Source organism: Rhodoferax sp., from assembly GCF_030646845.1.
GTDB lineage: Bacteria > Pseudomonadota > Gammaproteobacteria > Burkholderiales > Burkholderiaceae_C > Rhodoferax.
This window is the reverse complement of the sequence record NZ_JAUSLE010000055.1, coordinates 1-53,560: the sequence shown is the minus strand read 5'-3', so window position 1 is coordinate 53,560 and position 53,560 is coordinate 1. Positions and strand designations below refer to the sequence as shown.

Genomic DNA, 53,560 nt, shown 5'->3' with positions numbered 1-53,560 from the left:
CAAACGCCGCAAGCACGACGGCGGCCATGATCGAGAGCCCGAACCAGACTTCTTTTCTCATCGCTGGCTCCCCGTGGCTTTCACAACGAGAGCATCGAGTTTGGCGATATCTTCGTCCTTGACATGCACCATTTCCTTCAGTTTTTCAACGTCCACTTCCTCGACGTCTTCTCCACGCGCCGGCCACTCCCCCTGCTGCAGACAGACGATGCAGCGCACAATTTCCACCAGGCCTTGCGCCAGCAGGAAGGCGCCGGCAAGAGGGATGATGGTCTTGAACGGGTAGACCGGCGGTCCGTTGGCCGTGATGTTTGAATGCTCGTTGATGGCCCAGGAATCAGCGGCATAGTTGTAGCCGGCCCAGGCCAGCGCCACGACCCCCGGAATGAAAAACAAAATGTACAGCGCCAGGTCCAGGCCCGCCTGCAGACGCGGTGGGAAGAAGCCATAGAGCACATCACCGCGCACATGGCCGTTCTTGGACAAGGTATAGGCACCCGCCATCATGAACAGGCTGCCGTACATCATGCTCATGACATCGAAGGCCCACGGGTGCGGATTGTCCAGCGCATAGCGCGAGAACACCTCCCAGGAGATCATGAACGTGAGTGCGACGATGAGCCACGAAAATGCCTGCCCAATAAAAGTACTGATCCGGTCAATCGCAAGTAGCAATTTCTGCATGGTCTGATCTGCTTAAAAGAAAACAGCCATCCGGACAAGGTCCGAATGGCCGATGGATGCTGCAAGAACCGGTCAAGCCTTCTTGGCTGGGAAGAAATGGTTCACAGCCATGCGCCGATTGACGTAAGTATCCTGGTCCCACTTCACAGCGCGCCCGGCAAATGCCTTCTGCGATGCGACGACTTCCTTGAACAAGGGATTTTCCGCCGACTTCTTCTCAATGATGGCATCCCACAGTTTGAGTTGGGCCTGCAAAACAGAATCGGGGGTCTTGTAGAACTTGACCTTGTCTTTGGTCTGCAACTCGATGTAGTCCTTGGAGTAGCGGTCAATCGCCTTCCAGGACATCTCGGCCGATGCGGCCTCGGTGGCGCCGGCGATGATTGCCTTCATTTTTGGCGGCAGCGCGTCGTACTTGGTCTTGTTGAACATGATCTCGAACGTCTCGGCGCTCTGGTGGTAGCTCTGCAGCATGCAGACCTTGGACACGTCAGGAAAGCCCAGCAGGCGGTCCGAGGAGGCATTGTTGAACTCGGCCCCGTCAAGCAGGCCACGGTCCATGGCGGGCACGATCTCGCCACCGGGGAGCGCGTTCACCGCAGCACCCATCGCCGTGAACAAGTCAATCGCCAGGCCATTGGTACGGAACTTGAGGCCCTTGAAGTCTTCCGGTTTGGTGATGGGCTTCTTGAACCAGCCCAGCGGCTGGGTTGCCATCGGGCCGTACAGGAATGACTGCACATTGCCACCGATGGAGGCGTAGAGTTTCGCCAGCAGTTCGGCACCGCCGCCGTACTTGTGCCAGGCCAGAATCATGTTGGCGTCCATGCCAAATGCGGGGCCGGAGTTCCACAGCGCGAGCGCATTCTGCTTGCCGTAGTGGTAACCCAACACACCATGTCCACCATCCAGCGTACCCTTGGACACCGCTTCCAGCAATCCGAATGCCGGCACCACGGCGCCCGCTGGCAATACTTCGATCTTGAGATCGCCGCCGGTCATGTCGTTCACTTTTTTGGCGTAGTCGAGGGCATACTCATGAAAGATGTCCTTGGCTGGCCAGGTACTTTGCCAACGCATTGAAATCGGCCCGGTTTGCGCCTTGGCGACCATGGGGGCAGCCATGGCACCCGCGGCCAGGGCAGCGCCCTTGAGCAGGCTGCGGCGACGGGGGGTCTTGCTATCGGTCATGCTTGTGTCTCCTGTTGTTGATTGGCAAACAGCCTATCTTTTTCCTTTTTCCGGACATTTGTTACAGGGTAATTACCAATGAAAGCCACTATCGGAGTTCTTTTAACTCACAAGAGTTTTTAATTTTTTTCAACTAATCCGGTGCCGGCTCGCGATCGTCATGGAACCGCAACCGGCAATGCCCCCATTTGAATCAGCCAGCTGCCGGGCGCGTTTGAGTTGCTCCCCGTCAGCATCAATGTGAAAATCAACAGGTGCGCAATCGTTTCTTCACCCTTCAACAGATCCAGACCCGCCATGAAACCCATCCAGCTTTTTGACCCGGCATCTTCCACCTACACCTACGTCCTGTTTGATGAGGGAACGCGCGATGCCATCATCATCGATCCGGTGGACGTTCAGCTGGAGCGCGATCTGGCAACCCTGCGCGAGTACGGCCTGAAGCTGCTCTGGACCGTGGAGACACACGCCCACGCTGACCACATCACCAGCGCCGGACAGCTGGCCGAGTTGGCGGGCGCCAGAACCGCAGCGCCCGCTGGCTGCGGCATCACCACGGCCGCGGTCCAACTCAAGGACGGCGACACCCTCAGTTTTGGCCACGAGCAAATCAAGGCACTTCATACGCCCGGACACACCGCCGGCAGCATGAGCTTTCTGTGGCGTGAGCACGTATTCACCGGTGACACCTTGCTGATCAACGGCTGTGGTCGTACCGACTTCCAATCCGGCAGTTCCGAGGCGCTGTATCACAGCCTGACCCAGGTCCTGTTTGCACTGCCGGATGCCACCACGGTCTGGCCGGGGCATGACTACCACGGGCGTACCCATTCCACCATCGCGGCGGAGAAGGCCGGCAACGCGCGCGTGGCGGGCAAGACGCTGGCCGAGTTCACCGCCATCATGGCGGCGCTGCATTTACCCAAGCCCAAACGCATTGACGAAGCAGTGCCGGCCAATCTCAGCTCGGGGCTGCGGCATGACGCAGGCGGCGAAGCGATGCTGACGGCGCGTCCCGCGCAGGGCTATGCCGGCGATGTATCGCCCCAACTGGCCTGTCAGTGGTGGCAGGCAGGCGACGCGGTACTGGTTGATGTTCGCACCGACGCCGAGCGTGAATGGGTGGGTTTTGTGCCAGGCGCTGTTCCCCTGGCGTGGAAGCAGTGGCCGGGCATGGTCATGAATTCCGCCTTTGATGACGGTCTGCTGGCAGCCGTGCCGGCCGACAAGAAAGTCGTCTTGTTGTGCCGCAGCGGTGTGCGCTCCATCGCAGCGGCCAGACGCGCCACCGAGCTGGGGCTGGAGGCCTACAACATCCTTGAGGGTTTTGAAGGCGATCCGGACGAGCACGCACAGCGGGGGCGCAAAAACGGCTGGCGCTACCACGGCCTGCCTTGGCGGCAGGGCTAGGACGCAGTCACCCTTTCACCGCCATGCTGACGCCACAGGTGGCGGGCGTTGAAGTACCTCTTGCGCGGTTTGCTCATAGGCATACGCCAGTTGCAGCAACTCCCAGTCGCCATGCGGCTTGCCGATCACCTGCAGGCCCATGGGCAAGCCACGAGCATCAAACCCGACCGGCACACTGATGCAGGGCAACCCGGCAAAGGTGGCGTAAATAGTCACCTCCATCCAGCGATGGTAGGTGTCCATCTCGACGCCATTGATGTAACCCGGCCAGCGCTGATCGACATCGAAGGGCCAGACCTGCGCCACCGGCAAGGCCAGGAAGTCATGTTCTTTGAACAACGAGAGCATGTGCTGGTAAAAGGCCGTGCGCTGCACGCTGGCACTCAGGAATTCGGTGCCGCTGAGGTTGCGCGCCTGCTCGTGCTCCCACAACGCCTCGGCCTTGATCAGTGCGCGATTTTTTGGATTCAACAAGAACGGGGCGATGCGCGCCGCGACCAGCGCGCGGCGCCAGACCAGCCAGGCCCGCCAGATCGTCTCCGGTGGCATGCCCAGCTGCGCCGGTTCCACCGTGCAGCCCAGCACCTCCAGCCGGTGCAGCCCCTGCTCGCACACGTCGAGAATGCCCGGCTCCATGGTGAGATGGCCCGAAAGATCCCCCAGCCAGCCAATGCGCACTCTTTTGCAGTCAAAACCACCCAAAGCCCCCGTAAAACGGGCGCCATCAGCTATCGAAAGAGGAGCGCGCTGATCAAAGCCAGCCTGCACATCAAGCAGACGGGCAACATCCTGAACGGTGCGCCCCATCGGACCTTCGGTACCGAGCTGGCTGACCCAGGCGTCCTGCGCCGGCCACATCGGCACGCGCCCCTGGCTGGGCCGCAGGCCAAAGACATTGTTCCAGCCGGCCGGGTTGCGCAGGCTGCCCATGAAATCCGAACCATCGGCCACCGGCAACATGCGCAGGGCCACTGCCACCGCCGCGCCCCCACTGCTGCCCCCGGCCGAGCGCGAGATATCGTAGGCATTGCGGGTGGCACCAAACACCTCGTTGAAGGTATGCGAGCCCAGGCCAAATTCGGGCGTATTGGTCTTGCCGATCACGATACAGCCGGCCGCTTTCATGCGCTGCACCATCAAACCGTCTTCCTGCGGGACAAAGTTGCGCATCAGGGACGAGCCGAGCGTGGTGGGGATACCCGCCGAGTTGGCAAGGTCCTTGATGGCCTGCGGCATGCCATGCATCCAGCCCAGGGACTCACCACGCGCCAGCTGCGCGTCTCGCTCATCGGCTTGGCGCAGCAGCAGATCGCCATCCTGCAGGCTCACAATGGCCTGATGCCTCGGGTTGACCAAGTCAATCCGGCGCAGGTAGGCCTGCATCACATCACGGCAGGAAATCTCCCTCGCATGGATGGCGCAGGACAAGGAATGGGCAGGGAGTTCAACGATGGACATGGCTTGGTGATCCGGTGGGCGAGTGTTTTGGCGGCAACGTGCAGATCGTTCCACAACGGACAAACCCTGTTGGCCAGCCCTCTCTGGTTTGATGATAATGATGGCATGACATTTCTGGCAATTGACGTTGGCAATACCCGCCTGAAGTGGGCGCTTCACCAATCACCCCATCCAGACGCACCGTTGCTGGCCCAAGGCGCCGAGTTTCTCGAAAATATTGACAAACTGGCGGACGGTGCCTGGGCCACCGTGACGCCACCCGACCGCATGCTGGGCTGCATTGTTGCTGGCGACGCCGTCAAACGCCGGGTTGAGGAGCAGATGGAAATCTGGGATGTGGCCCCCCAATGGGTGGTGTCCGGTGCGGCAGAAGCTGGCCTGACCAATGGCTATGACTATCCCGCGCGCCTGGGCGCGGACCGATGGGTGGCGATGATCGGCGCCTGGCACCGCGCTCTGGCTCAGGGCCCGGCGCGGCCAATGGTCGTCGTCATGGTGGGCACCGCAGTGACGGTGGAGGCGATTGATGCCAGCGGCAAGTTCCTGGGCGGCCTGATCCTGCCGGGCCACGGCATCATGCTGCGAGCCCTGGAGTCAGGCACCGCCGGACTGCACGTGCCAACCGGCGAGGTGCGCGAATTCCCTACCAACACCAGTGACGCGCTCACCAGCGGCGGCACCTACGCCATTGCCGGCGCCGTGGAGCGCATGGTGCAGCATGTGCGCATGCACTGCGGCGCCGAACCCAAATGCGTCATGACCGGCGGCGCGGGCTGGAAGATGGCCCCCAGCATGTCGGTGCCCTTCGAACTGGTGGACAACCTGATTTTTGACGGTTTGCTGGAGATGGCCGCGCGCCGCTTTGCGGATTGACTCAGGCGCCGAGTCCGTCTACCGCCTGAAACAGGGCTTGGCGTGCCTGGCTGATGATCTGGCCTTTCCAGGCGTCGGTGTCGGTGTAAAAGGCATCCATCATTTGCTGCTTGATCTGCCTGGCCAAAGCCGCCGGCGCTTGCGGGTGAATATTGAGCCAGTGCTCGGCGCGCAGGGCCAGCATGACCTCGGCCATCGGCTGCGTGCCGTACTCCATGGCAATACCGGTGTACTCGGCCTGCGGACATTCCTCGTACAGGGCAATCCACATGAGCCCCGTCAGAAACGCGGAAGTGGATGTTCCGTCATAGATCGATGTCACCGGCGTCGCGCCCTGCCCGCCCCACCAGTCGCGAGCCCTTGCCAGAGCAGCCTGGTCATCCCGGCAGGCAAAAATGCGCTCCCCCACACCGTTGGGCCCCAGGCCCGTGTGCAAATCGATCCAGGCAATACGCTGTGCCTTGCGCGCATGATCCCGCAGCACCTGACGGATCGTCCGGTTGCTCCAGGTCGGTTCGGTGCCACCAAAGAACAGGCCCTCGGGAAACTCATGCTGACCCCGCGTGATCGCGGCCTGAAATGCGGCCATTCCATTCGTCTCAATGAACCGGGCCACCGCTTGCGCGTTGGCAGCGTCTGGCGGCCATTGTTCCGGCAGCAGCAAGGGACGCAAGGCACGATAGGCCTCGTTCACGGGCAAGGGTTTCGAGAAATCCTGAAAATTACGGTTCAAGTCCACGTTTTCGTGGGTGGTACGGCGAATATGCGAAAAACCAAAAGGATTGAGGGCGTGCACGTACAGCACGGCAACACCCTGCGCGCGGGCCTTTTCGCGCCACTGCGCATCATGCAGCGCGAACACCTGCACGCCGCTGCCGCAATAGCCCTCAACGCCATGACAGGCGCTGGTCACGATCAGCAGCTTGCTCGCATCCGGCGACCCGTCCAGTGCCACATCCATGGCCAGGGCTTCACCATCCCGCCCGGACAGCGGGTGAAGATGGGACGTAACGGTCAAGCCGGCGGTGGCGGCGGCCTCCAGAAACTTGACACGCGCCTTTGCGTAGCTGGCGGAGAAGGAATCAACGACATTCATCATGTGGCACGGCCTCACGCAGCGTCTTTGAGCCATTCCTCGGCCAGGCGCACCCAATAGGTGGCACCCAGGGGAATCAGGTCATCGTTGAAGTCATAACTGGGGTTGTGCAGCATGCAGGGGCCGCCGCCATGCCCCATTTCCCGGTGTGCACCGTCACCGTTCGCAATGAAACTGTAGCAACCGGGTTTGGCCAGCAGCATGTAGGAAAAATCCTCCGCCCCCATGGTGGGCTCCTGCACCTGGACGTTGTCCTCACCGACGATGCTCGCCATCACCCGGCGCGCGAACTCTGATTCTCTGGCGCTGTTGATGGTGGGTGGGTAGTTGCGGACAAACTCGAAGTCGCAGGTCATGTCAAACGCGGCACAGGTGTGCTCCGCAATCTGCTTCATCCGCTGCTCGATCAGATCAAGCACCTCCAGCGTGAAGGTGCGCACGGTGCCCTGCAACTCACAGCTGTCGGGTATGACATTGGTCGCCTCACCGGCGTGGATCATGGTGACGGAGATCACACCGGCATCGATCGGCTTCTTGTTGCGGCTGATGATGGTCTGAAAGGCCTGCACCATCTGGCAGGCCACCGGCACCGGGTCGAGCCCGTTGTGCGGCAGGGCCGCATGGCCGCCCTTGCCGTGAATGGTGATCTTGAACTCATTACTGGAGGCCATCACCGGCCCCGGGCTGACGGCAAACTTGCCCACTTCAGAGCCCGGCCAGTTGTGCATGCCAAACACGGCGTCCATCGGAAACTTGTCAAACAAACCATCCTTGATCATCTCGCGCGCGCCACCACCGCCCTCTTCTGCGGGTTGGAAGATCAAGTACACCGTGCCATCAAAATTACGGTTTTTGGCAAAGTGCTGGGCCGCGGCCAACAGCATGGCTGTGTGGCCATCATGGCCACAGGCGTGCATCTTGCCGGGGTGTTGGCTGGCGTGGCTGAAGGTGTTGAACTCCTGCATCGGCAGGGCATCCATGTCCGCCCGCAGGCCGATGGCGCGCCCGGAGGTTCCATTCTTGACGATGCCGACCACACCGGTCGTCCCCATGCCGCGGTGAATGGGAATGCCCCACTCGGTGAGCTTCTGCGCCACCACATCGGCGGTGCGGGCTTCTTCAAAACACAACTCGGGGTGGGCGTGAATATCGCGGCGAATGGTGGCCATAGCGGCGGCCTGGGTAACGATGGAATCAATGATTTTCATGAATACTCCTGTCACTCAAGTCTATAGCGAAGCAAAGGTTCGCGTCGACGCGCGATGCGGCCCATCTGCCGGCCCAGGACCTCGCCCTCTGAAAGGCTTCCCAAAATGTGTCAAAAGAGCAAAATTGGCTTGCTGTCCTACAGTCGATGGGGACCGGGTGGCATAAAAATGTAGCTTGTCCCTTTCTTTTCGCCTCATGCCTTCTCCTGAATCCCTTATGAACCTCGGTCAAACGGCCACTGTCACCGCCTCACCCAATGAAGCCGATGCGCTGGCCGCCACCCAGGAAGCACCTGCATCGGCGTCGCCAAGCTTTTCCATCAAAGTCCTGACGGTCAACATCCACAAGGGGTTTTCGTTCTTCAACCGCAAATTCATCCTGCATGAGTTGCGCGAAGCCATCCGCAGCGTCGGTGCCGATGTGGTTTTCTTGCAGGAGGTAACGGGGACACACTCCTCGCACGAAAGTCGGGTGGCCAACTACCCGGCCACACCCCACTACGAGTTCCTGGCCGACAGCATCTGGCCGCAGTTCGCCTATGGGCGCAATGCCGTCCACACCAGCGGCCACCATGGCAACGCCGTGCTGTCAAAGTTTCCCATCGTCAGCTTCGACAACCGGGACGTCTCCATCAGCGGTGCCGAGGGGCGTGGCCTGCTGCACTGTGAGTTGCAGGTGCCCGGCCGCGACGCCTGTGTCCACGTCATTTGCGTGCATCTCGGGCTGACCGAGGCTCACCGCCTCAAACAGCTCCATATGCTGTGCGACATCGTGCACAAGCACATCCCGGCCAATGCCCCGGTGATTGCGGCGGGCGACTTCAATGACTGGCGCCGCCGCGCCCACGACGTGCTGGCGCAGGGCGCCAGCATGCATGAGGTATTTGTACAGGCCCACGGCAAGGCCGCCCGCACGTTCCCGGCACGTTTTCCCTGGCTTCCGCTGGACCGCATCTACGTGCGTAACGCGATCGGCCACGCGCCAATGGTGCTGCCGCTCAAACCTTGGTCCCATCTGTCGGACCACGCACCCCTGGCGGCGGACATCGAGCTATGAACGGGCGTTGGGTCGGTGGCAACCTGGTCACACTGCTGATCAATGGCGAGGCCTTCTTCCCGCGCGTTTTTGAGTGCATTGCCGCGGCCGAGCGCGAGGTCCTGCTGGAAACCTTCATCCTGTTTGAAGACAAGGTGGGCCTGGCCCTGCAGGCAGCGCTGCTGACGGCAGCGAGACGAGGCGTGCAGATTGATGTCACCATCGACGGTTACGGCTCGCCTGACCTGTCGCCCGCCTTCATCTCGGCACTGACGCAAGCCGGCGTACGGGTCCATGTGTTCGACCCCAGCCCCAGGCTGTGGGGCTACCGCACCAACGTGTTTCGGCGCATGCACCGCAAGATTGTCGTGATCGACGGCACACGCGCCTTCGTTGGCGGCATCAACTACTCGGCCGACCATCTGGCGGACTTTGGCCCGACGGCCAAGCAGGACTACTCGGTGGAGATTGAGGGGCCGCTGGTGACCCAGATCCAGGACTATGCGATGACCCAGCTGCTGATCGCCCAGCGTCAGCCGCCCAGCCTTCGTCATCGCCTGTTCGGACGCGCGCCGGAAGTTCCGCAGGACAACACGCTGCCAGCGGCGGGCACCGCCGAGGCCCTCCTGGTGACGCGCGACAACCGCGAACACCGAAGCGACATTGAACGTCACTACCGCATCGCCATCCGCGGTGCGCGACACCGCATCATCATCGCCAATGCCTACTTTTTTCCTGGCTACCGCCTGCTCCGGCAACTGCGCCGGGCGGCGCGACGCGGCGTCGACGTGAACCTGATCCTGCAGGGCGAGCCCGACATGCCAATTGTCAAAATCGCCGCCGGCCTGCTTTATCACCACCTGCTGGAGGCAGGCGTCAAGATCTATGAATACCAGGAGCGCCCGCTGCATGGCAAGGTCGCGCTGACCGACGACGAATGGTCCACGGTGGGCTCCAGCAATCTGGACCCGCTGAGCCTGTCGTTGAACCTGGAGGCCAATGTCATCATCAAGGACCGCGCATTCAACCGGGGCTTGGGCGAGCACCTCGAACTGCTGATACAAAAGAGCTGCAAGCAGATCCTGCTCAGGGATGTGGCCGAGACCGGCATCTGGGTGAGCTTGCGCAGCTTCTTCGTTTTCCATTTGCTGCGGCGCTACCCGGCCTGGTTTGGCTGGCTGCCAGCCCATACGCCGCGCCTGACGCCAGCCGAAAAGTTGATGACCGAGGCGGGGAGCGATCACGTCAATGAAGGCCAGGTGTCATGACGCAGAAACCTGTGCGGCGCAAGCCCGGCATCACCGGCAAGGCGTGGTGGCCCTGGGTGAAGCGCGCCGCAACGACCGCTTTCTTCTTGCTGGTCGCCTGGCTTCTGGTCACCCAGGCGCGCGCTGTCGAGTGGCGCGAGGTGTTTGCCACCGTCGCCAGCTACCCGCTGCCCTCGCTGCTGGGCGCCGTCGTGCTGGCCCTGCTCAGCCTCACCTTGTACAGTTCATTTGACCTGCTCGGACGGCACTACACCGGCCACACGCTGCGCACGCCCACCGTGATGCGGGTCACCTTCATCAGCTACGTGTTCAACCTCAACCTGGGCTCGCTGGTGGGCGGCGTCGCCCTGCGTTACCGGCTTTATTCACGGCTGGGGCTTGGCACCGGCACGATCACCCGCGTGATGTCCTTCAGCATGCTGAGCAACTGGATGGGCTATCTGCTGCTGGCTGGCGTCATTTTTGGCTTTCACACCCCGGCACTGCCGCCTGGCTGGAAAATTGGCAGTGGCGGCCTGCAGATTCTGGGTTTTGTTCTGCTGGCGATCTCGCTCGTCTACCTGCTGCTGTGCGCTTTATCCCCTCAACGCAACTTCACCCTCAGGGCCCATGAACTGAGCCTGCCCTCGCTGCGACTGGCGGCTCTGCAACTGTGCATGGGTGCAGCCAACTGGCTGCTCATGGGCGGCGTGGTGTACATGCTTCTGCAGCAAAAGATCGCGTTTCCCACCGTGGTCGGCGTGCTGCTGGTCGCCGCGGTGGCTGGCGTCATCACCCACGTCCCGGCCGGACTCGGCGTGCTGGAAGCAGTCTTTGTCGTCCTGCTGTCGCACCAGCTGCCCAGCCACGAAATACTCGCGGCACTGCTGGTCTACCGCAGCATCTACTACCTGGCCCCGCTGACGCTGGCTGCCGTGCTGTACCTGGTGGCGGAGACACGGGCCAAAAAATTGGCGCCACCCGGCCGCAAGCGCCGCGCCACGTAGGATACTGGCACGCATCCACCGCCAAGCCCATGAACGCAACATCCTCCCTTCTGCCCGACACCACGCACACCCAGGTGTTGGGCGCCTGTCCCCATGACTGTCCGGACACCTGCTCCATGCTCACCACTGTGGCCGGCGGAATCGCCATCAAGGTGCAGGGCAACCCGGCCCATCCCCACACCGATGGCGCCTTGTGCACCAAGGTCTCTCGCTACACCGAGCGCACCTACCACCCGGAGCGCATCCTGCACCCGCTCAAAAGAGTGGGGCCCAAAGGCGCCGGCCAGTTCGAGCGGGTGAGCTGGGACAGCGCACTGCAGGACATTGCCGCCAGACTCAGCACCATTGCGCGTCGCAGTCCAGACGCTGCCCAAGCCATCCTGCCCTATAGCTACGCCGGCACCATGGGGCTGGTGCAAGGCGAGAGCATGTCGGCCCGCTTCTTTCACAAGCTTGGCGCATCTCTCCTTGACCGCACCATCTGCGCCGCTGCCGGCGGCGAGGGACTGACCCATACCCTGGGCGGCAAGGTCGGCATGCGGGTGGAATTTTTTGCCGAATCCAGACTGATCATCATCTGGGGCAGCAACTCGATCGCCAGCAACCTGCACTTCTGGCGTTACGCCCAGGTGGCCAAGCGCAACGGCGCCCGGTTGGTCTGCATTGACCCACGCCGCAGCGAAACGGCCGATAAATGCCACGAACACATTGCACTGCTGCCCGGCACCGACGGCGCCTTGGCGCTGGCGCTGATGCATGAACTCATCACCCATGACTGGCTCGATCACGACTATCTGGCCCGCCACACATTGGGCTGGGACTTGCTGCGCGAGCGCGCCCTGCAGTGGCCACCTGAGCGGGCTGCACAGGTGTGCGGCATCAGCCCTGAGCAGATAAGCGCCCTGGCGCGGGACTACGGCGCTTGCGTGGCAAGCCATGAGCCGGCGGCGATCCGCATGAACTACGGCATGCAGCGCGTCCATGGCGGCGGCAACGCCGCGCGCCTGATTGCCTCCCTGCCGGCGCTCATTGGCGCCTGGCGCCATCGCGCCGGCGGTGTGCTGCTGTCCAGTTCCGGCCTGTTTCCGGTCAATCGCGCGGCGATGCAACGGCCCGACCTGCTGGGCAGCCGTGCGCCGCGCACCATCAACATGAGCACCATTGGAGACGACCTGCTGCGCCCAAGCAGCCTTGAATTCGGTCCGGCCATCGAAGCGCTGATCGTCTACAACAGCAACCCGGTGGCGATTGCCCCCGAGTCAGCCAGGGTAGTGCGGGGCTTCGAAAGGGACGACCTCTTTACCGTGGTGCTGGAGCATTTTCAGACCGATACGGCCGACTACGCCGACTACATTCTGCCCGCCACCACCCAGCTTGAACACTGGGATGTGCACTCCAGTTATGGCCATACCGATGTGCTGCTGAACCGTGCGGCCATTGCGCCCCTGGGCGAGGCCAAACCCAATACGCAAGTATTTCGCGAGCTGGCCCGGCTCATGGGTTACACCGACGCCTGTTTTGCCGAAGACGACCAGGCGCTGTGCCGCAGGGCCTACGGGGACGCCGTCAATTTTGACGAGTTGCTGGACAAGGGCTTTGCCACGCTGGCACTGGCGCAGGCCCCATTTGCCCATGGCAACTTTCCCACACCCTCCGGCAAATGCGAGTTTTTCAGCGCTCGCCTGGCCGCACGCGGCCTCGATGGTCTGCCCGACTACGTTCCCAACCACGAAGCGTTCAGCTCGTCCCCCCTGTACCCGCTGGCCATGATCTCCCCGCCGGCCCGGAATTTTCTGAATTCCACCTTTGTCAACGTGAAGAGCCTGCGTGACATCGAAGGTGAGCCCTTGCTGGAAATGCACGCCGCCGACGCGGCAGCGCGCGGCATTCAAAGCGGCGAGATCGTGCGCGTCTTCAACCAGCGCGGGGCGTACCGCTGCAAGCTTGAAATCTCAAAGCGCGCCCGCCCTGGCGTGGTCAACGGGCTGGGCGTCTGGTGGCGCAAGCTCGGCCTGGACGGCACGAACGTGAACCAGGTGACCAGTCAAAAACTGACCGACCTGGGGCGGGGGCCCACGTTTTATGACTGTCTGGTAGAGGTCGAGAAGGACGCGCTTTAAGCGTCTGGCGCCTCAGAGTTTTCTGGCACCTGCACCGGCGCCACGGCAGCAGTGGCAAATAATGAGGCGGCCGGCTCCTGCACGGCGTCTGGCGCGATTACTCGAAGGTCGGCAGGACGGGTTTTGCAATCGGTTTGCCGGCGCCGGCCCAGGCATCGAAACCGCCGGAAATGGACTTGACATTCAAATAGCCCATATCGTGCAGGGCGCAAGCAGCCAACGCGGCGCGCCCGCTGGTCTTGCAATACAGCACAATTTTCAAGTCCCGCGAACTGAGTTCCGGGCTATTGCTGAGCTTGAACTCCAGCATGCCGCGCGAGGCATGAATGGCACCGGGCAGGTGACCCGCGGCGTATTCTTCGGCCTCGCGGACGTCAAGCAAAACGTCTGCTTCGCGGATAGCCTGCTCGGCATCAGCCAGAGGTATTTCTTGAATTCGGGACTTGGCAGCGATGACCAGATCGTGAGCAGTTTTCATCAGAATCCTTCCTAAGCAAGTAATGGGGATGGAGGGCGTATGTTAAGGGTTTGAGTGCCTGAAGGCATGTTGCAGGAATTGGACTAGTTGTGGGAAGTGATCCTTCAGCGCATCGCTGGGATCATGCCCGCCCGCCACCGCAATGCACTGCACCATGCCAGGCCGCCCTGCCGCCTGCAAACGCCGCGCATCTTCAAACGGCACCGTCTCATCGTCGGTGCCATGCACTAGCATGACCTGGCAGCGGACCCGGGCCACGCTGGTCAGCGGAGCAATGTCGTCAAAGCTCGCGCCGATGACACGCTGCACGTGGCGCAGCACATACCATCCCAGCACGGTATACGGCAGGCGAGCTTCGGCCAGATACCGGCGCATCACCTCGCGCGGATGTGCGAAGGCACTGAGACTCACCACCGCACGCAGGTCCGCGCGGCGCGAAGCACACAACAGCGCCGCACCAGCCCCCACGGAATGGCCCAGAATGGCCAGCCGCTGGCCGTCCACGCAAGGCTGCGCCTGCAGCCAGTCAAGGCCGGCCTCAATGTCTTCGGCAAATCGAGGGAGCGATGTGAAGGGTTCATCGTCACTGTCGCCGTGACAACGGGCGTCAATCAGCAGCACGCCAAAGCCTGCGGCATGCAACGGCGCGAGCGCAGGCAACATCAGGCTGGCGTTGGCACCCCATCCATGCATCACCACCACCGCTGGCGCCCGGACGGAATCGGACACCGGGACAAACCAGGCAAACAGCGTTTTTCCACCCGGGGCCGGCAATCGCAGGGACTGGGCTGCCAGTCCCAAAGCGGCAGGGGTGCTTTGATGCTTGAGCCGTGGCGCACGCAGCCCACGCAAGATCAACACATTGGCGCCAGCGCGCAGAGCCAATCCAGCCGTCAGAAACAGGGCGCCAGTGAGCAGCATGACGGCGCTAACTCAGCTGCCCGGCGCAGCTGGCATCGCCAGCAGTATTGAGCAAATGGCTGGCCATCTGCGCAAAAGTTGCGATCAGACTGGCGCGAACGGCTTGGTCCGCCACCTGTTCGGTCAGTGCTTGCGTCATACACAGCATCCACTCGTCACGCGCCACCGGACCCACCGCATATGGGGCATGGCGCATGCGCAGCCGTGGATGCCCCTTCTTTGCGATGTACAAAGCCGGGCCGCCGAACCAGCCCGAGAGAAACTCGAACAGGCTGGTAGCGCTGCCCTCCAGACTCTCCGGGTGCATTTGTCGCACGGTGTGGGCCTCGGGCAGCTGGTCCATTAGTTCATAAAAACGGTGGACGAGGCGCTTGACGCCGGCCTCGCCGCCCAGGATTTCATACGGTGTGATGGCGCCTTCAGTTGTCATATTGATGGACTCAAAAATGTTATTTGGGAATCAGGAAAACCGACTTTTCTGACAGCTGACCGGGGGAATCCAGAGAATTGATTTCAAATTGAATCGGGTGGGGCCCTGGTGTTGCCGCCTCAAACGGTGCCTGCACCCGAACCGCCAGCCGACGCGCCTGGGTGGACTCCACCATCACGACATTGTCGGACGTCACCGTCAACCCGGGCAGCCCGGTCACGGTGATTTTGTAATTCTGGGTGGCCTCAGTGGCGTTCATCACCTGCAGCTGGTACACGTTTTCGATCTTGCCGCCCGAGACAATGCGTGCCATGACACCGCGGTCACGCACCACGTTCACCTTGAACGGCGTGCGCATCGTCAAACTGACCAGCATGGCAATGACAATGCCCAGCAGCACGGTCGTGTAAATCAGGATACGGGGCCGGAAGACATGACGCCAGGTCTGCGCCGTGGTCCATTTGTTTTTCATCGCGTTCTCAGTGGTGTATTTCACCAGCCCGCGCTCATAGCCCATTTTGTCCATGACGGTGTCGCACACATCGGCACAGGCGCCGCAGCCAATGCACTCGTATTGCAACCCCTTTCGGATGTCAATGCCTGTAGGGCAGACTTGAACACACAGGGTGCAGTCAATGCACGCGCCCAGGTTCAAGGCCTTGGCGTCGGCTTTGCGTGAGCGGGCGCCGCGTGGTTCACCGCGCTCGGCGTCGTAGGTCACGATCAGGGTGTCTTTGTCAAACATGGCGCTTTGAAAACGTGCATAGGGGCACATGTGTTTGCAGACCTGCTCCCGCATGAAGCCGGCGTTGCCGTAGGTGGCAAAGCCATAGAAGAAGGTCCAGAAGACCTCCCAGGAGCTCATGCTCATGTGCAGGAACTCGACGCCCAGTTCCTTGATGGGGGTGAAGTAGCCGACAAAGGTGAAGCCGGTCCACAGGGCGACTGCCAGCCACAAGAAGTGTTTGGCCGCTTTGCGCCAGACCTTGTCCAGTGACAGGGCTTGGCCGTCGCGGCGCATGCGGGCGGAGCGGTCCCCCTCCACTTTTTTCTCGATCCACAGAAAAATCTCGGTGTACACGGTCTGTGGGCAGGCATAGCCACACCACAGGCGCCCGGCCACGGCGGTGAACAGGAAGAGCGAGAGGGCAGAGATGACCAGAATGCCGGTGAGGTAGATGAAGTCCTGCGGATACAGCACCAGGCCAAAGATATAGAAACGCCGGGAGCCGAGGTCAAACAAAATGGCCTGGCGTTGACCCCATTCGATCCACGGCATGCCGTAGAAGACCAGTTGGGTCAGGAACACCATGCCCCAGCGCCAGTTGGAGAAGAAGCCTGCCACACTGCGCGGATAGATCTTCTCGTGCGCCGCGTACAGCGAGATCAATTCTTCGTCTGCTTCTACGGGGACGATGGGGATAATTTTCTTGGGTGTTGTCACTTCAGTGTTCATCGGTATTGCTTCAGGTCGGCGATTTCAAATCAACGCTTGGCACAGGCTTGGCGGGCAAGGCGGCCATGTGTGCCAAAAACTCGTCACGGGTCAGGCCGGCAAAGAAGGGGTGCCAGCGTCGCTGCTCCAGCACGGTGCTCACTGACCGGGCGCGGCGTTCGTGCCCTGCAAACAGCAGTGTTTCGTTGGGCAGGGTAAAGACGCGCTGAGTAACGCTGTCCCACAAGGCCTCGGGCGCAGCCGGGCGAGGCTGGTGCGGGCAGGAATCCACGGCCAAAAGGCCTCCGCAAAATAATCGGTCGCGCCAGGCAAAGCTCCGGCAGGACTGCGTGTGGCCAGGCGTGGCCAGCACCCGCATCAATTCATCCCCAAACGGCAGTATCTCGTTGTCCTGCGCGAAACGGGCGTTGGCCACCGCGTCACCCTGAACCAGCGGTGCACCCAGCCGACCCAGCAGCGCGACCTCGTCGGGCTTCAGGTGGTCGTGGTGGTGGGTGCGCAGCACCCAGCGCAAGCGCAACTCGCGCTCGGCGAGCAGGGCGGCAAGCACAGGCAAGTCACGCCCGCGCGGGTCAATCAGCACCGCCTCACGGGCATCCTGGTCGGCCAGCACATAGGTCAGCTCGCCGCTGCCCTCATCATGAAGAATGCGGAAATACACCTCAGACTCCCCAGCGCAGCCAAGCCGCCAAGACCAGTCCCGCCGAACAAGACCAGCCTGAAAACATCAAGCGCCAAAGCCGGGCACGCGGCACAAAACCCACACCGCGCACCAACCCGGCGCTCATCGCCCAAAACAGCGCCATGGCCAAACCATGGTCAGCCTTGCCATTCACATCCGCGAACAACAAGGGATAGATGCTGCCCACCAGCATGATGGCCAGCGCGACGCTCAGGCTGGGCAGATGAATGCTGGCCCGGTCCTGCAACGCGGGCTCATCCTGATCGTCATGGTCTGTCGATATCTGCACCGGCGTCACCATGGCTCATTCCTCCTGGCGTGCCTGCGCACGGGCCTCTTCGTTTTCGCCCCACATGGCGTTCAGAATTGCCAGCAGAACGGCAAAGCCCACTCCAAGAATCCAGGCAAAGTACCACATGTGATGTTCCTTCTGCAGTGTTCAGACTGCGGTGTTGATCGGTTCGTAATCAGTAAGCGGCATGATCGTTTTCTCTCACGTACGCAGCCGTCACCTTGCCGCGCATCACGCTGTAGGCCCAGGAGGTGTAGAGCACGATCAGCGGCATGAAAATCATCGTGGCCCAGAACATGATGCCGAGCGTCAGGTGACTTGACACGCTGTCCCACACCGTCAGGCTGGCTGCTGGCATGGAGCTGGACGGCATGATGAAAGGGAACATGGAAGCACCCGCCGTGCCAATCACACCCACCAGTGCCAGGGACGACGAAACAAAGGCCGTGAGTGTGCGGCGCACCAACAGCAGCATCGCCGCCATGAGCGCTCCCAGCACACCCAATGCAGGCAATACCCACAGCAAAGGCTGGCGGCCATAGTTGGCCATCCAGGCCCCGGCCTCGCGCACCACCGTCTTGTTCATGGGGTCAGGCAAGGCGGACGGGTTGATGGCAGACGTGATGCGGTAGCCGTCAATGCTCTGAAGCCAGACGCCGGCAGCCACGAAGGCCATGACCATTACCATGGCCGCGCCAATCGCACCCTTGACAGCGCGTGCCTGAATCACCCCCTCCGTGCGGTGCGCCAGATAGGCGCCGCCGTGCATCGTGATCATGGCGCTGCTCACCACACCGGCCAGCAGGGCAAAGGGGTTGAGCAACTGCCAGAAGCTGCCGGTGTAGGTGGACACAAGGTATTGGTCAAACTGAAACGGTACGCCCTGCAGCAAGTTGCCAAACGCCACGCCAAAGATCAGCGGTGGCACAGAACCGCCGATGAACAGACCCCAGTCCCAAGTGCTGCGCCAGGTCGCATTGTGAATTTTGCTGCGATAGTCAAACCCCACCGGTCGAAAAAACAAGGCCCACAGCACCACCAGCATGGCCCAGTAAAACCCGCTGAACGCCGTGGCGTACACCAGTGGCCAAGCCGCAAATATGGCACCGCCACCGGTGATGAACCACACCTGGTTGCCGTCCCAGTGCGGCCCCACGGTGTTGATGACCACGCGGCGCTCCAGGTCACTCCTGCCAACAAAGGGCAGCAAGGTGCCCACGCCCATGTCGTGCCCGTCCATGATGGCAAAGCCCACCAACAGCACACCCACGAGCAGCCACCAGATGATTTTGAGGGTTGGATAGTCAAACACTTGTGATCTCCTTCAGGCGGGTGCGACGGCGTGATGAATCGCCTCGTTGTCGTAGCGGCCGGTGCCCAGACTGCCAGGCCCCATGCGCGCAAACTTCACCATCAAATACATCTCGACCACCAGCAACACCGTGTAGAAACCGATGAAGCCGGCCAATGAGCCATACAGGCTATTGACACTCAGGGTGGACACACTCATGTGGGTGGGCAGCACACCGTAAATCGTCCAGGGCTGGCGGCCATACTCCGCCACAAACCAGCCCAACTCACAGGCAATCCAGGGGGCAGGCAGCATCCACAACGCCCACTTGAGCAGCCAGGGCCTTTGCATGCAGGCGCTCTTGAGCGTGCTCCAGAACGCCAGGCCAAACAGCAGCAGCATCGCAAAACCCAGCCCCACCATGATGCGAAAGGCCCAGAACATGGGGATAACGCGCGGCACGGTGTCATCGACGGCGCGGGCAATGATTTCGGGCGTGGCCTGGTTCACATCGGCCACATACTTTTTCAGCAGAAAGCCAAAGCCCAGGTCAGCCTTATGACCTTCAAACACTTGCCTGGCCACCGTGTCATTGCGATTGGCACGCAGGGCGTCCAGTGCATTCACAGCCACGATGCCGCGCAAAATGCGCTCATGGTTCTTGGCCTTGATCTCGTGGATGCCCGGGATTTCCTTGGTTAGGGAGCGCGTACCGATCAAACCCATGACCCACGGAATCTCAATCTCCCAGTCGTTCTTTTGCTCCGCCTCGTTGATGCTGGCCACCAGGGTCAGCCCAGCCGGTGCCGGCTTGGTTTCCCACATGGCTTCCAGCGCGGCCATTTTGGTTTGCTGTGCTTCTCCCACGGTATAGCCGGATTCATCCCCCAGCACGATCACGCTCAGCACCGAGGCCAGACCAAAGGCAGCCGCTACGCGAAAGCTCCGTTTGGCAAACGCCACATCGCGCTTTTTCAGCAGATACCAACTGGAAATGGACAACACAAACATGGCACCGGTCACGTAACCCGCCGACACGGTGTGCACAAACTTGGCCTGTGCGTCGGGGTTGAACACGACGGCCCAAAAATCCGTCATCTCCATGCGCATGGTCAGGTAGCTGAACTCGGCGCCCACCGGGTTCTGCATCCAGCCATTGGCAATCAGGATCCACAATGCGCTGAGGTTGGTGCCCACCGCCATCAGCAGCGTCACCAGCAGGTGCTGGGTCTTGCTGAGGCGGTCCCAGCCGAAGAAAAACAGGCCGATCATGGTGGACTCCAGGAAGAAGGCCATCAGCCCCTCAATCGCCAGCGGCGCGCCAAAGATGTCGCCGACATAGTGCGAGTAGTAGGCCCAGTTGGTGCCAAACTGGAATTCAAGCGTGATGCCGGTGGTTACCCCCAGCGCAAAGTTGATGCCGAACAGCTTGCCCCAGAAGCGGGTCATGTCCTTCCAAATCACATTGCCGGTCATGACATAGACGCTTTCCATGATCACCAGCAGCCACACCATGCCGATGGTGAGTGGTACAAACAGGAAGTGGTACATGGCCGTGGCAGCAAACTGCAGCCGTGAGAGATTGACTAACTCTTCAGAAATCACTGTGTTGCTCCTTTGGGCTTGGGGGTGCTTTGCAGAAACTTGGCAGCCACGCCGTCACCGTCCACCGTCACACGCTGCTCCCGCACAAGAACCCACCACAACGCCATCAGCACGGCCAGCTTGATGACCAGCACCACGGCCAGCTTTCTAACGAGGTTTTTGTCCAGGGGCTTCATGACAGTTCATACATTCGCCTATGGAACAACTCAAGAACCATGCCATGCGGCCGCCCGCACCAGTGGTCAATGAATTCAACGGGTTAGCGCTCTAGTCGTCGCGCATGGCGCATGGCAGCAGGTGAATAACTGTCAATTCTGGCAGCTAACTGCCATTTAGGGCATAAACTGGCACCCGCACACAAGGAGCCCGCGTGAAACCACTGCCCGAACTAATGTCCTACCTGGAGGGACTGAGCGAGCCCCACATCCTGTTCGACACGCAATACCGCATTCTGGCGGCCAATGCCGCTTACAGGCGTCAGTTCAGCCCTGATCGCAGCGTGGTGGGACGAACGTGCTACGAGGTGTCCCATCACTTCAGTGTCCCGTGCGACCAGGCGGGCGAAACCTGCCCGCTGGCCAAGTCACGTGAATCGGGCCAGCGCGAGCGGGTGCTGCACCTGCACCACACGCCCAAGGGCGAGGAGTACGTCAATATTGAACTGGCACCGTTGCTGGAAGCCAGTGGCGAGCTTGCTTACTTCGTCGAGAAAATGGAGCCGCTGCGGGTGGCGCAGGGCAAGGCGGTAGTGCAGGGCCTGATCGGCCGTGCGCCCAGCTTTCAGCACATGCTGGCGCTGGTGGCCCGTGTGGCGCCGTCGCAGGCGACGGTGCTGCTGCTGGGCGAATCCGGCACCGGCAAAGAACTGGTGGCCAGAGCCGTGCACGAGGCCAGCCCGCGCGCGCACCGCCCCCTGGTGGCGGTGGACTGCTCCAGCCTGCCGGAAAACCTGTTTGAGTCCGAACTTTTTGGCCATGAACGTGGTGCTTTTACCGGCGCCAATACGGCCCGGGGCGGGCTGGTTGAGGCGGCCAGTGGTGGCACACTGTTTCTGGACGAGGTGGGCGATATTCCGCTGGCCATGCAGGTCAAACTGCTGCGCTTGCTGGAAACCGGCACCTACCGCCGCGTTGGCAGCACCGACCAGCGCCATGCGGACATCCGCGTGGTATCGGCCACCCACCGCGATCTGGACCAGATGGTGTCAACAGGGACTTTTCGTGAAGACTTGTACTACCGCCTGAGCACCTTCCCCATCCACCTGCCGGCCCTGCGGGAGCGCCGGGACGACATTGACCTGTTGGCTGCGGCCCTGCTGGCGCGCGTGGCGCCACAGCGCAAGCTGCAGATCAGCGAACCGGCCCTGCGTTTGCTGCAAGTGCAGGACTTCCCCGGCAATGTACGTGAGTTGCGAAACCTGCTGGAGCGCGCGGCCTTGCTGTGTGATGGCGATACGCTGGAGGTCGCACATGTTGAGCAGGCGCTGCTGTCGGGCCGGCGCCCCTCAGCCGCGCCGCGTACCGACCCGCAAGCTGCCGCGGTTGACAGCGCCAGCACGATGGACCGCATCACCCTGGCACCCGGCGCGCTCAAAACCATCGAACGCGCCGCGCTGCAGCAACTGCTGGCGGGCCACCAGGGCAGCCGGGCTGACCTGGCACAGAAGCTGGGGATCAGCGAGCGCTCGCTGTACCGCAGGCTTAAGGCGCTGGAGTGAAGTTGGGCAATTGCTCTAAGCCATGCCCACCCTGCAACCACCTCCCCCTACGCCCGACGCCGACCCCGACCAGCTTGACATACATACTACTTTTTCAATAGCAAAACTGGATGCAGAAATGCCAGGACTGCGAACTCATCAGCCGTGGGGTACCGGTGGCGGTGGATGCAATGGAGGCCCCAATGCGGGGGTAAACCCCGACGAAATACCCGTGCCTGTAGGGAATGGAAAGCCCATTCCTGCGCTCTTTAACTCATGTTCCTGAATTCCGAAGCGCGCTACAACCAATGGGTGCGCGATCACTATCGTTTCCTGATGCGCAGCGCCTGGGCGTTGACCGGCTCGCGCGCGGTGGCGGAAGACGTGGTGCAGGACTGTTTCGCCAATGCCTGGAACTGCCGGGACCAATTGCGCGACGCGTCGTTGGCGCGGCCGTGGCTGTTCAAGATCATGCGGCGCAGCATCTTCCGGCATATCAGCCCGTGTGTGCAGTCGCTGGAGGACAGCAACGAGGCCGATTTACAACACGCGCCCGACTCGGGCATCGACAACCGGCTGGACGTGGTGAAGGCCCTGGGCCGGATTGCGCCCATCCATCGTGAAGTGCTGGTGCTGCATTACTTTGACGACATGCCCACGGCACAAATTGCCGAAGCGCTCGAGATTGCACCAGGCACCGTACTGTCGCGTCTGTCGCGCGCGCGCGATGCTTTGAAGACCGCCATGACAACATGTGTCCGTCAGCAGAAGCCATCCATGCCGGTGACGAGCAACGTGACGACGATCAGAAGAACTTGACATGACACACCTACACCAAGAAGACGAGTTTGACCTGCGCGCGCGTGCAGAACTGTCCCTGGCCTACGAGCCCGGCGAAACTCCTGCCATCCTGTTGCGCCGCACACCGCTGCTCGCCCGCTGGGGCGTGCGACTGGGCATCGCTGCATTGGTGCTGATGGGTACAGCACTAGGTGGCGCTCTCGCCGTTCGACCACCCGAACTGGTGCGCGGCGCCATTGAGCACGAGTATTACGAACGCACCCTGCGCGGCAACTTCATGGAAGCGAAACCCTTGCTCGCCCACCTTGGGCTGGAGCACGTCCATGCCGTACCGGGCTACCCCCAATTGATGCGCCCGTGTGAGATTGAAGGGCATCTTGTTTACCACCTCACCACCTTTTTTGAAAAGGGCGGCATGGTCACCGTCTTTGCGTTCGACAAACCGATAGCCCTGAAGGAAAGCTCGGGCTGGTGGGCCGACGTTTATTGGCAGGTAGTGACATCGAAGACAGGCGACAAACCGCTGATCATGGTGTCACAAAAGAAGAAGGCGCTCACGGTGGCACAGACAGCGTTCGCCAAGCCGCCGGGTTGACCCGCACCGCCTGCAAGATGATTCCAAGTAGTACAACCAGGAGATCCGCATGACAACTTTCAAACACGCCGCCCTAAACAGTACGGGACGGCGAACCCTTTTGTCGCTGGGTGCGATTGTGCTCGCAGCGACGCTCATGTCGTCCGAGGCACAGGCGCAGGCAACGACTGCAAAAAACAAGATCGTGTTCCAAGTCAGTGACAGCGACCCCGCCAAGTGGGGCCTGGCGCTGAACAATGTGCAAAACGTACAGACCGATCTGGGTGCGGAAAATGTCGAACAGGAGATCGTTGTCTACGGTCCCGGCATTGGCATGCTCAAGACCGACTCCCCTGTGGCCCAACGCATTGCCGGTGCCCTGAAAAGCGGCGTCAAGGTGGTGGCGTGCGAGACCACGCTGCGGGCGCAGAAGCTGACCCATGCCGACATGCTACCCACCATCGGGTATGTGCCTGCCGGTGTCGTGGAGCTGATGCAAAAACAACAGCAGGGTTATGCCTACATCCGCCCTTGAGCCGCCCGTACAAAACTTTCTCTGTAATGACATCCAACCAAGGAAACCAAACATGCAAACTCGTCGCGAGACACTCAAACACAGCGCTATCGTGGCTGGCCTGCTGGCATCCACGGGCCTGTTCCCCCAGTACGCGTTGGCCGCGTACAACAAGACGGCCTTCGAGGCGAAGAGCCTGGCTGACGTGCTGAAGGCGCTCGGCGCCGGCGCGCCGGTCGAAAGCAAGGACGTCACCATCGGCGGCCCCGACATTGCTGAAAACGGCGCGGTCGTGCCGCTGACCGCCAGCACGTCCCTGCCTGGCGTCAAGCAGATTCTGATTCTGGTCGAGAAGAACCCCGCGGCCCTGGTTGCCCTGTTCAATGTGACCGACAGCGTGGACGCAAGCTTTGCCACGCGTTCCAAGATGGGCCAGTCGTCCGACGTGTATGCCGTGGCCGTGATGGCAGACGGCAAGGCCCTTTTTGCGAAAAAAGAAGTCAAGGTCACGCTCGGTGGTTGCGGCGGTTAATCCCCGCGCACCTCACTTTCCCCAATTCAATCAATACTGATTCAGGAGTAGAAAAATGGCAGATCCAATGCGCATTCGCGCTCAAGTCGCTGGTGACAAAGCAACCGTCCGTGTCTTGATGAGCCACGAGATGGAGTCCGGGCAACGCAAGGACTCGGCGGGCAAACTCGTTCCCGCCTGGTTTATCAACGAAGTGTCCGCCAGCCACAATGGAAAGGTCGTCATGACGGCAGAGTGGGGCCCCGCGGTTTCCAAGAACCCGTTCCTGCAGTTCGTCGTCAAGGGCGCCAAGGCCGGCGACAAGATCGCCGTGACATGGAAAGACAGCAAGGGCGAAACCCGTACCGACGAAGCTACGGCTTCTTGAGACATCGTTGAAGTAGTGTCAGTGGTGTCTGACAAGGGCGGCATGCAATCGGTGGCCGCACCATTATTAAAACGAAGGAAACAAAATGATCCCATCCAAATTTAAAGTGTTTGGCTTCGCCTTTGCGGCGAGTCTGCTCTCGCCCGGCGCCGTGTTGGCACAGTCGGAGGCTGAAAAAGCGATCGATCAATATCGCGAAATGATTGCTGATGGCAACCCTGCGGAACTGTGGGAAGCCAAGGGCGAGGAACTCTGGAAGAAAAAAGACGGTCCCAAGAAGGCCTCCCTTGAGCAATGCGATCTTGGTATCGGCCCCGGCGTGCTCAAAGGCGCCTACGTCTTGCTGCCTCGCTACTTTGCCGATGCCGGCAAGGTGATGGATCTCGAGATGCGCCTGTCCTATTGCATGCATACCCTGCAGGGTTTCGATGTAAAGGATGCTGATTACAACAAGGATGACCACAAGAAGATCATCTCGCTGGCCACATTTGTCGTCACGCAGTCCAAGGGCATGCCGGTAAATGTGCCGCAGGCGCATGCCGAAGAAAGGCGCATGTATGAGCTGGGCAAACGTGCCTTCTATTACCGCGCCGGTCCTTACGACTTTTCCTGCGCCACCTGCCATAACGCTGACGACAAGCGCATTCGCCTGCAGGGCCTGCCCAATCTCACCAAGAACGTTCCTGCCGGCCGTGCCTTCACCTCTTGGCCGGCCTATCGCGTCAGCAACAGCCAACTCTGGCCCATGCAGCAACGGTTGAATGACTGCCTGCGGCTGCAGCGCTTCCCGTCTCCCAAATTTGGGTCTGAAGCCACCGTCGCTCTGTCGGTCTATATGGGTGTAAATGGCAAAGACGTTCCGTCTCTTGCCCCCACCATCAAGCGTTAATTTGGGCAAGGAGAAATTAGTATGAAAAAAACCACATTTATCTTTGCCTCTGTCTCTGCAGTCGTGCTGGCAGGTTGCGCCACTTTCGCCGGCGATGACTACCAAAAGATGACAAAGGACATGCTCAATCAGTCCTTCGAGACCAAAGGTATTGCCAAGCATGAGCGCCTAAATCAGGATGGGTTGCAGGCCGCCTGTTCGGAAGCAGAGATGACGGGCAAGGATCTTGACGCGACGCTGCGCAAGCGTCTCGAGCAGGAGCAACTGGCAACCATCAAGATGCCGTCTGACGGCAAGTACCTGGGTGACTGGACGAAGGCCGAAAAAATTGCCCAAAGCGGCGTTGGCATGGCTTGGAACAACAAGTCTGACACCGTCAATGGCGGTAACTGCTACGCATGCCATCAGATGACCAAGAAGGAAATTTCCTTCGGCAATCTTGGGCCAAGCCTTTACCATTATGGAAAGCTTCGGGGCAATTCCGAGGAAGTCGTGAAGTACACCTGGGGCAAGCTTTACAATGCCAAGGCCTATAACGCCTGCTCGAATATGCCCCGCTTTGGTCATTTGAACGGTCTGACGGAAACTCAGATCAAGGACATGACAGCCTTTCTGCTCGATCCCAAGTCGCCGGTCAACCAATAAGCTCAAGGTGAACTCCATGAAAGTCCTTCCCGCAAGGGGTAGGACTTTTTTTGTGTCTGTTTTGTCAAGCGCTAATTCGTGCGACAGGTCGTATCTTTGTTACTGCTGACGTGGCTTTGACCGAGGGCAGCGCGAACGGCCACGGGCCGACTCGAACACACAGACCACGCGTTCGTCGCGCGCAAACAGCCCGGGCACGCCGCGCGCCGTGACGTGCCGTGACTTTTCTTCGTTTTTATATACATCGTTATCACACGCTTCAATGGGCTGGTCTGCTTGTGAGTTTTGACCCAATTGATGGGTAGTTACATCAATCGCCATTACTTTTGACACTTATCAAGCGCAGCCAGACGCCAGCAGGTTCAATCGACTCTCCAAACCGATGCGCAAAATGAACTTGGAAGTCCTGTCGCAGCAGCCTTTGCAGGAGTTAAGCAACAATCCAGTGCTGCTGGTACATGGCGCGTGGCATGGCGCATGGTGTTGGAAGGTGCATTTTGCGGACTATCTCGCACAGCAGGGGTTCCAAGTGCATGCGATTAGTCTTCGAGGACACGGGAACAGCGAGGGTCGGCGGCGTTTGCGCTGGACCGGTTTGGCAGATTATGTGGACGATGTGGCCCAAGTTGCCCGCCAGTTAAGTGCACCGCCCATCGTCATCGGCCATTCCATGGGCGGTCTGGTGGTTCAAAAGTATCTGCAAACGCATTGCGCACCTGCGGGAGTTCTAATGGCATCCATACCACCCATGGGGGTGCTGCTCACCGCCTTGCGTCTGGTCCGGCGCCACCCTTGGTTAATGGCCAAAGTCAACGCCACCTGGAGCCTGTACCCATTGATCAGCAGCCCCGAGTTGGCAAAGGAACTGCTATTCCCAAATGAGATGCCTGTGGCGCAAGTCGAACTTTTTTGGCAGCAAATGCAAGACGAGTCTTACCGCTGTTTTGCCGAAATGTTGGGGCTCGGCCTGCCCAAACCCGAGAAGGTCAATACACCCCTGCTAATCTTGGGCGGTGGTGCAGACACGCTCATAAGCCCTGATCAGGTCAAGGCCACAGCGCGTGCCTATGGGACCCAAGCCATTATTCTGCCAAATATCGCCCATGACATGATGCTTGAGCCAGGGTGGCAAACAGTGGCCGATGCGATTGTCAGTTGGCTCAGGACCAACTCATCGGATTGCAGCGAATTTTGAGAGGGGGTTCTGGCTTGCCACCGGCTCAAGCGCTGATCAGCATCAGAATCGGGTGCGGGTTGCGCTGCCAGATCCCAGTCCTCCCACAGCGGCGACCCGCGCGCTGGCGATTGCGCGGGGCCTGGGAGTCCCACCCAATCAGACAACCCGTCCGACGCGCAGCGCTGCAAGGTTCCGGAGTTCACCAAAACCATGGGGCACGAGGGAGAATGGAAACTCCACAACAACGGCCAATGACAACCTGCGTGGCAGCAGGCATTCGTTTGCTACGTTTTATATAGCTATAAAATCAATAAACACGAGGGCTATAGCCATATTTTCCATAAAATTTATGTAACTTACCTGTACGCTCCAGATCCAATTCATTCATCACGACTCCACTGCATGAACACGCCACTGATCACCGACGAACTCGACTTGCTGCAATCGCTGGTCGACCTGAACCAGCACCCGCAGATCATCGAATTGGGCTGCGGTGCCGCGCACCTGTCACGCCAGTTGCTTGCCCGATGTCCAAGGTGCGAGGTCACAGGGCTGGAGGTGGACGAGCGTCAACACGCCAAGAACCTGCTCAACCTGCAGCAGCGCCTGCAATTCGTTCAGGCGGGTGCGCAGGCAATCCCATTTGAGGCGCAACGTTTCGATCTGGCGCTGATGCTGAAGTCCTTGCACCACGTCCCGCTGGATCAGCTTAGCCCGGCGCTGGCGGAGGTGCGCCGTGTGCTGCGACCAGAAGGTCTCCTCTATATTTCAGAGCCGGTGTTTGCCGGAGCGCTGAACGAGGTGATGCGCTTGTTCCACGACGAGGAGCAGGTGCGTGCCGCAGCCTTGCGCGCAGTGCAGGAAGCGGTGTCTTCCGGTGCATGGGAGCAAGTGACCGAGACCTTGTTCGAGACGCCGGTGCGCTACCGCGACTTTGCCGAGTTTGAACAGCGCATGATCGGCGTGACATTCGTGGATCACCGCCTTGATGCCCGCACTTTGCAGGCTGTGCGTGAACGCTTTGAGTCGCACATGACGGTAGACGGGGCACACTTCGTGCGACCGATGCGTGTCAACTTACTACGCAAGTGCTAAAAATGCTGAAGACATGGCCTCACCCATGCGGACGGTACGCGCCGGCACCCAGTCGGCGTGCAGGCGCAGCATGTTCTTCGGGAACAGCATGATCACGGTGGAGCCGAGAAGAAAGCGGCCCATCTCCTCGCCCTGGCGCAACGAGATGGTCTGATCGTCGTACTGCCACTCCCGTACCGCAGCCAGGCGCGGCGGGTTTACCACGCCGTGCCAGACTGTGGCGATGCTGCCAACGATGGTGGCACCGACCAGGCACATCACGAATGGACCACCTGCCGAGTCGAACACACAGACCACGCGCTCATTGCGTGCGAACAGCCCGGGCACGCCGCGCACCGTGGTCGGGTTGACCGAAAACAGATGGCCCGGCACATGGATCATGCGCACCAGGCGTCCGTCGCAGGGCATGTGGATGCGGTGGTAATCCTGCGGGCTCAGGTACAGGCTTGCGAACTGGCCGTCATCGAACCGGGCTGCAAGTTGGCCATCGCCACCGACCAGCGCGCGGGTGCTGTAGCGGTGGCCCTTGGCCTGCAGGAGCTGGTCGCCCTCGATCGGGCCGCACTGGATAACGGCGCCGTCCACCGGACTGACGAAATCGGCCTGCGCCAGCGGTCGGGCTCCCTCACGTAGCGCGCGGGTGAAGAAGTCGTTGAAGCTGGTGTAGCCGGCAGCACCAGGGTCCGCCGCCTCGGCCATGTTCACCCTGTAGCGCGCGATGAACCAGGGGATCACCCTGCGCGTCCACCAGCGGGCATGTGAGGCAGCGCATTTGCCAGCGAAGACCGTCAGCATCCTCTTGGGCAAGAGGTACTGCGGCAGCACCGCCAGACGGTCGAACAGATCAGGCACCTTCGCGATTCCCTGCACCCCGCCCACCGCGACCACCTCCACCTGCCGCACCGCGCTGGGCGCAACGCTGGAATGCCGCCAAGTGGCGCTGTTGCGACGCTTCCTGCAGATTGCGCAGCACCGTGAGGATGTCGGCGCGCTGGGTCTGCCCCAACAGCCGTTCGTACATTTCGCCGTTGGCGATCTCGGCAGCCACACCCGCTTCGCATGCTGCTTGCAGGCTGGCGTAGCGCTCAACCTTGCCCGGCCAGGGGTTGGCGGGCACGGGCAACCCGTAGCGCGCGAACAAGCCCAAAAGCGCCTCGATATGGCGCGCCTCGGCTTGGCGGATGTTGATGAACGGCCGAACCTCGCCGAAATCGGCGATCACCTGGTCGTAGATCGACCAAGCTTGGTACTCGTCATCGAGTGCCTCATGGAGCACGCGGATTTCAATGTCGGTGAGTTCGTTCATGCGTCAGTGTCCGGTGCAGGGGAATTTCATCAAGGCAAAAAATCAGTCTCAGTCATCACTAAAAGTACGCGATTGATTTTCGTCAATGGACGACAAAGGATTCAGCAGCAGACTAGCCAATCAAGTTCAAACGCCACAACTTTCTTCCATACCCCCGTTCAGGAGATCGTCATGTCCGACACTGTCAGCCAGTTCCCCCATCTCAACGAACCAGCCCCCGACTACAAGGGCAAGTGGCTGATCCTGTTCTCGCACCTGGCCGACTTCACGCCCGTGTGCACGACCGAGTTTCATCGACGAGTTCGTGCGCCTGCTGCAAGCCGTGCAGTCCAGCGACAAGAACGCATGCGCCACGCCCGAAGGCTGGACCCCCGGCCACGACGTGATCGTGCCGCCGCCCAAGACGGCCGAGGCTGCCGACAAGCGCCCCAGCGAGGGCTACAAGACGGTTGATTGGTACTACTCGACCAAGAGTCTGTAGCGAGGGTTGGGCAATGGGTCTGTGAACCGTTGCATGCCGTGTTGAACGACCCAGGTGAAACAGTCGTCCTCAGGAGAAGCAAGATGCGAAGAATTTATTTCCTTGTTCCGTCGGTTGCATTGGCGCAATCGATCGTTGATGATTTACTGCTGGCCCGGATCGAGGCACGCCACATCCACATCGTTGCCCGGCAAGACACGCCACTGGAGGATCTGCCGCGAGCGAGTGTGGCGCAAACCTCCGATCTCGTCCCGGCCCTGCAGCGGGGTGTTGCGGCCGGTGGTCTGGCCGGCTTGCTCGCTGGCCTGCTCGCCATCACCTTCCCGCCTGCAGGGTTTGTATTCGGCGGTGGTGCGTTGCTCGGCATGACCGCGTTCGGCGCCGGCTTTGGGGCCTGGATGTCAGGCATGGTTGGTGTCGGTCTGCCGAGCAGCCGCATCGAGCAGTTCCAGAAGGCCATCGCCGATGGTGAACTGCTGATGATGATTGACGTGCCCTCGCTGCGCGTCGAAGAGATCGAGACACTCGTTACCCGCCATCATGCAGAGGCTGAGCTTGAGGGTGTGGACCCCAACATTCCTATTTTTCCCTGATGTATTGCTACAGTTCGACGGCAAGATTCTGATTCGGCATCACTCAAGTGTTGTTGCTCTGGATCGTCACCTTCTCGCTTATTGGCAGTGTGGGCGCCGCGGCCGGTGCTGCGCTGTTGCTGGTGTTTCCACAAACGATCCGCGACGCGCTCGTCCCGGCGCTGGTCAGCTATGCCGCAGGGGTGCTACTCGGAGCCGCATTCCTTGGCATGATTCCGACCGCGCTGGCGCGTGGTGAAGCCACGCTGATCCTGCCCACGGTGCTTGCAGGGCTTGTATTGTTTTTCGTGCTGGAGAAGCTTGTGCTGTGGCGTCATTGCCATGACCGGGGCTGCCAATCCCATCATGGCCAGACAGGACCGCTGATCTTGATCGGCGACGCGTTTCACAACTTCGTCGATGGCGTCGTCATTGCGGCAGCGTTCCTCGTTGCGGTGCCGCTGGGCATCGCCACCGCAGTGGCGGTGATCGCCCATGAAGTGCCGCAGGAGGTGGGTGATTTCGCCATCCTGCTCGACAACGGTTACGGACGTGCCCAGGCGTTCTGGCTCAACACGCTGTCGGCTTCCACGACGCTGCCCGGCGCTTTGGCTGGCTACTTCTGGCTGGCGCAGATGCAGGAGGCGATCGCCTACATCCTGGCGCTGTCCGCCGCGAGCTTCGTCTACATCGCGCTGGCGGATCTCGTGCCATCGCTGCATCAAAAGACAACTGCTTCGCAGTCGATCCTGCAGTTGGTGCTGTTACTGACCGGCATCGGCACCATCGCCTGGATGCATCACGCGCGCTGACTGGCGTCGGGGCCATTGCAATTTTCAAATTCACGCATTGAAAGATAGCAACATTTTCCGAAATTGGGTGTTGGGCCTGCTTTTGTGGTGTGGACTGCCATGGCTGGTTTTGGCAGAGGTACCTCCGCCGCAGAGCCCTGAGGCCCCGGTGCTGGAAGTGTTCGTGCGCCAGGGCTGCCCGCACTGCGCCGAGTCCAAGGCTTACCTGCCCATATTCGCCCGCGAGCGACCTTGGCTGCGCGTCGTCTATCGTGCGGTGGACGAGGACGTCAACGCCCGTGATGCCCTGGTGCGCATCACCGAACAGGCGGGCTACTGGCCACCGGGTGTGCCCACCTTTGTGTTTCAAGGCCGGGTGCTGGTGGGCTTTGCCGATGCAGAGCAGTCCGGCCCCGAGTTGGCCGCGTTGGTGGACTGGGCGGCACCGGGCCAGCTGTCCACCCCCGCATCAACGTCGCCGCCAACCAAAATCGACGCTGGCTGGTGGGGTACCCTGAACGTTACCGAACTGGGTTTGCCGCTTTTCACGCTGGCGATCGGCTTGCTTGACGGCTTTAACCCCTGCGCCATGTGGGTGCTGTTGTTTCTGCTGTCGCTGCTGGTGCACCTGCACGATCGCCGGCGCATGGCGCTGATTGCGGGCACCTTTGTGCTGGTCAGCGGCGCCGTTTATTACATGTTCATGGCCGCCTGGCTGAATGTGTTTCTGGCCGTGGGTCTGTCTGATGCGGTACGCATGGGGCTGGCGGTATTGGCGCTGCTCATTGCGGCGGTGAACATCAAGGACTTCGCCGCTGGCCCTCAAGGCCCGTCCCTGTCGATTCCTGCTGCGGCCAAGCCGGGACTGTACGCCCGCATGCGCCAGGTGGTGCAGGCGCGTTCGCTACCACTGGCTTTGCTGGGCGCGGCGACGCTGGCCGTGGTGGTGAACTTCATCGAACTGTTGTGCACTGCCGGCTTGCCGGCCATGTACACCGCCATTCTGGCGCAGCAAGGCCTCAGCGGCGCTGCCCACTACGGCTACCTGGGGCTGTACATCCTGGGCTACATCACCGACGACAGCCTGATGGTGGGTGCTGCGGTACTGGCCCTGAGCAGCCAGAAGCTCAGCGAAAGCGCTGGCCGCTGGCTCAAACTGGCAAGCGGTCTGGTGATGCTGACCCTGGGCGCGCTAATGCTGCTGCGACCCGACTGGTTGCTTTAGGGCGTCAACCCCACCGAGGACTTCAACCCTGCGCGGCCTGCCCGATCCAGCGGGTGACATGGGCCAGCCCGTGATGGCCGGGGCCCTCGTCCAACGTCACCTCGCCCTCCCAGGCAAGGATCTCCGTCAGAACACCAGCAAAATCTTCCTGCAGCGTCTGCAGGGTGTAGAGCATCTCGGGCGCTTTGGGGCCACCGCTGCTGTGCTTCAGTTGCGCGGGGTGAAACGCTTCCAGCAACAGCAGGCCGCCGGGACGCAGTGCTGCTACGAGTCGCCGGTGTGCCGCACGACGAATGGCCGGTGGCAAGTGCACAAAAGTCAGCACCACGGCGTCCACACTGCAGGGGATGGGCACCCAATCAGCCAGATCCACCAGTTCGGTACGCAGCGTGACGCCACGCTGCGCCGCCAGTGCCTGTGCTTTTTGCAGACCCACCGCCGAGACATCCACCGAGGTGACCCGATGGCCCTGCTGCGCCAGCCAGACACCGTTGCGGCCTTCTCCGTCACCCGGCACCAGCACATCGGCGACCGCTGGCAGGCGATACGCCTGGGCAACAAGAAACGCATTGGCGCTTGTGCCGTATTTGTAACCCGGCACTGAAAAATTTTGATCCCAGAAATTCATGCCGGTAGTTTAGAACGACAGGGTGCGCACGTTGTACTTGAGGAATCGGGCAGACGCAACGGCACTTGATTTCGATTATATTCGTCAATGCTTATATTAATGAGTGTCACGACGGGAGACTAGATGACGAATGCCACGACGGCCTTGCGCTATCTGCGCTGGGCATCCTTCCTTGAAGGCTTGACCCTGATTCTCTTGGTGTGCCTTGCCGTGCCCTTGAAGCGCATGGCGGGCATGCCCGAATTTGTCACTGTCATGGGGCCCATCCATGGACTGGCCTTTGTGGCATACATCGCAATGGTGGCGCGTTCAAGCGCCGCCAGCTTGCTGTCGGCCGGCGAGACGATGCAACTCATGGCAGCCGCCTTCATTCCATTTGGCGCGTTTCTGGTTGCCGCAAAACTCAAGCGAAAAGCTGCCACCTTGGCGCTGGCCCAATCAGGGGCGATGTTTCCTGCCCGGTGAATCAATCTTTTCAACTCTTCTGCAATCCAAAACCATGACCTTCTCTATTCTTTCCAGATCAAGCCCATCCTCTGCAGCTCAAGTGGCCCGACGTCGTATCACATTGATCGCGATGGGGCTGGCACTGGGTTTGGCGGCTTGCAGCCCGGCGAGCAATGCCAATGACTCGGTGTCACTCGAGACAGCGCGCGCTGAGCATGAGGCCGGTCGGGCTGTGCTGATCGACATTCGCGAACCCGCCGAGCACGCCACCGGCGTTGCGCAGAAGGCGCAACTCCTGCCCATGCGGCAACTCGGCGCACGATTTTCGGAAATTCCTACAGACCCCAGCAAGCCTGTGCTTCTGATCTGCAACACGCAGAATCGTTCCAGCGCCACCCTGGAGGCATTGCGGGAAAAGGGCTACAAGCATGTGCGATACGTGCAAGGCGGCATGAGCGAATGGGCCCGCCGCGGTTGGCCAATGACGAAGCCGGACGCTCACTGACACGCCCGGCGCGACAGTACCGCCGACTCACGTTTCAGTCCAGCTCCGACACATAGTCCGACACCGCGGGGCGCAAGCGCACCGGCTTGTGTCTCGTCACCGTGCCGATGTTGATGCAACAAACGGCCTGTTCATTCTCGCCAAGGCCGAACAGCGCGCGCAGACGCGGTGATGCCATCGCCTGGCCGCTGGTCAAGCCAGTGCCAAAGCCCGCCGCATGGGCTGACAGCACGATGTTCTGAATGGCGCAGCCAAAGGACACAAAACGCTCCGCGTCACTCACCTCCGCTTCGGTTGCTTCGGTTGCTTCGGTTGCTTCGGGATGGTGGGCGTCGCGCTCTGGCGCTTTGCTGGCGCGGACCTCACCGCCTGCCAGTCGGACAATGGCCAGCATCAGAAAAGGCGCGCGGTGCGCCTTTTCGCGTGCGTTGTCGATTTGTGCCAGGCTAGCGTTCGGGTCGCGGTCCACCAGTGCCTGCCCAAACACCTCGGCCAGCCGCTCGCGCCGGGCTGTTGGCACGATGACGAAGCGCCAGGGCATCAACCGGCCGTGGTCGGGGGCCGCGGCCGCCGCACCCAGAATTTCCTGCAACTGTTGCGGCGAGGGACCGGGTTCATCCAGACGTCGGGGCAAAACATTTTGACGCGAGTGAATCAGCGCATTGGCAAATTCCGATAACTCATGGCCGGTGGGCAAGTCCATCAGGGGATCCTTTGATGTGCGCAGCAAGCGCCGCTTTGGTATCGTAAGACATATGTTGCCTGGAACCACGATGAACTGTCTTACCACCGCCTGGACGTCCCATGAGCCCGAGCTGCGCGGCTGGCTGCGCCATCGGCTGGGCAATCCGGCGGAGGCCGACGACCTGCTGCAAGACCTGTTCATCAAGGCCCTGCGTCAGGGCGAACGGTTCTGCTCGGTACAAAACGCCCGTGCCTGGCTGTTCGAGGTGGCGCGCAACACACTGGCCGATCGACTGCGCGTGGCGCGCGAGACGGTGGAATTGCCCGACGACTTGCCGGCGCCGGCAGACGAGTCCGACCCAGTGGACACGCTTACGGCCTGCCTGCCACGCGTGCTGTCCGAATTGAGCGCCGAGGACCGCGAGGCCATCACGCAGTGCGATTTGCACGGCATGAGCCAGGCTGACTTCGCCGTGGCCAAAGGGTTGAACCTCAGCGCTGCCAAGTCGCGCATCCAGCGCGCACGTTTGCGCCTGAAACAACGCATGACCCAGGTCTGCCAGGTGCAGATGGACGACGCCGGCCATGTGGCGGACTTCGTGCCACGAAAATAGACGCCGGCACGCCAGCCCTGATACCGGCTCATATTTTGCTATTGTTTTCATAGCATCTTGCGCAATATCGACGGGGGCTAGAGGCATATTTCTTATAAATTTTGAAATTGGTGCGTCTTTTCGCTGCTTCGCCCGTCTTCATGGGTATGAATACCTTGACGACACCGCGGAAATCCTGGCCCCTGCGCCAGCCGATTGCCTTTCTGATCCTGGCCGCCATCGTCTGGCTCGGCCTGTACCAGACGCTGCTTCCCGGCTCTGAGGCGCTGGTCGCTGCCCTGCCGGTGGACCGTGCCAGCCATCTGGGCGGTGCGCTGCAGTTCTTTATCTACGACACGCCCAAGGTGCTGATGCTGCTGACCGGCGTGGTGTTCGTCATGGGCATGATCAACAGCTACTTCACCCCGGAGCGCACCCGCGCCCTGCTGGCCGGACGCAGTGAGGGTGCGGCCAACGTCATGGCAGCGTCGCTGGGCATCGTCACCCCGTTTTGCTCCTGCTCGGCGGTGCCCCTGTTCATCGGGTTTGTGCAGGCCGGTGTGCCGCTGGGCGTGACGTTCTCGTTCCTGATTTCGGCGCCGATGGTCAACGAAGTCGCGCTCACCCTGCTGTTCGGCATGTTTGGCTGGAAAGTGGCATTGCTGTACCTGGGCCTGGGCCTGAGTGTGGCGATCGTGGCCGGCTGGATCATTGGCCGCCTGAAGATGGAGGCCTACCTCGAAGACTGGGTGCGCGACATGCCCAAGACGGCTGCCCAGTTTGAAGACACGGGCGCCACACTGGCCGACCGCATTGAGGGCGGGTTTGCCGCGGTGCGTGAGATTGTCGGCAAGGTCTGGCCCTACATCCTGGGCGGTATTGCAGTCGGCGCCTTGATCCACGGCTATGTGCCGGAAGACTTCATGGCCAGTTTCATGGGCAAGGAAGCCTGGTGGTCGGTGCCGCTGGCGGTGCTGATGGGTGTGCCGATGTACACCAACGCAGCCGGCGTGATTCCGATCGTGCAGGCACTGCTGGCCAAGGGTGCCGCCCTGGGCACGGTGCTGGCGTTCATGATGAGTGTGATTGCGCTGTCACTGCCCGAAATGATCATCCTGCGCAAGGTGCTCAAGGTGCGGCTGATCGCTACTTTTGTGGCGGTGGTGGCCAGCGGCATTTTGCTGGTGGGTTTTGTATTTAACGCGGTGCTCTGAGCACAGATTCTTTTCATCAACTTCAATCTCAAGGAAACATCATGGATATCAAGGTACTCGGCACCGGCTGCACCAACTGCAAGAACACCATCGCCCTGATTGACCAGGTGGCCAAGGCCAAAGGCGTCACAGTGAACCTGACAAAAGTGGAAGAACTGTGCGACATCATGGGCTACGGCGTCATGTCCACGCCGGGCGTGGTGATCAATGGCAAGGTGGTGCACGCCGGTGGCGTGCCCAGCCGCGACAAAATCGAGCAATGGCTCACGGCCACTGCGTAAGCAGCCGCAAGGTGAGGGAAGCGCTTCAAGGCACTTGCAGACAACGCTCCCGGCATAAATGCGATTGACAAGGATCAAGCACCATGACCCAGGCCGCCGTCAAAATGATTCTGAAAATTCACAAGGTTTGTGTCAGATGACGAACACCCCTACCCCCGCGCTGCCACAACCCGGGAACACCCTTGATCGCTGGGCCCATGCCCAGCTGTCACCCCTGACCCGCGGCGTCTCAACCGCGGCATTGCGCATGGCCTTTGACGACTGGCTGACCCACCTGTCACACAACCCCGCGGAGCAGCTGGAACTGACTCAGAAGGCGCTGCAGAGCATCCAGCAACTCGCGAGCTATGCCCCGCGAGCGACCCAAACGTCGTGCAAACCCTGCATCGAGCCGCTGGTTCAGGACCGCCGGTTCACGCACGCAAGCTGGCAGACCTGGCCCTTCAACGTCATCAGCCAGTCATTCCTGCTCACCCAGCAATGGTGGCAGGACGCCACCACCGGCGTCCGGGGCGTCTCGCCACACCATGAAGCCGTCGTCAGCTTTACTGTCAGACAGCTGCTTGACATGATCTCGCCCGCCAATTTCGTCTGGACCAATCCCGAGGTGCTGGAGCACGCGGCAAAAACTGGCGGTGCCAGCCTGTGGCAAGGCTTCCAGAATTTTGTGGAGGATGCACAACGCCTGCGGGCTCAGTCGCCGCCGCCCGGCACCGACGCCTACCAGGTCGGCAAAAACGTGGCCGTCACGCCGGGCCAGGTGATCTACCGTAACCGGCTGATCGAGTTGATTCAATACGAACCTTCCGGCCCCAAGGTACGGCCGGAGCCGATCCTGATCGTGCCGTCGTGGATCATGAAGTACTACATCCTCGATCTGTCGCCTGGCAACTCGCTGATCAAGTACCTCGTCGAACAGGGCCATACGGTGTTTGCGATCTCGTGGAAAAACCCGAGCTCCGAAGACCGGGATCTGGGGATGGACGACTACCTGCGCCTGGGCGTGATGGACGCGATCGACACCGTCGGCGCGGTCGTGCCGAAACAAAAAATACACGCCGTTGGCTACTGTCTGGGCGGCACGCTGCTCACCATTGCGGCGGCAGCCATGGGCCGCGATGGTGACAAGCGCCTGGCCTCAATGTCGCTGTTGGCCGCGCAGACCGATTTCACCGAGCCCGGAGAACTGGAACTGTTCATCGACGACAGTCAGGTGACCTACCTCGAAGACATCATGTGGGACAAGGGTTACCTCGACAGTACCCAGATGGCCGGTGCATTCCAGCTGATGCGCTCCAGCGATCTGGTGTGGTCCCGGATGCTGAGGGATTACCTGCTGGGTGAACGCTCCACAGTCACTGATCTGATGGCCTGGAACGCGGACGGTACGCGTCTGCCTTACCGCATGCATACCGAGTACCTGCGCCGCATGTTTTTGCAGAATGATCTGGCCAGCGGCCGCTACCCCGTCAACGACAAGCCGGTTGCGCTGACCGACATCCAGTGCCCGATCTACTGCATCGGCACGGAACGCGACCATGTTGCGCCGTGGCGTTCGGTGCACAAGCTGCACCTGCTGGCCGACGTCGACATCACGTTCCTGCTTACCTCGGGCGGCCACAACGTGGGCATCGTCAACCCGCCGGGGGTGCCGGGGCGCAGCTACCAGGTGCTCACGCGAAAACACGACAGTCAGTACCTTGACCCCGACGCATGGCTGCAGGCCGCGCCACGCCACGAAGGATCGTGGTGGCCGGACTGGGCCGGCTGGTTGCAGGCCCGATCGGGAAAGCCGGTTGCTGCGCCATCGATGGGTGCTGCGGCCAAGGGCCTCGTGCCGATCTGTGCCGCTCCCGGCACCTACGTCTTGCAGAAATGACCATGCCGCCAGTCAAAATGACCTTTCACGTCGAGTCGCGTCGAATCGATGCGCATGGCAGCCTCTCAAACTGCAAGAACGCCGAAATCGCGCTCGACACCGACATGGCGGGTAACCCGGATGCCTTCAACCCGGCCGAGTTGCTGCTCGCTGCGCTCTCGGCCTGCATGATCAAGGGGATCGAACGGGTGATGCCCATTTTGAAATTCGAGCTGCGCGGGGTGGAGGTCATCGTGGACGGCGTGCGCCAGGACGTGCCACCCAAGATGGAATCGATCCGTTACGAAATCATCGTGGACACCGACGAGTCGGACCAGCGGCTGAACCTGCTGCATGAAAACGTCAAGAAGTACGGCACGGTATTCAATACCGTCGCGCCAGGGACTGATTTGAGTGGTGTCTTGCGTCGGCGCTGACGTTAGAAGAGGCCGCCACCGCAAGGCAGTAGAGCGCGTGTTGTGATCGATTCGATGGGTATTTATCTATTTCAAGGAGTAGCAGCATGAGTCAAAAGGAAGTTGTTATTTGCAGTCCTGTTCGTACTGCCATTGGCACGTACGGTGGAAGCCTGAAGGATGTGCCCGCACCTGATCTGGGTGCGGCCGTTATTCGCGAAACCGTCAAGCGTTCCGGCTTGTCCGCTGACAAGGTGCAGACGCTGGTCATGGGCAACGTGATTCAGGCCGGGGTCAAGATGAATCCGGCGCGCCAGGCCGGCATCGGCGCGGGCTTGCCCATCGAGGTGCCAGCGCTGACCGTCAACCGGGTCTGCGGCTCCGGCGCGCAGGGCGTGGTGAGCGCCGCGCTGGAAATCTGGTCCGGCATGATCGACTGCGCCATTGCCGGCGGCATGGAGAATATGGACCGGGCACCGTACCTGCTGCCGCAGGGCCGCTGGGGCGCGCGCATGGGCGATGTCACGATGTTTGACAGCATGTTGTATGACGGCTTGAACGACGCGTTCAGCGGCAAGCATTCCGGCTGGCACACGGAAGACCTGGTGACGCAGAACAAGATATCCCGGGAAGACCAGGACCGTTGGGCGCTACGCTCGCAGCAACGCTTTGCCGTGGCGCAGGCGGCGGGCAAATTCGAGGCGGAAATCGCGGCAGTGGAGGTGCCAGGGCGCAAAGGCCCGACCGTATTCAACAAAGACGAGCACAACCGGCCCGACACCACGGCCGAGTCGCTCGCCAAGCTCAAACCGGCGTTTCGCAAGGAAGGCAGCATCACTGCCGGCAGCGCGCCCGGCCTGAACTCCGGCGCCGCGGCGATGATCGTCGCGGACAGGCAGTGGGCGCAGGCCAATGGCCTTAAGCCGCTGGCGCGCCTGGTGTCCTACGGCATCGGGGCGGTCGAGCCCGGCATGTTTGGTTTGGGGCCCGTGCCTGCAGTGCGTCAAGCGCTGGCGCGGGCGGGCTGGTCGGTGGCGGATGTGCAGCGCGTCGAGATCAACGAAGCCTTCGCCGCAATCACCATCGCCTGCCTGCGCGAACTGGGCTTTTCCGAGGACATTGTCAATGTCGAAGGCGGCGCCATTGCCCATGGTCACCCGATTGGGGCCAGCGGCGCAGTACTCGCGACCCGTCTGATGCACTCGATGCAGCGCGATGGCCTGAAGCGCGGCATCGTCACGCTGTGCATTGGCGGCGGGCAGGGCATTGCGCTGGCGCTTGAAGTGCTATAAACATTACGATGAACACACCGATACATCATTTCAGCGATCTCTTTGCCCAGTTGGGCCTGCCCTGTGGTGAGCAGGACATCCGGCAATTCATCGCGGCGCACGCACCGCTGCCTGCAGACGTCAGGCTGGCGGATGCACCCGTCTGGACGCCGGCGCAGGCCGCGTTCCTGCGTGAAGCGCTGCTGCAGGACTCGGACTGGGCCGAACTGGTCGATCAACTGAGCGTTGCCCTTCGGCAAACGGAAAGACCAAGCCGGTGAGCGCAGGACATAGCCACGACCATGATCACGCGCCGGCCAGCTTCAATCGGGCCTTTGCCATCGGCATCGGGCTCAACATCGTCTTCGTCGCCATCGAAGCGTTCTACGGCTGGAAGATCAACTCGCTGGCCTTGCTGGCCGACGCCGGTCACAACCTGAGTGACGTGGCTGGTTTGGTCCTGGCCTGGGGCGGCGCGCTGGCCGGCAAGCTCAAACCCAACGCCCGCCACACCTACGGCTGGCAGCGTGCCTCCATTCTGGCGGCGTTCGCCAACGCCTTGCTGCTGCTGGTCGCCATGGGGTCGCTGGTGTGGGAAGCGGCGCACCGCCTTGCGGCGCCCGAGGCCATGGAAGGCGTGACCATCATGGCTGTGGCCGGGGTGGGCATCGTGATCAACACGGCCACGGCCCTGCTCTTCATGCGGGGGCGCGAGCATGACATGAACATCCGCGGCGCCTTCCTGCACATGGCGGCGGATGCGCTGGTCTCGCTGGGCGTGGTGTTGGGTGGCGCGCTGTACCTGTGGCAGGGCTGGCAATGGATCGATCCGGTGATGAGCGTGCTGATTGCGGCCGTGATCATCGTCGGCACCTGGGGGCTGTTCCGGCAATCGCTGCACCTGCTGTTCGACGGCGTGCCCGACAGCGTGGATCTGAACGCAGTGCGCGATTGCCTGCTGGCATTGCCTGGCGTGCAGCGCGTGCATGACCTGCATGTCTGGGCGATGGGCACATCGCAGATTGCCATGACGGCGCATCTGGTGATGCCAGCAGGGCAAGCGGATGATGCGTTCTACCGCGAGGCAACCCAGCAGATGCATGACCGGTTTGAGATCGGGCACGTCACGCTGCAGGTGGTTCGCGAGCCGTTTACCAAGCCCTGTGAATAGCCGTTCCTCAGTGAGCAGCTAGCGCCAGGCGGGCGCGGATCAGGCCGGCAACCACTGCCGGACCTCGGCCTGGCTAGGGATGCGGCCGCTGCAGACCAGCTTGTCGTTGATGACCAGTCCGGGGGTGGCCAACAGGTCATAGGCGAGGATGGCCTTCATGTCGGTGACCTTGACGAATTCGGCCTCCCTACCGGCGCCGGTGACGGCTTCGCGCGCCACGGCCTCGAGCTTTTTGCAGTTGGCACAGCCAGAACCCAGAATCTTGACGGTCAGCATGGTCTTTTCTCCTTGGAAATCGGGAACGGTTGACGCAGGCTCACAGGGCTTGAATCGCCTGCTGCTGGCGTCGATGCAGCCAGGCCAGAACGGCAGCGATGACAGCGGTAAAGGCGCCCAGGCCCAATACCAGCCAGGCCAGCGCCACGCCGTCCACCCACGCGCCGTACAGCAGACCGGCGCTGATGCTGAACACCGCCACCCAGCCCACGTAGGCAAAGGTCTTGCGCCGGCCAATGACCGCCGCCACCATCAGCATGCTTTGCAGACTCAGCTCCGGGTCCGCCATCAGATAGGCCAGCAGCGGGCCGGGGTGCATGCCGAGATCGAGGAACATGCGCGCCACCGGCACCTCCACCAGCGTCGGAAAGTACATGAAAACGCCAAACACCACGGCCACTGCATTGGCCTGCAGGTCGTTGCGCCCGGCCAGCGTCTGAATCCATTCGGGCTGGATCAGCTGGCGGATGATGCCGACAACAAACACACCCACCACCAGCAGCAAGAAGATCTGCTTGACGAAGCGCCAGGACTCCCACAGCCAGGCACGCCAGTCGTCCGCGTTCAGGCGCCGGGCATAGCGCAGCACGGCCCACAGCGCCAGCCCGACGGCAAACAGGCGCCCGGTCAAGGCGAGCTCCAGGCCCTCGATATTTGGGGTCAGCCTCAGTGCGGCCACCAGCAGCGTGGTGGCGGCCAGACCCAGGGTGATCCAGGTCCAGCGGTTGGCGCCCTCGATGATGTTCTCCAGGCCCTTGTAGGCTGTCAGGCCGATCAACACCAGCAGCACGATCAGCAACGAGCCCTGCACGCTGACGCCCTCCTCCCCCTTGGCGGCGTCGAAAGGCACCCATTGGAACAGCGTGGCCTGCCACGCCTGGGCCCAGGGCAACGGCAGATTCACGGTGGCCACTGTGGCGGTCAGCGGCCACAGCTTCAGCGTACCGGCAACCAGCAGTGCCACCAGTGCCAGCAACACACCAAGGGCAGCGGGACCAATGCTCGCCTGGTCGGCAAACAGCGCATCAGTCTGCGCGTCGTGGCTGGCGTCGTCGCGCCAGAACAGCAGGGCCATCAGCAGGCCGATGCCGATGCCAAACAAAAGGCACAAGACAAACCGCGCCACGGCAAACTCCGCGCCCAGGATGCTGCCGGTGTAGGCCAGCGCCAGGATATTGCCGGCCGGCGCAAAGAACAAAAAAGTGATGGCTGGACCAATACCCGCGCCCTTGCGGTAGATGCCTGCGAACAGCGGCACGATGGTGCAGGAGCAGACCGCCAGCAGCGAACCTGCGGCCGCCGCCGCCGGGTATGACACATAGGCCGGCGTGCTACGGCCCAGCCAGCGCGTGATGCTGGCCTTGGGAATGAGCGCCGCCATGGCGCCCGCGATGAAAAAAGCCGGCAGCAGACACAGCAACACGTGGGCCGCCAGATAGGCGGCCAAATTGCCCGCGCCGCCATTCAACAACTGCCAAACCAGGTCCATCAGCGCCAACTCCCATCAAGACAACAATGCATTATGTGATGCCGCGAAGCAACGCCAATTGAGCGCCATCAAGACAGGTGGTGAACGATGTTGATTGCGGGTTCGGCCACGCTTGACACCGGGCTGGCGCGAGGCGCTTAATCCCGTCTCCGTTATGGAAAGGAGACTGCCATGGGCCCTTCACCCGATGCAATTCTTCAACTTGGCAGCGCCTTTTGGGCATCCAAGACGCTGCTGAGCGCCGTTGAGCTGGGGGTCTTTACGGCGCTCGGGGATGGGCCGCTGGAGCGGTCCGTCCTGGCGGATCGCTGCGGACTGCATCCGCGCAGTGCCGAGGATTTTCTTGATGCGCTAGTCGCACTTGGCATGTTGACCCGCGATGGCGCCAGGTATGCCAACACACCGGAGACAGACCTGTTCCTCGACCGCAAGAAGCCAGCCTACGTTGGCGGCCTGCTGGAGATGTTCAACGCACGGCTGTATGGTTTCTGGGGTTCGTTGACAGACGCCCTCAAAAGCGGCCAGCCGCAGAATGAAGCCCGTCAGGGCGAGAGTTTCTTTGGCACGCTGTATTCCGACCCCCAGCGTTTGCAGGGGTTTCTCGCGGCGATGAGCGGCGTCAGCATGGGCGCGGCGCGCGCGATCGCCACCAGGTTCCCGTGGCGCGACTACAAGAGCTTTGTTGACGTGGGTTGTGCCCAGGGCGCCCTGGCGGTCCAGGTGGCTCTGGCGCACCCCCATCTGCAGGGCTTGGGCTTCGATCTGCCGCCCGTGCAGGCGAGTTTTAACGATTACGTTCAGCGGCACGGTTTGAAGGAGCGGCTGACGTTCCGGGGCGGCGACTTCTTTCATGGCGCTTTGCCCCACGCCGACGTGATCGTGATGGGACATGTCCTGCACGACTGGAGTCTCGACGAAAAGAAGCAACTGATTGCCAAGGCCTATGACGCCCTGCCGGAAGGCGGCGCCCTGCTGGTCTACGAAGCGATGATTGACGACGAGCGACGCAGCAATGCGTTCGGCTTGTTGATGAGCCTGAACATGCTGATCGAAACACCCGCCGGCTTCGATTTCACCGGTGCGCAGTGTTGCGCATGGATGAAGGCGGCGGGATTCCGTGAGACCCGTGTCGAGCATCTCATCGGCCCGGATTCCATGGTGATCGGCCTCAAGTAACGTGCCGTCTTTGCGTTCCATCAATAGCTGCCATTCAATCTCCAGATCGAATACCCATCTTGAGGAACCCCTTTTTCGGGGTTGATCAATCCCAATTAACTTACGGAGTAACCATGGTCAACAAAAACCAAGTCAAGGGCACCATCAGAGACGTCGCCGGCAAAGTTCAAGAGGAAGCCGGGAAATTGGTGGGGAACAAGGAACAAGAAGCGAAGGGCTTGAAAAAACAGGTCGAGGGCAAAGCGGAGAAGGCGCTCGGCGATGTCAAGGAAGTCGTCAAGGATACGAAAGAGGCCCTCAAGGAGGCTGTCAAGAAACACTAGGCTGGTGGGGGTGACGCCCCCGCTGTCGTCAACGTCCTCGCCACGGTCGCAGTTCCGGGCAGCTAACTTTTCATACGCACAAATTCAAGGAGAAACCTATGAGCCTGGGAACCATACTGTTGATCGTTCTGATCCTGATGCTGATTGGTGTCATTCCGACTTGGCCGCACAGCAAGAGCTGGGGCTACGGACCCAGCGGTGCGCTGGGGTTGGTCGTGGTCATCCTCATCGTGCTGCTGCTGATGGGACGACTGTAACGGTCAACTTGACCCTTCATCTCCCATTCGGAAAAGTGCCCAGCGACTTCTGCCGCCGGGCCTCAAGCGCTGCAAGCAAAATCAGTACCGCTGCGCGACTCCGTTTTCGACCTTGACCCGGTCGCCCACCCGGATATCACCGCTGGTGGTTTGCGTCACGGTTTGATAGGAACCATCGTTCATGCGGATTGTGAATTTGTAGGCATCGGTTTGCTGCTGGCTGCGTTTCTCCAGCTCGTGTCCGGCATAGGCACCACCGGCAGCCCCGATCACGGTAGCCGCTGTCTTGCCCTGGCCCTGGCCCACCTGGCTGCCGACAATACCGCCCACCACCGCACCGGCAATAGTGCCGGCACCGATGCCAGTGCCCCCGATCCCGGTGCTGGCCTGCTTGACCAGCTCAATCGACTGCACGATGCCATAGCCGGCATAAGCGCCAGATTGCGGGTAGGTCGTCCCCGAGCTGGAGGTATTGCCGGGCATGTTCATGTCTGCGCAGGCGCCGAGCGTGAGGACCGCGGCCATGCCAAGTAGTGATCCGAATTTATTCAAGGGTTTCATAAACAATCTCCTTCATTGGTGCATTGAAAAATCGCGATGGCCGCAGCAGGAGCTCAGCCGAAAGCCCGCTTCACAAATTCGTCCATGGCCAGTCGCTTTTGGTCAGCGACCTCTTCGAGCTTTTCCGCCAGTTCCAGCTGCCCGGTCGTCGGACCGGAGCCGTCACCCGCAGCGGCTTTCACAAAAGCTTGCGTCACTCTGAACCGCGCCGTGCGCGCCTCCTGATTGACCACTTGCCAGTCGGCCTGCATCGCCGCCCATTGTTCGCCGTCTTCGATCGTAGCCATTTCAGACTCCTTCGTGTGCTGCCAATAGTATGGCAGCCAATTGAAAAAAATCACGACCAGCAGCAACGATGTTGACAACGCGCAAACACCCTGCGCGCTCAAGCGCCACGATAGGCCACTTCACGCCGTCCCTGGTCCACCTGCTCAGGAGGTCCCATGAAAAGTGAAGACACGCTGTACGAAATTCTGGAAGTCAGTCCGCATGCGAGCGCTTCGGTTATCAAGGCGGCCTACCGTTGCCTGGCCCAATGCAACCACCCCGACAAAAATGCCGGCGCCGATGCAGCAAGTCAAAGACTGGCACGGATCAACCACGCCTATTCCGTTTTATCGGATCCGGACAAACGCCGGCGCTATGACCAGATGATGGCGTTGCACGGAAACTTGAATGACCGTCGCGGCAGCGGCATGGCTGCGGCCGGCAGCGCCAGACCCATCGCTGCCGACCGGCAGGTGTCGCGTGCGTTCGTGTTTCGGCCGCTGGACTGATGGCGCAAGTGCGGCCATGGTGTGGCGGTGCGTGTGATCAGACGCGCCGCCCCTTCGCATCGATCACCGCCTCGCCGTCTTCCTTGGTAAACGCCCCCTGCTGCGGCTGCGGCAGCAGATCAAGCACTGCTTCCGACGGGCGACACAGGCGCGTGCCCAGCGGCGTCACCACAATCGGCCGGTTGATCAGGATCGGGTGCGCCAGCATGAAGTCGATCAATTCGTCATCGCTCCATTTCGGGTTATCCAGATCCAGTTCCTGGTAGACCGTCTCCTTGGCGCGCATCACGGCGCGCACCGGCGTGCCCATGGCGGCAATCAGGGCCACCAGGTCAGGGCGGTTCGGTGGTGTTTCCAGGTAGTGGATGACACGGGGCTCGGCGCCCGTGTTGCGAATCAGCGCCAGCGTGTTGCGCGACGTGCCGCACTTGGGGTTGTGATAAATCGTGATACCAGTCATTTGTATTTTCTTTCGGGGGTTAGACCGCGTTCATACCAGGGCTTGGATTGGTTGACGATGCGCACCACCAGCAGCATGACCGGCACCTCGATCAGCACCCCCACCACCGTGGCCAGCGCCGCGCCCGAGTTGAAGCCAAACAGGCTGATGGCGGCAGCCACCGCCAGCTCGAAGAAGTTGGAGGCACCAATCAGCGCCGAGGGACAAGCAATGTTGTGTTTCTCGCCCACCGCGCGGTTGAGCCAATAAGCCAGCGCGGAATTGAAAAACACCTGAATCAGAATCGGCACTGCCAACAGCCCAATGACCAGAGGCTGCTTCAGGATCGCTTCGCCCTGGAAAGCGAACAGTAACACCAGCGTGGCCAGCAATGCCGTAATGGACCAGGGGCCAATCCTGTGCATGGCAGCATCAAAGGCAGCGTGCCCCTTGGCCATCAAGGCCTTGCGCCACAGTTGCGCCAGGATCACCGGGATCACGATGTACAGCACGACCGAGATGAGCAGCGTGGCCCAGGGCACGGTGATGGCCGAGATGCCCAGCAAAAACGCCACCAGCGGCGCAAAGGCAATGACCATGATGCTGTCGTTCAGCGCCACTTGCGACAGCGTGAACAACGGATCGCCACCGGTGAGCCGGCTCCAGACAAACACCATGGCGGTACAGGGCGCGGCCGCCAGCAGAATCAGACCGGCGATATAGCTGTCCAACTGGTCCGCGGGCAACAGCGGTGCAAACAGGTGGCGGATGAACAGCCAGCCGAGAAAGGCCATGGTGAACGGTTTGACCAGCCAGTTGACGAACAGCGTCACGCCGATACCCTTCACATGCTGGCGCACCTCGTGCAGGGCACGAAAATCCACCTTCACCAGCATCGGAATGATCATGACCCAGATCAGCACGCCCACTGGCAGGTTGACATTGGCCACTTCCATACGGCCAATGGCCTGGAACACGCCGGGCAACCACTGGCCGAGCGCAATGCCGGCCACGATGCACAAGAACACCCACACCGTCAGATAGCGCTCGAACACGCTCATGGACGCACCGGCTGCCTTTTTGGCGGTCACTTCACATTGGGCGCTCATGTGCCTACTCCTTGGCCAGGTCGCGAGCCGTGTTTTGAAGCAGGGTTTTCTCCAGCTTGGCGGGGGGCAGGCTGATCAGCAACTCGAGGCGCCGCTTGAGCGCGTGCAGTGTCTGGCGAAAGGCTTCGAGCTTCTCGGCCTCGGTGCCATCGCCGACCGAGGGATCGGGGTAGCCCCAGTGCGCCGTGGCCGGTTGGCCGGGCCAGTAGGGGCAGACCTCGCCCGCGGCGTTGTCGCAAACGGTGATCACGAGGTCCATGTGCGGCGCATCCGGGCTGGCAAATTCGTCCCAGGACTTGCTGCGCAGACCTTCGGTCGAAATCCCGGCGTTCTGCAGCACCTGCAAACCCTGCGGATTGGGCTGCTGGTTGTCACGCGGCTGGCTGCCGGCCGAATAGGCCTTGAAGCGGCCACCGCCAATGTGATTGAGGATGGCTTCAGCCAGGATGCTGCGCGCTGAATTGTGGGTACACAAAAAGAGCACGTTGAGAACTTTGTCAGTCATGTCAGATTTCCTTTGAAGTGAATGCCCTGGAAGGCGAGTTAGCGGCAAGCTGCAGGAGACGGTCAACGCCCACCGGCTCGTCTTTCAACAAGGGCACCAGGGCGTAGCGACGGGCGTGCCGGGTGGCCACGGCCTCGATTTCACGCAGCTCGTTATTGGCCCGCTGTTGCAGGAGTGGGGAGGTGACCGTCGACGTGGTGGACGCGGCCGCCACGCTGTTGTTGATGACCCAGGCCCAGGGCGCAATGCCGGCGCGCTGCAAATCGGCCTGCAGGCTGGCAGCCTCCAGCACCGGCGTGGTTTCAGCCAGCGTGACGAGCAGCACCTTGGTCTGTTTCGGGTCCTGCAGCTGCATCATCGGTGTGGTGAAGTTCAGATGCGCGCCCTCCATCTGGCGCGCAATGTCGCGGTGGTAGGCCCCGGTGGCGTCCAGCAGCAGCAAGGTGTGGCCGGTGGGCGCGGTGTCCATCACCACGAACTTTTTGCCGGCCTCACGGATGACGCGGGAGAAGGCCTGGAACACGGCAATCTCTTCGGTACAGGGCGAGCGCAGGTCTTCTTCCAGCAAGGCGCGCCCCTGCGCGTCCAGCTTGGCGCCCTTGCTCGCCAGCACCTGCGCCCGGTAGCGCTCGGTTACCTCGTACGGGTCGATCCGGCTCACGCTCAGGTTCTCCAGCGTGCCATGCAGAGTCTCGATCAGATGGGCGGCCGGGTCCGACGTGGTCAGGTGCACACTCAATCCGCGGTGGGCGAGCTCGACCGCCACGGCTGTGGCCAGCGTGGTTTTACCCACGCCGCCCTTGCCCATCAACATCACGAGGCCATGGCCATCGGCGGCGATCTGGTCCACCAGCTGGGACAGGCTGGGGGCGTCGATTCTGATCACCTCCGGCACGACATCCGTCCTAGGCGGCGCGCCCGCCACCAGCAATTGGCGCAAGGCCTCCAGGCCCACCAGATCAAAAGCCTTGAGCGGGATGTGGTCCGTGGGCAAGGCCAACAACGCGGCGGGCAGGGACGTCAGCGCCGCCTGCTCACGCTGGCAAATGGCGCTCGCCAATGGGTCCTGGGCCGACTCGCTGGGCGGGAACACGCCATTGATCACCAGATACTGCTTTGAGAGCCCGATCGCGGAGAGTTCGTCATGGGTGCGCGCCGCTTCCCGCAAGGTGGACGACTGGGCGCGCGCGACCAGCACCAAGCGGGTTCTGGTCGGGTCGGCCAGTGCATCGACTGCTTCCTTGTATTGCGCGCGCTGCTTCTCCAGACCGGCCAAGGGACCCAGGCAGGAGGCATCGCCCTTGCCCGCGTCCAGGAAGCCGCTCCAGGCGCCCGGCAGCTGCAGCAGCCGGATCGTGTGCCCCGTGGGCGCAGTGTCAAAAATGATGTGGTCGTAGTTCTGAGTCAACACGGCGTCGGTCAGGAGCGCCGTGAACTCGTCAAACGCTGCAATCTCGGTGGTGCAGGCGCCGGAGAGCTGCTCTTCAATGCCCTTGACCACGCTGTCAGGCAACACACCACGCACCGGCCCGACGATGCGGTCGCGATACGCCTGCGCCGCGGCCTGGGGATCGATTTCCAGCGCGGACAGGTTGGGCACATTGGGAATGGCGGTGATGCTGTTGCCGATCTCGATACCAAAGACCTGTCCCACATTGGACGCCGGGTCGGTGCTGACCAGCAGCACGCGTTTCTCGGCGCTGGCCAGCTGGATCGCCGTGGCACAGGCGATGGAAGTCTTGCCCACGCCACCCTTGCCAGTGAAAAAAAGAAAACGCGGCGCCTGTTCGAGGAACTTCATGGGGCAGTTCCGGCGGCTCAGCAGCAACGACCACCGGAGCAGCATGCGCCGGCAGCTGGCAGCTCTGCGACGGGCTCCGCCATCGCGGCCCAACGGGTCAGTTCGTCGCGGGTCGGATAGCGCCCCGCCAGGGCGACGTCGCCGTCGACCAACGTCACGGGCAAGGCGCCCGCCCCGGAGCGCTCCAGCAAACCTTTCACTGCGGCATTCTCGGCAAAGGCCATCGGCTGCTGCGCCAGGTTGAAGCGCTCAATCAAGGCACCGTTCTGCCGGGCCCAGTCCACATCGGCAGCAAAGCCCACCAGCTTCTGATCGACTTCCACGCCACAAACGCCGCTGCTGCAGCACAAGGCGGGATCAAACACCTGGATCGTTTTCATTTTGAGACTCCATCAAGAATTGAAATATTGGTTACAGAAGAATTGGGACGGGGAGCGCCTCACGGGCAATTGACGGGCTGACAAATCTCGGGGCACTGCTGCGGCTGCCCGGCGCAACATTCGGCCGTCAGGTACGCGATCAGCTCCTGCATCAGCGCAAGGTTGGCCCGGTAGCGCTGGAAACGGCCTTCCTGCACCACGGACAGCAACTGCGCCTGGGTCAAGGCCTTCAGGTGAAATGAGAGGTTGGTTGGTGGCACCGCCAACTCGGTGGCAATTTCTCCGGCCACCATGCCCTGCGGGCCAGTTTTTACCAGCAGCCGGTAGATGTCCAGGCGCACGCCCGAGGAGAGCGACTCAAAGACGGTGATGGCCGATAATTTTTCCATGTTTTGATTCTACAACTTCTATTGAAGTGTAGATAAAACAGCCGTCCATTGCGCAGAATTACAGCGCGTCGCTCTTGCGGGACAGTCGCCGCCAAAGGCGCAGCACCAGCAGCAACAATGGCGCGGCGTGCAGGCAGAGGTCGAAGATGTCAATCGGACGGGACAGCGTTCCGTTGCCCAGCATTCTGAGTTTCTCGATCAGGTGCGGCTCGGGCGTGATCGGCGCCACCGCCATCCAGACAGCCAGCACGACCAGCCAGAGCAACGGGAAACGGTCCAGCCATTTCATCATGGTGTGTCTGCCTGTGCGCAGGCGCTACACAGGCAGGCTTGGCCGCGCGCCGCCTCCGGGATGCGCGACAGTTGCGTGGCGTCGAATGCGACCTGGCTGCACCAGCAGGGTGGCTGCTTGACGCCGGTCGCGCGCTCCACTTCCATGGCGCAGAGGTTGGGTTGCCCGCACAGCGGGCAGCGTTGGGGGTCAATGAGCGGGGTATCTTGCATGAGGGGGCTCCGGTGCCGAAAATTTTGGCAGGGGTGAAGTGTAGCCAGCGGTGTCGCGGGATGCTTCAAAATGGGGCCATAGGAGCGCAGCATGACAAATACCCGACCCACAAACCATTCAGCACGCATCGCGCATGTCTGAGGCGGCACGGCAGCAGCCGCTCTTGCCGCAGGGCGTCACCTTGCTGGAACGGGGCTGGCTGTCGTCGAACAACATCCTGCTCTGCGGCCGCGAGGCCTGTGCGCTGATTGACAGCGGCTACGGCGCCCATGCGGACCAGACGCTGGCCCTCGTGCGGTCGGCCCTGCACGGGCGCCCGCTGGATCTGCTGCTCAACACCCACCTGCACAGCGACCACTGCGGCGGCAACGCCGCACTGCAGCACGCCTACCCGGCGCTGGTGACCCATATTCCGCCGGGTCTGTCGGCGCATGTGCGCACCTGGGACGCGGATGCGCTGACCTATGCGCCCACCGGTCAGAGCTGCCCGCAGTTCGGGTTTGATGCGGTGCTGCTGCCGGGCACCGAGATCCAGCTGGGTGATCTGATGTGGCAGGTTCATGCCGCGCCCGGGCACGACCCCCACTCGGTGATTCTGTTCGAGCCAGCATCCCGGGTGCTGGTTTCGGCCGATGCGCTATGGGAGCGGGGCTTTGGGGTGGTATTTCCCGAGCTTGAAGGCGTGGATGCATTTGAGGCCGTGGGCGATACCCTTAATCTGATCGAATCCCTGGCCCCCACAACGGTGATTCCAGGACACGGGCCCGCCTTTGCCAGCATCGAGACCTCCATTGCCAGCGCCCGCGCGCGCCTGGACAGCTTTGTCACGCATCCGGAAAAGCACATCACCTATGCCGCCAAGGTGCTGTTGAAATTCAAGCTGCTGGAAGTGCAGCGCCTTGATCTGTCCGCCTTCCTGGCGTGGGCCCAGGCCACGCCCTACTTTCAACTGATCTTCAACACCCATTTCTCGGGGCTTGATTTTTCGCAGTGGATTGAGGGGCTGATCAGCGACTTGATCCGATCGGGCGCGGCAGCCCGGGATGGAGAGATGATCAGGAACGCTGGATGAAAATCGGCACCCGAAGGTGCCGTTTCTGCCCGGGACTTGAGTGCCAAATCGGCCTCTAGCCCCCGTCCGTAATGCGCAAGTAGCTATTAATTAGATAGCAAAGCTCACACTGCAGACACAGGCGCTTGCGCCGCTGCCGCCTTGTAGGCCATCGACGTGTCGAAGTTGCCCGCCATGTTCTTGTACAGCGGATCGCCCGCGTTCTGCTTGTCCACCACGGCCGCCATGCGCTCAAACGTTTCTTTCACTTGCGCTTCGGTAACGACACCGTGGTGCAGCCAGTT

69 protein-coding genes and 1 pseudogene (1 of these 70 cut by a window edge) are annotated in these 53,560 nt (G+C 61.4%); 36 read left to right on the top strand and 34 right to left on the bottom strand.

Features of this window, described 5'->3' with window-relative positions; all coding sequences use genetic code 11:
- The 4 genes from Q7T10_RS13260 to Q7T10_RS13245 form a co-directional block, all read right to left on the bottom strand.
- Positions 1–61, bottom strand: partial view of a TRAP transporter large permease subunit gene (locus Q7T10_RS13260; RefSeq protein WP_304748964.1) — the start only. The gene continues 1,874 nt to the left of window position 1, outside the view; only the first 61 of its 1,935 coding nucleotides appear in the window; the start codon lies at positions 59–61; the stop codon falls past the left edge of the window.
- Positions 58–684 carry a TRAP transporter small permease subunit gene (locus Q7T10_RS13255; protein ID WP_304748962.1) on the bottom strand — a complete coding sequence of 209 codons (627 nt, stop codon included), beginning with the start codon at positions 682–684 and terminating at the stop codon, positions 58–60. The genes Q7T10_RS13260 and Q7T10_RS13255 overlap by 4 nt, the downstream gene beginning before the upstream one ends.
- A 72-nt stretch (positions 685–756) precedes the next feature.
- Positions 757–1,875, bottom strand: a complete 1,119-nt coding sequence (locus Q7T10_RS13250; protein ID WP_304748960.1) for a TRAP transporter substrate-binding protein — start codon at positions 1,873–1,875, stop codon at positions 757–759.
- Positions 1,876–2,033: 158 nt separating this feature from the next.
- Positions 2,034–2,174, bottom strand: coding sequence for a hypothetical protein (locus Q7T10_RS13245; protein ID WP_304748957.1), 141 nt, complete (start codon positions 2,172–2,174; stop codon positions 2,034–2,036).
- Between Q7T10_RS13245 and Q7T10_RS13240 the strand changes: the two are divergent.
- Together Q7T10_RS13240 and Q7T10_RS13235 are read left to right on the top strand one after the other, a co-directional pair.
- Positions 2,173–2,673: pseudogene (locus Q7T10_RS13240) on the top strand (MBL fold metallo-hydrolase); the annotation flags it as partial. The gene Q7T10_RS13245 and the pseudogene Q7T10_RS13240 overlap by 2 nt on opposite strands.
- Before the next feature lie 201 nt (positions 2,674–2,874).
- Positions 2,875–3,285, top strand: a complete 411-nt coding sequence (locus tag Q7T10_RS13235; protein ID WP_304749019.1) for a rhodanese-like domain-containing protein — start codon at positions 2,875–2,877, stop codon at positions 3,283–3,285.
- 15 nt (positions 3,286–3,300) lie between these two features.
- Here Q7T10_RS13235 and Q7T10_RS13230 read toward each other — a convergent pair whose 3' ends face one another.
- Positions 3,301–4,743 carry an amidase gene (locus Q7T10_RS13230; protein ID WP_304748955.1) on the bottom strand — a complete coding sequence of 481 codons (1,443 nt, stop codon included), beginning with the start codon at positions 4,741–4,743 and terminating at the stop codon, positions 3,301–3,303.
- Between the two features lie 105 nt (positions 4,744–4,848).
- Between Q7T10_RS13230 and Q7T10_RS13225 the strand changes: the two genes are divergently transcribed.
- Complete coding sequence (locus Q7T10_RS13225; RefSeq protein ID WP_304748953.1) at positions 4,849–5,616, top strand: type III pantothenate kinase; 768 nt, start codon at positions 4,849–4,851, stop codon at positions 5,614–5,616.
- A gap of 1 nt (position 5,617) precedes the next feature.
- On the opposite strand, the gene Q7T10_RS13220 is transcribed toward Q7T10_RS13225, so the two are convergent.
- Positions 5,618–6,715 carry a M14 family metallopeptidase gene (locus Q7T10_RS13220; protein WP_304748952.1) on the bottom strand — a complete coding sequence of 366 codons (1,098 nt, stop codon included), beginning with the start codon at positions 6,713–6,715 and terminating at the stop codon, positions 5,618–5,620.
- 11 nt (positions 6,716–6,726) lie between these two features.
- Positions 6,727–7,920, bottom strand: coding sequence for a M20 aminoacylase family protein (locus Q7T10_RS13215; protein ID WP_304748950.1), 1,194 nt, complete (start codon positions 7,918–7,920; stop codon positions 6,727–6,729).
- 217 nt (positions 7,921–8,137) lie between these two features.
- Between Q7T10_RS13215 and Q7T10_RS13210 the strand changes: the two genes are divergently transcribed.
- The 4 genes from Q7T10_RS13210 to Q7T10_RS13195 are packed head-to-tail and all read left to right on the top strand — an operon-like array spanning position 8,138 to position 13,330.
- Complete coding sequence (locus Q7T10_RS13210; RefSeq protein ID WP_304748949.1) at positions 8,138–8,977, top strand: endonuclease/exonuclease/phosphatase family protein; 840 nt, start codon at positions 8,138–8,140, stop codon at positions 8,975–8,977.
- A complete protein-coding gene (gene clsB / locus Q7T10_RS13205; RefSeq protein WP_304748947.1) occupies positions 8,974–10,224 on the top strand; it encodes a cardiolipin synthase ClsB in 1,251 nt (416 codons plus the stop codon). Before Q7T10_RS13210 ends, clsB begins: the two co-directional genes overlap by 4 nt.
- Entirely contained in the window at positions 10,221–11,210 is a 990-nt protein-coding gene (locus Q7T10_RS13200; RefSeq protein ID WP_304748944.1) for a lysylphosphatidylglycerol synthase domain-containing protein, read from the top strand. Before clsB ends, Q7T10_RS13200 begins: the two co-directional genes overlap by 4 nt.
- A gap of 29 nt (positions 11,211–11,239) precedes the next feature.
- Entirely contained in the window at positions 11,240–13,330 is a 2,091-nt protein-coding gene (locus tag Q7T10_RS13195; RefSeq protein ID WP_304748943.1) for a molybdopterin-dependent oxidoreductase, read from the top strand.
- A 97-nt stretch (positions 13,331–13,427) separates the two neighbouring features.
- Here the strand turns inward: Q7T10_RS13195 and Q7T10_RS13190 are convergent, their stop codons facing one another.
- The 10 genes from Q7T10_RS13190 to cydP are packed head-to-tail and all read right to left on the bottom strand — an operon-like array spanning position 13,428 to position 20,661.
- Positions 13,428–13,808 (bottom strand): rhodanese-like domain-containing protein, encoded by a 381-nt coding sequence (locus tag Q7T10_RS13190; protein WP_304748942.1) that lies wholly within the window; start codon positions 13,806–13,808, stop codon positions 13,428–13,430.
- Positions 13,809–13,850: 42 nt separating this feature from the next.
- Positions 13,851–14,729 (bottom strand): alpha/beta hydrolase, encoded by an 879-nt coding sequence (locus tag Q7T10_RS13185; protein WP_304748940.1) that lies wholly within the window; start codon positions 14,727–14,729, stop codon positions 13,851–13,853.
- A gap of 7 nt (positions 14,730–14,736) precedes the next feature.
- Positions 14,737–15,159, bottom strand: coding sequence for a group II truncated hemoglobin (locus tag Q7T10_RS13180; RefSeq protein ID WP_304748935.1), 423 nt, complete (start codon positions 15,157–15,159; stop codon positions 14,737–14,739).
- Positions 15,160–15,178: 19 nt separating this feature from the next.
- Positions 15,179–16,615, bottom strand: a complete 1,437-nt coding sequence (ccoG, locus tag Q7T10_RS13175; protein WP_304748931.1) for a cytochrome c oxidase accessory protein CcoG — start codon at positions 16,613–16,615, stop codon at positions 15,179–15,181.
- 10 nt (positions 16,616–16,625) lie between these two features.
- Entirely contained in the window at positions 16,626–17,276 is a 651-nt protein-coding gene (locus Q7T10_RS13170; RefSeq protein WP_304748929.1) for a hypothetical protein, read from the bottom strand.
- A 1-nt stretch (position 17,277) separates the two neighbouring features.
- Positions 17,278–17,598, bottom strand: a complete 321-nt coding sequence (locus Q7T10_RS13165; RefSeq protein WP_304748926.1) for a cyd operon YbgE family protein — start codon at positions 17,596–17,598, stop codon at positions 17,278–17,280.
- Positions 17,599–17,601: 3 nt separating this feature from the next.
- Positions 17,602–17,715, bottom strand: coding sequence for a cytochrome bd-I oxidase subunit CydX (cydX, locus tag Q7T10_RS13160; RefSeq protein ID WP_304748924.1), 114 nt, complete (start codon positions 17,713–17,715; stop codon positions 17,602–17,604).
- A 49-nt stretch (positions 17,716–17,764) separates the two neighbouring features.
- Positions 17,765–18,901: a cytochrome d ubiquinol oxidase subunit II gene (gene cydB / locus Q7T10_RS13155; protein WP_304748923.1), complete on the bottom strand. Its 1,137-nt coding sequence runs from the start codon at positions 18,899–18,901 to the stop codon at positions 17,765–17,767.
- A 12-nt stretch (positions 18,902–18,913) separates the two neighbouring features.
- Positions 18,914–20,485 (bottom strand): cytochrome ubiquinol oxidase subunit I, encoded by a 1,572-nt coding sequence (locus tag Q7T10_RS13150; protein WP_304748921.1) that lies wholly within the window; start codon positions 20,483–20,485, stop codon positions 18,914–18,916.
- On the bottom strand, positions 20,482–20,661 hold the full coding sequence (cydP, locus tag Q7T10_RS13145) for a cytochrome oxidase putative small subunit CydP (protein ID WP_304748919.1): 180 nt from the start codon (positions 20,659–20,661) through the stop codon (positions 20,482–20,484). Before cydP ends, Q7T10_RS13150 begins: the two co-directional genes overlap by 4 nt.
- 215 nt (positions 20,662–20,876) lie before the next feature.
- Here cydP and Q7T10_RS13140 point away from each other — a divergent pair, with 215 nt between their 5' ends.
- The 10 genes from Q7T10_RS13140 to Q7T10_RS13090 all read left to right on the top strand — a co-directional run bounded on the left by Q7T10_RS13140 (position 20,877) and on the right by Q7T10_RS13090 (position 28,775).
- Entirely contained in the window at positions 20,877–22,202 is a 1,326-nt protein-coding gene (locus Q7T10_RS13140) for a sigma-54-dependent Fis family transcriptional regulator (RefSeq protein ID WP_304749016.1), read from the top strand.
- Between the two features lie 255 nt (positions 22,203–22,457).
- Positions 22,458–23,000 carry an RNA polymerase sigma factor gene (locus Q7T10_RS13135; RefSeq protein WP_304748916.1) on the top strand — a complete coding sequence of 181 codons (543 nt, stop codon included), beginning with the start codon at positions 22,458–22,460 and terminating at the stop codon, positions 22,998–23,000.
- A 1-nt stretch (position 23,001) separates the two neighbouring features.
- Entirely contained in the window at positions 23,002–23,577 is a 576-nt protein-coding gene (locus Q7T10_RS13130; protein ID WP_304748913.1) for a hypothetical protein, read from the top strand.
- 49 nt (positions 23,578–23,626) lie between these two features.
- On the top strand, positions 23,627–24,091 hold the full coding sequence (locus tag Q7T10_RS13125) for a DsrE family protein (protein WP_304748910.1): 465 nt from the start codon (positions 23,627–23,629) through the stop codon (positions 24,089–24,091).
- Between the two features lie 52 nt (positions 24,092–24,143).
- Positions 24,144–24,602 (top strand): thiosulfate oxidation carrier protein SoxY, encoded by a 459-nt coding sequence (gene soxY / locus Q7T10_RS13120; protein ID WP_304748908.1) that lies wholly within the window; start codon positions 24,144–24,146, stop codon positions 24,600–24,602.
- A 55-nt stretch (positions 24,603–24,657) separates the two neighbouring features.
- Positions 24,658–24,969, top strand: coding sequence for a thiosulfate oxidation carrier complex protein SoxZ (gene soxZ / locus Q7T10_RS13115; protein ID WP_304748906.1), 312 nt, complete (start codon positions 24,658–24,660; stop codon positions 24,967–24,969).
- Between the two features lie 85 nt (positions 24,970–25,054).
- Positions 25,055–25,858: a sulfur oxidation c-type cytochrome SoxA gene (gene soxA, locus Q7T10_RS13110; protein ID WP_304748903.1), complete on the top strand. Its 804-nt coding sequence runs from the start codon at positions 25,055–25,057 to the stop codon at positions 25,856–25,858.
- A gap of 21 nt (positions 25,859–25,879) precedes the next feature.
- Positions 25,880–26,503: a sulfur oxidation c-type cytochrome SoxX gene (soxX, locus tag Q7T10_RS13105; RefSeq protein WP_304748902.1), complete on the top strand. Its 624-nt coding sequence runs from the start codon at positions 25,880–25,882 to the stop codon at positions 26,501–26,503.
- A 382-nt stretch (positions 26,504–26,885) separates the two neighbouring features.
- Positions 26,886–27,698, top strand: coding sequence for an alpha/beta hydrolase (locus Q7T10_RS13095; protein ID WP_304748901.1), 813 nt, complete (start codon positions 26,886–26,888; stop codon positions 27,696–27,698).
- 288 nt (positions 27,699–27,986) lie between these two features.
- Positions 27,987–28,775, top strand: a complete 789-nt coding sequence (locus Q7T10_RS13090; protein ID WP_370653767.1) for a class I SAM-dependent methyltransferase — start codon at positions 27,987–27,989, stop codon at positions 28,773–28,775.
- On the opposite strand, the gene asd is transcribed toward Q7T10_RS13090, so the two are convergent.
- Together asd and Q7T10_RS13080 are read right to left on the bottom strand one after the other, a co-directional pair.
- Positions 28,761–29,618 (bottom strand): archaetidylserine decarboxylase, encoded by an 858-nt coding sequence (gene asd, locus Q7T10_RS13085; RefSeq protein WP_304749012.1) that lies wholly within the window; start codon positions 29,616–29,618, stop codon positions 28,761–28,763. The two genes, Q7T10_RS13090 and asd, sit on opposite strands and share 15 nt — an antisense overlap.
- A 1-nt stretch (position 29,619) precedes the next feature.
- Positions 29,620–30,081, bottom strand: a complete 462-nt coding sequence (locus Q7T10_RS13080; protein WP_304748899.1) for a DUF2202 domain-containing protein — start codon at positions 30,079–30,081, stop codon at positions 29,620–29,622.
- Between the two features lie 304 nt (positions 30,082–30,385).
- On the opposite strand from Q7T10_RS13080, the gene Q7T10_RS13075 reads away from it, so the two are divergent.
- The 4 genes from Q7T10_RS13075 to Q7T10_RS13060 all read left to right on the top strand — a co-directional run bounded on the left by Q7T10_RS13075 (position 30,386) and on the right by Q7T10_RS13060 (position 33,150).
- The gene (locus Q7T10_RS13075) at positions 30,386–30,562 is read left to right on the top strand and encodes a hypothetical protein (RefSeq protein ID WP_304748897.1); all 177 of its coding nucleotides are present in this window, start codon (positions 30,386–30,388) and stop codon (positions 30,560–30,562) included.
- An 83-nt stretch (positions 30,563–30,645) separates the two neighbouring features.
- The gene (locus tag Q7T10_RS13070) at positions 30,646–31,155 is read left to right on the top strand and encodes a DUF1269 domain-containing protein (RefSeq protein WP_304748896.1); all 510 of its coding nucleotides are present in this window, start codon (positions 30,646–30,648) and stop codon (positions 31,153–31,155) included.
- Positions 31,156–31,205: 50 nt separating this feature from the next.
- On the top strand, positions 31,206–31,946 hold the full coding sequence (locus Q7T10_RS13065; protein ID WP_304748893.1) for a ZIP family metal transporter: 741 nt from the start codon (positions 31,206–31,208) through the stop codon (positions 31,944–31,946).
- A 109-nt stretch (positions 31,947–32,055) separates the two neighbouring features.
- Positions 32,056–33,150: a hypothetical protein gene (locus tag Q7T10_RS13060; protein WP_304748892.1), complete on the top strand. Its 1,095-nt coding sequence runs from the start codon at positions 32,056–32,058 to the stop codon at positions 33,148–33,150.
- Between the two features lie 22 nt (positions 33,151–33,172).
- Here the strand turns inward: Q7T10_RS13060 and Q7T10_RS13055 are convergent, their stop codons facing one another.
- A complete protein-coding gene (locus tag Q7T10_RS13055; protein ID WP_304748889.1) occupies positions 33,173–33,778 on the bottom strand; it encodes a class I SAM-dependent methyltransferase in 606 nt (201 codons plus the stop codon).
- A gap of 123 nt (positions 33,779–33,901) precedes the next feature.
- On the opposite strand from Q7T10_RS13055, the gene Q7T10_RS13050 reads away from it, so the two are divergent.
- Complete coding sequence (locus Q7T10_RS13050) at positions 33,902–34,243, top strand: DUF3817 domain-containing protein (protein WP_304748887.1); 342 nt, start codon at positions 33,902–33,904, stop codon at positions 34,241–34,243.
- Positions 34,244–34,325: 82 nt separating this feature from the next.
- Entirely contained in the window at positions 34,326–34,730 is a 405-nt protein-coding gene (locus Q7T10_RS13045) for a rhodanese-like domain-containing protein (protein ID WP_304748886.1), read from the top strand.
- Positions 34,731–34,764: 34 nt separating this feature from the next.
- On the opposite strand, the gene Q7T10_RS13040 is transcribed toward Q7T10_RS13045, so the two are convergent.
- Positions 34,765–35,433 (bottom strand): nitroreductase family protein, encoded by a 669-nt coding sequence (locus tag Q7T10_RS13040; protein WP_304748883.1) that lies wholly within the window; start codon positions 35,431–35,433, stop codon positions 34,765–34,767.
- A 70-nt stretch (positions 35,434–35,503) separates the two neighbouring features.
- On the opposite strand from Q7T10_RS13040, the gene Q7T10_RS13035 reads away from it, so the two are divergent.
- The 8 genes from Q7T10_RS13035 (at position 35,504) to Q7T10_RS13000 (ending at position 42,218) form a co-directional block, all read left to right on the top strand.
- Complete coding sequence (locus Q7T10_RS13035; protein WP_304748881.1) at positions 35,504–36,028, top strand: sigma-70 family RNA polymerase sigma factor; 525 nt, start codon at positions 35,504–35,506, stop codon at positions 36,026–36,028.
- A 146-nt stretch (positions 36,029–36,174) separates the two neighbouring features.
- The gene (locus Q7T10_RS13030) at positions 36,175–37,221 is read left to right on the top strand and encodes a permease (protein ID WP_304749009.1); all 1,047 of its coding nucleotides are present in this window, start codon (positions 36,175–36,177) and stop codon (positions 37,219–37,221) included.
- Positions 37,222–37,262: 41 nt separating this feature from the next.
- Positions 37,263–37,502 carry a thioredoxin family protein gene (locus Q7T10_RS13025; RefSeq protein ID WP_304748878.1) on the top strand — a complete coding sequence of 80 codons (240 nt, stop codon included), beginning with the start codon at positions 37,263–37,265 and terminating at the stop codon, positions 37,500–37,502.
- Between the two features lie 136 nt (positions 37,503–37,638).
- The gene (locus Q7T10_RS13020) at positions 37,639–39,381 is read left to right on the top strand and encodes an alpha/beta hydrolase (protein ID WP_304748875.1); all 1,743 of its coding nucleotides are present in this window, start codon (positions 37,639–37,641) and stop codon (positions 39,379–39,381) included.
- A complete protein-coding gene (locus Q7T10_RS13015; RefSeq protein ID WP_304748873.1) occupies positions 39,378–39,797 on the top strand; it encodes an OsmC family protein in 420 nt (139 codons plus the stop codon). The genes Q7T10_RS13020 and Q7T10_RS13015 overlap by 4 nt, the downstream gene beginning before the upstream one ends.
- Positions 39,798–39,883: 86 nt before the next feature.
- Complete coding sequence (locus Q7T10_RS13010) at positions 39,884–41,068, top strand: acetyl-CoA C-acetyltransferase (protein ID WP_304748870.1); 1,185 nt, start codon at positions 39,884–39,886, stop codon at positions 41,066–41,068.
- Between the two features lie 8 nt (positions 41,069–41,076).
- Complete coding sequence (locus tag Q7T10_RS13005; RefSeq protein ID WP_304748868.1) at positions 41,077–41,328, top strand: DUF2789 domain-containing protein; 252 nt, start codon at positions 41,077–41,079, stop codon at positions 41,326–41,328.
- Positions 41,325–42,218 carry a cation diffusion facilitator family transporter gene (locus Q7T10_RS13000; protein WP_304748866.1) on the top strand — a complete coding sequence of 298 codons (894 nt, stop codon included), beginning with the start codon at positions 41,325–41,327 and terminating at the stop codon, positions 42,216–42,218. Before Q7T10_RS13005 ends, Q7T10_RS13000 begins: the two co-directional genes overlap by 4 nt.
- Before the next feature lie 39 nt (positions 42,219–42,257).
- On the opposite strand, the gene Q7T10_RS12995 is transcribed toward Q7T10_RS13000, so the two are convergent.
- Positions 42,258–42,494, bottom strand: coding sequence for a thioredoxin family protein (locus Q7T10_RS12995; RefSeq protein WP_304748864.1), 237 nt, complete (start codon positions 42,492–42,494; stop codon positions 42,258–42,260).
- Positions 42,495–42,534: 40 nt separating this feature from the next.
- Positions 42,535–43,983, bottom strand: coding sequence for a permease (locus tag Q7T10_RS12990; protein WP_304748863.1), 1,449 nt, complete (start codon positions 43,981–43,983; stop codon positions 42,535–42,537).
- Between the two features lie 171 nt (positions 43,984–44,154).
- On the opposite strand from Q7T10_RS12990, the gene Q7T10_RS12985 reads away from it, so the two are divergent.
- The 3 genes from Q7T10_RS12985 to Q7T10_RS12975 all read left to right on the top strand — a co-directional run bounded on the left by Q7T10_RS12985 (position 44,155) and on the right by Q7T10_RS12975 (position 45,739).
- Positions 44,155–45,159, top strand: coding sequence for a methyltransferase (locus Q7T10_RS12985; RefSeq protein WP_304748861.1), 1,005 nt, complete (start codon positions 44,155–44,157; stop codon positions 45,157–45,159).
- Between the two features lie 113 nt (positions 45,160–45,272).
- Entirely contained in the window at positions 45,273–45,482 is a 210-nt protein-coding gene (locus Q7T10_RS12980; protein WP_304748858.1) for a CsbD family protein, read from the top strand.
- A 98-nt stretch (positions 45,483–45,580) separates the two neighbouring features.
- A complete protein-coding gene (locus Q7T10_RS12975; RefSeq protein WP_304748855.1) occupies positions 45,581–45,739 on the top strand; it encodes a DUF3309 family protein in 159 nt (52 codons plus the stop codon).
- Positions 45,740–45,820: 81 nt separating this feature from the next.
- Here Q7T10_RS12975 and Q7T10_RS12970 read toward each other — a convergent pair whose 3' ends face one another.
- Entirely contained in the window at positions 45,821–46,300 is a 480-nt protein-coding gene (locus Q7T10_RS12970; RefSeq protein WP_304748853.1) for a glycine zipper 2TM domain-containing protein, read from the bottom strand.
- Between the two features lie 53 nt (positions 46,301–46,353).
- Positions 46,354–46,587, bottom strand: coding sequence for a hypothetical protein (locus Q7T10_RS12965; RefSeq protein ID WP_304748851.1), 234 nt, complete (start codon positions 46,585–46,587; stop codon positions 46,354–46,356).
- Between the two features lie 156 nt (positions 46,588–46,743).
- Between Q7T10_RS12965 and Q7T10_RS12960 the strand changes: the two genes are divergently transcribed.
- Positions 46,744–47,076 (top strand): J domain-containing protein, encoded by a 333-nt coding sequence (locus Q7T10_RS12960; protein WP_304748850.1) that lies wholly within the window; start codon positions 46,744–46,746, stop codon positions 47,074–47,076.
- A 37-nt stretch (positions 47,077–47,113) separates the two neighbouring features.
- On the opposite strand, the gene arsC is transcribed toward Q7T10_RS12960, so the two are convergent.
- The 8 genes from arsC to Q7T10_RS12920 are packed head-to-tail and all read right to left on the bottom strand — an operon-like array spanning position 47,114 to position 52,203.
- The gene (gene arsC / locus Q7T10_RS12955) at positions 47,114–47,536 is read right to left on the bottom strand and encodes an arsenate reductase (glutaredoxin) (protein WP_304748847.1); all 423 of its coding nucleotides are present in this window, start codon (positions 47,534–47,536) and stop codon (positions 47,114–47,116) included.
- Complete coding sequence (arsB, locus tag Q7T10_RS12950; protein ID WP_304748845.1) at positions 47,533–48,624, bottom strand: ACR3 family arsenite efflux transporter; 1,092 nt, start codon at positions 48,622–48,624, stop codon at positions 47,533–47,535. The genes arsC and arsB overlap by 4 nt, the downstream gene beginning before the upstream one ends.
- A gap of 4 nt (positions 48,625–48,628) precedes the next feature.
- Complete coding sequence (locus Q7T10_RS12945) at positions 48,629–49,129, bottom strand: arsenate reductase ArsC (RefSeq protein WP_304748843.1); 501 nt, start codon at positions 49,127–49,129, stop codon at positions 48,629–48,631.
- A gap of 1 nt (position 49,130) precedes the next feature.
- A complete protein-coding gene (gene arsA, locus Q7T10_RS12940) occupies positions 49,131–50,930 on the bottom strand; it encodes an arsenical pump-driving ATPase (RefSeq protein ID WP_304748840.1) in 1,800 nt (599 codons plus the stop codon).
- A gap of 17 nt (positions 50,931–50,947) precedes the next feature.
- Entirely contained in the window at positions 50,948–51,310 is a 363-nt protein-coding gene (gene arsD, locus Q7T10_RS12935) for an arsenite efflux transporter metallochaperone ArsD (RefSeq protein WP_304748837.1), read from the bottom strand.
- A gap of 59 nt (positions 51,311–51,369) precedes the next feature.
- A complete protein-coding gene (locus Q7T10_RS12930; protein ID WP_304748835.1) occupies positions 51,370–51,699 on the bottom strand; it encodes a helix-turn-helix transcriptional regulator in 330 nt (109 codons plus the stop codon).
- A 58-nt stretch (positions 51,700–51,757) separates the two neighbouring features.
- Positions 51,758–51,991, bottom strand: a complete 234-nt coding sequence (locus tag Q7T10_RS12925) for a hypothetical protein (protein WP_304748833.1) — start codon at positions 51,989–51,991, stop codon at positions 51,758–51,760.
- The gene (locus Q7T10_RS12920) at positions 51,988–52,203 is read right to left on the bottom strand and encodes a cysteine-rich CWC family protein (RefSeq protein WP_304748831.1); all 216 of its coding nucleotides are present in this window, start codon (positions 52,201–52,203) and stop codon (positions 51,988–51,990) included. The genes Q7T10_RS12925 and Q7T10_RS12920 overlap by 4 nt, the downstream gene beginning before the upstream one ends.
- Positions 52,204–52,337: 134 nt before the next feature.
- On the opposite strand from Q7T10_RS12920, the gene Q7T10_RS12915 reads away from it, so the two are divergent.
- Positions 52,338–53,276, top strand: coding sequence for an MBL fold metallo-hydrolase (locus Q7T10_RS12915; RefSeq protein ID WP_304748830.1), 939 nt, complete (start codon positions 52,338–52,340; stop codon positions 53,274–53,276).
- A gap of 104 nt (positions 53,277–53,380) precedes the next feature.
- On the opposite strand, the gene Q7T10_RS12910 is transcribed toward Q7T10_RS12915, so the two are convergent.
- Positions 53,381–53,560: hypothetical protein (locus tag Q7T10_RS12910; RefSeq protein WP_304748826.1), on the bottom strand; the 180-nt coding region annotated here is incomplete at its 5' end.

Bases quoted from the DNA above. Each gene is read 5' to 3' on its own strand.
- Q7T10_RS13255 (WP_304748962.1), bottom strand. From the start codon at position 684: ATGCAGAAATTGCTACTTGCGATTGACCGGATCAGTACTTTTATTGGG.
- Q7T10_RS13250 (WP_304748960.1), bottom strand. From the start codon at position 1,875: ATGACCGATAGCAAGACCCCCCGTCGCCGCAGCCTGCTCAAGGGCGCT.
- Q7T10_RS13245 (WP_304748957.1), bottom strand. From the start codon at position 2,174: ATGGCGGGTCTGGATCTGTTGAAGGGTGAAGAAACGATTGCGCACCTG.
- Q7T10_RS13235 (WP_304749019.1), top strand. From the start codon at position 2,875: ATGCTGACGGCGCGTCCCGCGCAGGGCTATGCCGGCGATGTATCGCCC.
- Q7T10_RS13230 (WP_304748955.1), bottom strand. From the start codon at position 4,743: ATGTCCATCGTTGAACTCCCTGCCCATTCCTTGTCCTGCGCCATCCAT.
- Q7T10_RS13225 (WP_304748953.1), top strand. From the start codon at position 4,849: ATGACATTTCTGGCAATTGACGTTGGCAATACCCGCCTGAAGTGGGCG.
- Q7T10_RS13220 (WP_304748952.1), bottom strand. From the start codon at position 6,715: ATGATGAATGTCGTTGATTCCTTCTCCGCCAGCTACGCAAAGGCGCGT.
- Q7T10_RS13215 (WP_304748950.1), bottom strand. From the start codon at position 7,920: ATGAAAATCATTGATTCCATCGTTACCCAGGCCGCCGCTATGGCCACC.
- Q7T10_RS13210 (WP_304748949.1), top strand. From the start codon at position 8,138: ATGAACCTCGGTCAAACGGCCACTGTCACCGCCTCACCCAATGAAGCC.
- clsB (WP_304748947.1), top strand. From the start codon at position 8,974: ATGAACGGGCGTTGGGTCGGTGGCAACCTGGTCACACTGCTGATCAAT.
- Q7T10_RS13200 (WP_304748944.1), top strand. From the start codon at position 10,221: ATGACGCAGAAACCTGTGCGGCGCAAGCCCGGCATCACCGGCAAGGCG.
- Q7T10_RS13195 (WP_304748943.1), top strand. From the start codon at position 11,240: ATGAACGCAACATCCTCCCTTCTGCCCGACACCACGCACACCCAGGTG.
- Q7T10_RS13190 (WP_304748942.1), bottom strand. From the start codon at position 13,808: ATGAAAACTGCTCACGATCTGGTCATCGCTGCCAAGTCCCGAATTCAA.
- Q7T10_RS13185 (WP_304748940.1), bottom strand. From the start codon at position 14,729: ATGCTGCTCACTGGCGCCCTGTTTCTGACGGCTGGATTGGCTCTGCGC.
- Q7T10_RS13180 (WP_304748935.1), bottom strand. From the start codon at position 15,159: ATGACAACTGAAGGCGCCATCACACCGTATGAAATCCTGGGCGGCGAG.
- ccoG (WP_304748931.1), bottom strand. From the start codon at position 16,615: ATGAACACTGAAGTGACAACACCCAAGAAAATTATCCCCATCGTCCCC.
- Q7T10_RS13165 (WP_304748926.1), bottom strand. From the start codon at position 17,598: ATGGTGACGCCGGTGCAGATATCGACAGACCATGACGATCAGGATGAG.
- cydX (WP_304748924.1), bottom strand. From the start codon at position 17,715: ATGTGGTACTTTGCCTGGATTCTTGGAGTGGGCTTTGCCGTTCTGCTG.
- cydP (WP_304748919.1), bottom strand. From the start codon at position 20,661: ATGAAGCCCCTGGACAAAAACCTCGTTAGAAAGCTGGCCGTGGTGCTG.
- Q7T10_RS13140 (WP_304749016.1), top strand. From the start codon at position 20,877: ATGTCCTACCTGGAGGGACTGAGCGAGCCCCACATCCTGTTCGACACG.
- Q7T10_RS13135 (WP_304748916.1), top strand. From the start codon at position 22,458: ATGTTCCTGAATTCCGAAGCGCGCTACAACCAATGGGTGCGCGATCAC.
- Q7T10_RS13130 (WP_304748913.1), top strand. From the start codon at position 23,002: ATGACACACCTACACCAAGAAGACGAGTTTGACCTGCGCGCGCGTGCA.
- Q7T10_RS13125 (WP_304748910.1), top strand. From the start codon at position 23,627: ATGACAACTTTCAAACACGCCGCCCTAAACAGTACGGGACGGCGAACC.
- soxY (WP_304748908.1), top strand. From the start codon at position 24,144: ATGCAAACTCGTCGCGAGACACTCAAACACAGCGCTATCGTGGCTGGC.
- soxZ (WP_304748906.1), top strand. From the start codon at position 24,658: ATGGCAGATCCAATGCGCATTCGCGCTCAAGTCGCTGGTGACAAAGCA.
- soxA (WP_304748903.1), top strand. From the start codon at position 25,055: ATGATCCCATCCAAATTTAAAGTGTTTGGCTTCGCCTTTGCGGCGAGT.
- soxX (WP_304748902.1), top strand. From the start codon at position 25,880: ATGAAAAAAACCACATTTATCTTTGCCTCTGTCTCTGCAGTCGTGCTG.
- Q7T10_RS13095 (WP_304748901.1), top strand. From the start codon at position 26,886: ATGCGCAAAATGAACTTGGAAGTCCTGTCGCAGCAGCCTTTGCAGGAG.
- Q7T10_RS13080 (WP_304748899.1), bottom strand. From the start codon at position 30,081: ATGAACGAACTCACCGACATTGAAATCCGCGTGCTCCATGAGGCACTC.
- Q7T10_RS13070 (WP_304748896.1), top strand. From the start codon at position 30,646: ATGCGAAGAATTTATTTCCTTGTTCCGTCGGTTGCATTGGCGCAATCG.
- Q7T10_RS13055 (WP_304748889.1), bottom strand. From the start codon at position 33,778: ATGAATTTCTGGGATCAAAATTTTTCAGTGCCGGGTTACAAATACGGC.
- Q7T10_RS13050 (WP_304748887.1), top strand. From the start codon at position 33,902: ATGACGAATGCCACGACGGCCTTGCGCTATCTGCGCTGGGCATCCTTC.
- Q7T10_RS13040 (WP_304748883.1), bottom strand. From the start codon at position 35,433: ATGGACTTGCCCACCGGCCATGAGTTATCGGAATTTGCCAATGCGCTG.
- Q7T10_RS13035 (WP_304748881.1), top strand. From the start codon at position 35,504: ATGAACTGTCTTACCACCGCCTGGACGTCCCATGAGCCCGAGCTGCGC.
- Q7T10_RS13030 (WP_304749009.1), top strand. From the start codon at position 36,175: ATGAATACCTTGACGACACCGCGGAAATCCTGGCCCCTGCGCCAGCCG.
- Q7T10_RS13025 (WP_304748878.1), top strand. From the start codon at position 37,263: ATGGATATCAAGGTACTCGGCACCGGCTGCACCAACTGCAAGAACACC.
- Q7T10_RS13020 (WP_304748875.1), top strand. From the start codon at position 37,639: ATGACGAACACCCCTACCCCCGCGCTGCCACAACCCGGGAACACCCTT.
- Q7T10_RS13015 (WP_304748873.1), top strand. From the start codon at position 39,378: ATGACCATGCCGCCAGTCAAAATGACCTTTCACGTCGAGTCGCGTCGA.
- Q7T10_RS13010 (WP_304748870.1), top strand. From the start codon at position 39,884: ATGAGTCAAAAGGAAGTTGTTATTTGCAGTCCTGTTCGTACTGCCATT.
- Q7T10_RS13005 (WP_304748868.1), top strand. From the start codon at position 41,077: ATGAACACACCGATACATCATTTCAGCGATCTCTTTGCCCAGTTGGGC.
- Q7T10_RS12995 (WP_304748864.1), bottom strand. From the start codon at position 42,494: ATGCTGACCGTCAAGATTCTGGGTTCTGGCTGTGCCAACTGCAAAAAG.
- Q7T10_RS12990 (WP_304748863.1), bottom strand. From the start codon at position 43,983: ATGGACCTGGTTTGGCAGTTGTTGAATGGCGGCGCGGGCAATTTGGCC.
- Q7T10_RS12985 (WP_304748861.1), top strand. From the start codon at position 44,155: ATGGGCCCTTCACCCGATGCAATTCTTCAACTTGGCAGCGCCTTTTGG.
- Q7T10_RS12980 (WP_304748858.1), top strand. From the start codon at position 45,273: ATGGTCAACAAAAACCAAGTCAAGGGCACCATCAGAGACGTCGCCGGC.
- Q7T10_RS12975 (WP_304748855.1), top strand. From the start codon at position 45,581: ATGAGCCTGGGAACCATACTGTTGATCGTTCTGATCCTGATGCTGATT.
- Q7T10_RS12970 (WP_304748853.1), bottom strand. From the start codon at position 46,300: ATGAAACCCTTGAATAAATTCGGATCACTACTTGGCATGGCCGCGGTC.
- Q7T10_RS12965 (WP_304748851.1), bottom strand. From the start codon at position 46,587: ATGGCTACGATCGAAGACGGCGAACAATGGGCGGCGATGCAGGCCGAC.
- Q7T10_RS12960 (WP_304748850.1), top strand. From the start codon at position 46,744: ATGAAAAGTGAAGACACGCTGTACGAAATTCTGGAAGTCAGTCCGCAT.
- arsC (WP_304748847.1), bottom strand. From the start codon at position 47,536: ATGACTGGTATCACGATTTATCACAACCCCAAGTGCGGCACGTCGCGC.
- arsB (WP_304748845.1), bottom strand. From the start codon at position 48,624: ATGAGCGCCCAATGTGAAGTGACCGCCAAAAAGGCAGCCGGTGCGTCC.
- Q7T10_RS12945 (WP_304748843.1), bottom strand. From the start codon at position 49,129: ATGACTGACAAAGTTCTCAACGTGCTCTTTTTGTGTACCCACAATTCA.
- arsA (WP_304748840.1), bottom strand. From the start codon at position 50,930: ATGAAGTTCCTCGAACAGGCGCCGCGTTTTCTTTTTTTCACTGGCAAG.
- arsD (WP_304748837.1), bottom strand. From the start codon at position 51,310: ATGAAAACGATCCAGGTGTTTGATCCCGCCTTGTGCTGCAGCAGCGGC.
- Q7T10_RS12930 (WP_304748835.1), bottom strand. From the start codon at position 51,699: ATGGAAAAATTATCGGCCATCACCGTCTTTGAGTCGCTCTCCTCGGGC.
- Q7T10_RS12925 (WP_304748833.1), bottom strand. From the start codon at position 51,991: ATGATGAAATGGCTGGACCGTTTCCCGTTGCTCTGGCTGGTCGTGCTG.
- Q7T10_RS12920 (WP_304748831.1), bottom strand. From the start codon at position 52,203: ATGCAAGATACCCCGCTCATTGACCCCCAACGCTGCCCGCTGTGCGGG.
- Q7T10_RS12915 (WP_304748830.1), top strand. From the start codon at position 52,338: ATGTCTGAGGCGGCACGGCAGCAGCCGCTCTTGCCGCAGGGCGTCACC.